Genomic DNA, 56290 nt, shown 5'->3' with positions numbered 1-56290 from the left:
ACTGGTCCCCACCAGCGTCACCGGGCACGTGAACTCCTTCTTCAACAAGTACGGCGAGGCCAACACCGCCAAGGCCGCCGACCTGCTCAAGAACGCCGGGATCAAGACCCCCGTCAAGCTCACCCTCAACTACACCACCGACCACTACGGTGACGGCACCGCCGCCGAGTTCGAGGAACTCAAGACCCAGCTGAACTCCACCCAGCTCTTCGACATCACCGTCCAGGGCAACGACTGGGCCGACTACCGCCCCGCCCAGAAGAAGGGCGACTACGCCGCCTACGGGCTCGGCTGGTTCCCCGACTACCCGGACGCCGACAACTTCCTCGCCCCGTTCCTGGAGCAGGACAACTTCCTGGGCACGCCGTACGCCAACGCCGCCGTACGCACCCGGCTCATCCCCGAATCCCGGCGCGCGGCCGACCGCACGGTCGCCGCACCCGCGATCAAGGAGATGCAGGACATCGTCGCCGACGACGTCCCCGTCCTGCCCCTGTGGCAGGGCAAGCAGTACGTCGCCGCACGCGACGAGATCACCGGGGTGGAATGGTCGGTCAACGCCATCTCCGACCTCCAGCTGTGGGAACTCGGCCGGGGCGTCAGCGGCTGAGCAAGGCACCAACCGGCAGCGGGTGTCGCAGGCCGGGGCAACGAAACAGTACGACTGTGAAGGACGTTCGCGTGATGAGACGTAACCAGTGGTTGGCAGCCCCGCTCGGCGCCGCAACCGCCGCCGCGCTGCTCAGCGGTTGCGGTTCGCAGGATGGCTCGGCCGCGGGCAGCGGCAAGGGCGTTGTCATGGGGATATCCGACAAGGTGAAGTCCACCGACCCCGCGTCGGGCTACGACCCGGGCTCCTGGCTGCTCTTCAACAACGTCTTCCAGTCCCTGCTGACCTTCCCCAAGGGCGGCAACACCCCCGAACCCGACGCCGCCCAGAGCTGCGGCTTCGAAGGCGCCGACAGCAAGGTCTACAAGTGCGTCCTGCGCGCCGGGCTCAAGTTCAGCAACGGCGACAGCCTCACCTCCAAGGACGTCAAGTACTCCTTCGAGCGCACCCTGAAGATCAATGACGCCAACGGCCCGGCCGTCATGCTCGCCTCCATCGCCGGCATCGACACCCCCGACGAGAAGACCGTCGTCTTCCGCCTCAAGACCTCCGACGCGACCTTCCCCAGCAAGATCGCGGCCGGTGCCGGCGCCATCGTCGACCACACCCAGTACCCGGCCGACAAGCTCCGCACCGACGGCAAGGCCATCGGCTCCGGCGTCTACAAGCTCGACTCCATCAGCGACAAGAACGCCAACTTCTCGGTCAACGACTCCTACAGCGGCAAGGCCAAGCCGAAGAACACCGGCGTGACCATGAAGTTCTTCAACGACGACCAGGCCGCGCTCAAGAAGGTCCTCGAAAGCGGCGACGTCGACTTCGCCTTCCGCGGCCTCGCCGCCAAGGACATCGCCGGCCTCGCCAACAAGGCCGGCGACCAGAAGGTCGAGGTCGTCCAGGGCACCGGCGCGGAAGTCCAGCACCTCGTCTTCAACATGAACGACCCGGTCGCCGGAAAGCTCCCCATCCGCAAGGCCATCGCCTACCTCGTCGACCGCGAAGCGATCATCAAGGAGGTCTACGACGGCACCGCCACCTCCCTGTACTCGATCGTCCCCGCCGGCATCGCCTCCCACAACACCGCCTTCTTCGAGCGCTACGGCGGCACCCCCCAGCTGGAGAAGGCCAAGAACGTCCTGCGCGCGGCCAACGTCAAGGACAAGGTGAAGATCACCCTGTACTCGACGCCCATCCGCTACGGGCCGGCCACCGACCAGGAACTCCAGCTCATCGCCAAGCAGCTCAACGACAGCGGCCTCTTCGACGTCGACGTGAAGTCCGTCGCGTTCGAGCAGTACGAGAAGGACATCGAAGCCGGCAAGTACGGCGTCTACGTCAAGGGCTGGGTGCCCGACTACCCGGACGCCGACAACTTCACCCAGCCGTTCTTCGGCCCGGACAACGTCCTGCACAACAACTACGACAACAAGGAGATCAGCGGGACCATCATCCCCTCGACCTCCGCGAAGTCCGACCGCACCGCCGCCACCACCGACTTCACCCGGCTCCAGGACATCGTCGCCGACGAGATCCCGATCCTCCCGCTCTGGCAGGGCAAGCAGTACGCCGTCACCCGCCAGAACGTGACCGGCCTGCAGTGGTCGCTCGACGCCTCGACCGTCTTCCGCTTCTGGGAGATCAGCAAGGGCTGACACACACCGACGGGCCGGCAGCCGCACCACGCGGCTGCCGGCCCGTCGGCACGACCATCGAGCGCCCGGACCACCGCGCCGGGAGAACTACTGCGCGCCCGGGCGGACCAGACCGCTCTCGTACGCGTACACGGCGGCCTGCACGCGGTCGCGCAGACCCAGCTTCGTCAGCACGTGCCCCACATGCGTCTTCACGGTGGTCTCGCTCACGAACAGGTCCGCCGCGATCTCCGCGTTCGACAGACCCCGCGCCACCAGCTTCAACACCTCCACCTCGCGCTCGGTCAGCGTGCCCAAGGTGTCCGGGACGCTCTCGGCGCCCGACGGCAGGTGCTCCGCGTACTTGTCCAGCAGCCGCCGCGTGATGCTCGGGGCCAGCATCGCCTCGCCGCCCGCCACCACCCGGATCGCCTGCACCAGCTCGTTCGCGGGAGCGTCCTTGAGCAGGAACCCGCTCGCCCCCGCCCGCAGCGCTTCCACCACGTACTCGTCCAGATCGAACGTGGTCAGCACCAAGACCTTCGCCGGCCCGTCCCGACCCGGCCCCGTGATCTGCCGCGTCGCCTCCACCCCGTCCATCCGAGGCATGCGGATGTCCATCAGCACCACATCGGGCTGCAGCGCACGCACCTGGTCCAGCGCCTGGAGACCGTCCCCGGCCTCACCGACCACCGCCAGGTCCGGCTCCGCCTCCAAGATCATCCGGAATCCGGTGCGCAGGAGCGGCTGGTCATCCACCAGCAGGACGCGGATCGCCACAGGGGTACCTCATCTTCGAACATCGGCTTCGACGGCCGGCACCCATACTGCGCCGGCCCGGTCATCAGGATCCCCCCGAGCCCGCCCCGTCCGCCTCCGCCCTCGGGATGATCACGAGCGGATAGGCCGGGGGAGTCCCGCCGAACTCCGGACACACCGCCCGGTGATCACACCACCCGCACAGCTTCGTCGGCCGGGGCCGCCACTCGCCCGTCTCCGTCGCCTCCACGATCGCGTCCCACAACGCCAGCAGCTTGCGCTCCACCCGCTCCAGGTCCGCCACCACCGGGTCGTACGTCAGCACGTCCCCACTGCCCAGGTACACCAGCTGCAGCCGCCGCGGCACCACCCCCTTCAACCGCCACACCACCAGCGCGTAGAACTTCATCTGGAACAGCGCGTCCTCCGCGTACTGCGGCCGCGGCGCCTTGCCCGTCTTGTAGTCCACGATCCGGACCTCGCCCGTCGGCGCGACATCCACCCGGTCGATGATCCCGCGCAGCCGCAACCCCGACTCCAGCTCCGTCTCCACGAAGAACTCCCGCTCCACCGGCTCCAGCCGCGTCGGGTCCTCCAGGGTGAACCACCGCTCCACCAGCGCCTCGGCCTCCGTCAGCCAGCGCGCCAGATCCTCCCCCTCATCACCCCCCGGGAACAGCTCGGACAGCTCCGGCTTCGCCTCCAGCAACCGGTCCCACTGCCCGGGGATCAACGCTTTCGCCCGCGGCGCCGTCCGCTCCTGCGCAGGATGGTCGAACAGCCGCTCCAGCACCGCGTGCACCAACGTCCCCCGCGTCGCCGCCGCACTCGGCTTCTCCGGCAGCTTGTCGATCACCCGGAACCGGTACAGCAGCGGACACCGCATGAAATCACTCGCCCGCGAAGGCGACAGCGAAGCGGGCCGCACCGCGCCACCCGCCCCCTCGGGCGCGGCAACGGCATCGGCAGCAGCCACACCAGGAACAGGACCGGGGCTCGTCGTCATGCGTAAAACCCTACGACCCGCCACCGACAGCACGCGCATACCATCGACTCCGGGCCCCCTCGCACTGCATGATCAGAGCATCACACCGCGCTACCGCCCCACCACACACCCGCACAACGCCCCACACACCACCGGCGGAACCGCCCCACCGGACAGCACCGAACGAAGGACAGCCGTGCCAGACACCGACGAAACCGGAGAGCGCGCACCCAAGCGCTCCGACCCGGGCGGCGGACTCCTCATGGGCCGCCCCTTCGGCGTACCCGTCTACGTCTCGCCCAGCTGGTTCCTCGTCGCCGCCCTCATCACCTGGGTCTTCGGCAACCAGCTCGACCGCATCCTGCCCGGACTCGGACCGGCCCGCTACCTCGTCTCCCTCTTCTTCGCCGTCGCCTTCTACGCCTCCGTACTCGTCCACGAACTCGCACACACCGTCGCCGCCCTGCGCTTCCGCCTCCCCGTGCGCCGCATCCGCCTCCAGTTCTTCGGCGGAGTCTCGGAAATCGAGAAGGAAGCCGAAACCCCCACCCGCGAATTCGTCCTCGCCTCCGTCGGCCCGCTCCTCTCCCTCCTCCTCGCCGGCGCCTTCTACCTCGGCATGGAAGCCGTCGACGCCCCCACCGTCCCCGGCGTCCTCCTCGCCGGCCTCATGATCTCCAACCTCCTCGTCGCCGCCTTCAACCTCCTCCCCGGCCTCCCCCTCGACGGCGGCCGCATGCTCCGCGCCCTCATCTGGGGCATCACCGGAAAACCCATGGCCGGCACCGTCGCCGCCGCCTGGGTCGGCCGCGGCCTCGCCGTCACCGTCCTCATCGGCCTCCCCCTGGTCACCCAGACCGGACTCCTCGGCAACCGCAGCCAGGAGATCGGCGGCATGGACACCGTCATGGACGCCCTCCTCGCCGCGATCCTCGCCGCCATCATCTGGACCGGCGCCGGCAACAGCCTGCGCATGGCCCGCCTGCGCCAGCACCTGCCCGAACTCCAGGCCCGCGCCCTCACCCGCCGCGCCATCCCCGTCGAGAACGCCACCCCCCTCTCCGAAGCGCTCCGCCGCGCCAACGAAGCCGGAGCCCGCGCCCTCGTCGTCGTCGACGGCCACGGAGACCCCACCGCCATCGTCCGCGAAACGGCCATCGCCTCCGTCCCCGAACACCGCCGCCCCTGGATCGCCGTCAGCACCCTCTCCCAGGACCTCACCGACGGCATGAAGGTTTCCGCGGAGCTCGCCGGAGAAGAACTCCTCGACCACCTCCGCGCCACCCCCGCCACCGAATACCTCGTCATCGAACCCGGCGGCCGGATCTACGGCGTCCTGTCCACCACGGACGTCGAAAAGGCCTTCGTGAAGGCCATGGCGCGGCCCCAGTCCTGAACCCAATACACTGGTCACATGTCCGAACCGACCGGTGCCGCCCGCCGACGCGGGCCCTTCGAGGTCGGGGACCAGGTTCAGCTCACCGACCCCAAGGGCCGCCACTACACCTTCACGCTCGAAGCCGGGAAGAATTTCCACACCCACAAGGGTTCCTTCCCCCACGACGAGCTGATCGGTGCTCCCGAAGGCAGTGTTGTCCGTACCACGGGGAACGTCGCGTACCTCGCGCTGCGCCCCCTGCTCCCCGACTATGTCCTGTCCATGCCCCGCGGTGCCGCCGTGGTCTACCCCAAGGACGCCGGCCAGATCCTGGCCTTCGCCGACATCTTCCCCGGCGCACGCGTCGTGGAAGCCGGCGTGGGCTCCGGCTCCCTCAGCAGCTTCCTGCTGCGCGCCATCGGCGACCAGGGCATGCTCCACAGCTACGAGCGCCGCGCGGACTTCGCCGAGATCGCCACCGCCAACGTCGAGCGCTACTTCGGCGGCCCCCACCCCGCGTGGCAGCTGACCGTCGGCGACCTCCAGGACAACCTGTCCGACACCGACGTCGACCGCGTGATCCTCGACATGCTCGCCCCCTGGGAGTGCCTGGAGGCCGTCTCCAAGGCCCTCGTCCCCGGCGGCATCCTCTGCTGCTACGTGGCCACCACCACCCAGCTCTCGCGCACCGTCGAATCCATCCGCGAGTTCGGCTGCTACGCCGAGCCGCAGCCGTGGGAGTCGATGATCCGCAACTGGCACGTCGAAGGCCTCGCCGTCCGCCCGGACCACCGGATGATCGGCCACACCGGCTTCCTCGTCACCGCCCGCCGCCTCGCGGACGGCGTCGAACCCCCGATGCGCCGCCGCCGCCCCTCCAAGGGCGCCTACGGCGAGGACTACGAGGGACCCGGCAGCCAGAGCCGCGGCGGGGACCGCGACTGACCCACCGGCCCGCGCCCGCCCCGGGCGCGGCCCCCAACACGAAGGCGCTGCGGCGCAGTTCCCCGACCCGATCGGGAACTGCGCCACAGCGCCCTTTCGTTGACGGGGGACGGCAGGACGGCTCTTCCCGGAAGGTGGCCGGACCCGCCCGTTCCACCCCGGTGTGAGGTGTGGCACGATGCTGGCACCGCGTCACCCTTCGCACAGGAGAGACCCCGCGTGCTGCACAGCCCCACCGAGCCGGCCCTCGCACTGGACACCCTGGCCCACGGTGGCGCCAAGGCCCTCCACTGGGTCGCCACGGCCACCGCCATGGCCGCCGTCGTCGCCGCAGCGGGTCTCCTCCAGCCGGACCCCGCGACCGGCACCCCGGTCACCGCCACCGCCGCGGCGGCCGCCGCCGGCCCCCCGGCAGCCGCCCCCGACGCACACGCCGTCACCTACCCGCTGGACTGCAGGGGCACCGCCCAAGCCGTCACGGCCACCGCCCAGGGCGACCTCGACGGCGACGGCCGCCCCGAAACCGTGGCGGCCGTCCGCTGCGACGCCGGCTCCGGCACCCCGCCGCACGCCATCTACGTCCTCACCCAGGACAGGGCCCCCGGGGCCGCGCCGCGCGTGGTGGCCACCCTCCTGGAGGCCGGACGCCGCCAGACGGCCACCGACCTGACCATCAGTGACCGCACGGTGACGGCCAGTCTCGTCGGCTACTCCTCACCGGCGGTCCCGCGCTACAGCCCCGACACCAGACAGCTCGCCAAGTGGCGCTGGACGGGCGGAAAATTCCGCCAGGAGCTTACCGATTCACGCCCCGGAAGCGTTTAGCCGTCACTCCGCGTCAGGGCCGTACACCTCGACCCTGTCCGACACACGGCGGACGTGAATACAGTCACCCGGGCATTCCTTCGCCGAATCGACCACGTCCTGGAGCAGCGTCAGCGGAACCGGAGTGGTCGCCCCCGGGTCCTGCAGAAGCTCGTCCTGCGCGCTCTTCACATACGCCAGACCATCGATGTCCAGCTCGAACACCTCCGGGGCGTACTGCACGCAGATGCCGTCGCCGGTGCACAGGTCCTGGTCGATCCACACCTCCAGCGACGCCTCGGCCTCGTCGGCGCCGGCCGTCCGGTCGGAGGTTGCCTCCTGCTGCACGGTCATATCTCCTGCCGTTCCCTGCACTGAGTGATCCACCCCGGTCACAACTCGCGACAAGTCGCGCGGGCCCTGACGGGTGTTGAACACTTCGACCTTACAACCGGCTGCTTTCCCGTGCTGCTGGGTGGGTATTTCACTGGCGAGAGGGAGTACGCAAGGGTGAAGATCGGACACACCCCTACCGTCTTTGTGATCTAGGGGTTTCAATCACCACCAGCCCAGGTAGGGTCAGGAAGCGTCCAGCTCCCCTTGGAGGAGGTGAGGACCGTGGCAGCCCACGACGACGACATCAACCGCGGCATCCGGCCCGGGCGAGGGTCCGAGGACCCCGCTGGCCAGGTTGCCTATCTCGAGCAGGAAATCGCCGTCCTGCGACGCAAGCTCGCCGACTCACCGCGTCACACGAGGATTCTCGAAGAGCGGATCATCGAGCTCCAGACGAATCTGGCCGGCGTGTCCGCACAGAACGAACGACTGGCGAACACCCTCCGTGAGGCCCGCGACCAGATCGTGGCCCTCAAGGAAGAAGTCGACCGCCTCGCCCAGCCGCCGGCCGGCTTCGGTGTCTTCCTGCAAGCCAACGAGGATGGCACCGTCGACATCTTCACCGGCGGCCGCAAGCTCCGCGTGAACGTGAGCCCCAGCGTCGACCCGGAAGACCTCCGGCGCGGCCAGGAGGTCATGCTCAACGAAGCGCTCAACGTGGTCGAAGCCATGGAATTCGAGCGCGCCGGGGACATCGTCACCCTCAAGGAAATCCTTGAGGACGGCGAGCGCGCCCTGGTCATCGGGCACACCGACGAGGAAAGGGTGGTGAGGCTCGCCGAGCCGCTCCTGGACATCACCATCCGCCCCGGCGACGCCCTGCTCCTCGAACCCCGCTCCGGCTACGTCTACGAAGTGGTCCCCAAGAGCGAGGTCGAAGACCTCGTCCTCGAAGAGGTCCCGGACATCGACTACGACAAGATCGGCGGCCTGGGCGACCAGATCGAACTGATCCGCGACGCCGTCGAGCTCCCCTACCTCTACCCGGACCTCTTCAAGGAACACGAACTGCGCCCGCCGAAGGGCATCCTGCTCTACGGCCCCCCCGGCTGCGGCAAGACGCTCATCGCCAAAGCCGTCGCCAACTCCCTTGCCAAGAAGGTCGCCGAGGTCACCGGCCAGCCCGCCGGGAAGTCCTACTTCCTGAACATCAAGGGCCCCGAACTCCTCAACAAGTACGTCGGCGAGACCGAGCGGCACATCCGCCTCGTCTTCCAGCGTGCACGCGAGAAGGCGAGCGAAGGCACCCCCGTCATCGTCTTCTTCGACGAGATGGAATCCCTCTTCCGCACCCGCGGATCCGGCGTCAGCTCGGACGTGGAGAACACCATCGTCCCCCAGCTCCTCGCCGAGATCGACGGCGTGGAAGGCCTGGAGAACGTCATCGTCATCGGCGCCTCCAACCGCGAGGACATGATCGACCCGGCCATCCTGCGCCCCGGCCGCCTCGACGTGAAGATCAAGATCGAGCGCCCCGACGCAGAAGCCGCCAAGGACATCTTCGCCAAGTACCTCAAGGCCTCCTTGCCCCTGCACGCGGACGACCTGTCCGAACACCAGGGCTCCACGGCCGGCACCGTCCACAGCATGATCCAGACCGTCGTCGAGCAGATGTACGCGGAAACCGAGGAAAACCGCTTCCTCGAGGTCACGTACGCCAACGGCGACAAGGAAGTCCTCTACTTCAAGGACTTCAACTCCGGAGCCATGATCCAGAACATCGTGGACCGCGCCAAGAAAATGGCGATCAAGGCCTTCCTCGAACACAACCAGAAGGGCCTGAGGGTCGCCCACCTCCTCCAGGCCTGCGTGGACGAGTTCAAGGAGAACGAAGACCTGCCCAACACCACCAACCCGGACGACTGGGCCCGCATCTCCGGAAAGAAGGGCGAGCGGATCGTATTCATCCGCACCCTCGTCACCGGAAAGCAAGGCGCGGACACCGGACGCTCCATCGACACGGTGGCCAACACCGGTCAGTACCTCTGACAAAGCGGGGCGGCTGCGGGTCCCCCACCGGGGCACCCGCAGCCGACTGCTTTACCGACTGCTTTTCCAGCCGGTGGCAGGACAAATTCAATGACCGAAATGATCTCCCCACCAGCGCGGAGTGGTTCTAGGCTCTTCCGTACCGCAGGTCAAGCAGTGCGGGGACGGACGCCGCACACGACGCATCGGAGCACCAGCGGTACTTGAGCGCCGCTCCCGGCCGGGAGCGCCGCCGGGCAAGGAGGGCCGCATGACCGTACGGCGAGTAATGGGGATCGAGACGGAGTACGGGATCTCCGTCCCGGGCCACCCGAACGCCAATGCCATGCTCACCTCGTCCCAGATCGTCAACGCCTACGCGGCGGCGATGCACCGGGCACGCCGTGCCCGCTGGGACTTCGAGGAGGAGAACCCGCTGCGGGACGCCCGCGGCTTCGACCTCGCCCGCGAGGCCGCCGACAACAGCCAGCTCACCGACGAGGACATCGGCCTCGCCAACGTCATCCTCACCAACGGCGCCCGGCTCTACGTCGACCACGCCCACCCCGAATACAGCTCCCCCGAGGTCACCAACCCCCTCGACGCCGTCCTCTGGGACAAAGCCGGCGAACGGATCATGGCCGAAGCCGCCGAACGCGCCGCCCAGCTCCCCGGCGCCCAGCCCATCCACCTCTACAAGAACAACACCGACAACAAGGGCGCCTCCTACGGCACGCACGAGAACTACCTGATGAAGCGGGAAACGCCCTTCACCGACATCGTGCGCCACCTCACCCCCTTCTTCGTCTCCCGCCAGGTCGTCACCGGCGCCGGACGCGTCGGCATCGGCCAGGACGGCCGCGACCACGGCTTCCAGATCAGCCAGCGCGCCGACTACTTCGAGGTCGAGGTCGGCCTGGAGACCACCCTCAAGCGCCCGATCATCAACACGCGCGACGAACCGCACTCCGACGCCGAGAAGTACCGCCGGCTCCACGTGATCATCGGAGACGCCAACCTCTCGGAAATCTCCACCTACCTCAAACTCGGCACGACCGCACTGGTCCTCTCCATGATCGAAGACCAGTTCATCAACGTCGACCTCGCCGTCGACCAGCCCGTGCGCACCCTCCACCAGGTCTCCCACGACCCCGACCTCCACCACCTGATCACGCTGCGCAGCGGCCGGACACTCACCGCGGTGCAGCTCCAGATGGAGTACTTCGAGCTGGCGCGCAAGTACGTCGACGAGCGGTTCGGCACGGACGCCGACGAGCAGACCAAGGATGTCCTCACTCGGTGGGAGGACGTCCTGGGCCGGCTGGAGACCGACCCCATGAGCCTGTCCGGCGAGCTGGACTGGATCGCGAAGCGGGAACTGCTGGAGGGCTACCGCAGGCGCGACGGACTCGACTGGGACGCGGCCCGGCTGCACCTGGTGGACCTCCAGTACGCGGACGTACGCCCGGAGAAGGGCCTGTACAACCGCCTGGCGGCCCGCGGCAAGATGAAGCGGCTGCTGGAGGAACCGGCCGTCGAGCGCGCCGAGGGCAAGCCCCCGGAGGACACCCGGGCCTACTTCCGGGGCCGGTGCCTGGAGCAGTACGCGGACGACGTGGCGGCGGCCTCGTGGGACTCGGTGATCTTCGACCTCCCGGGCCACGACTCCCTCCAGCGCGTGCCCACGCTGGAGCCCCTGCGGGGGACGCGGGCGCACGTGAAGGAGCTCCTGGACCGCTGCCGCACGGCGGAGGACCTGGTACGGGTGCTGTCCGGCCGCTGAGCGGGGCCCGACGCCATCGGCGGCCCGGACGGGGCCTGAAAGGGCCCCGGTCTGGGAATCATGGGAACACCCGGACGTTGTGAAAGTGCGGGGACGAATGTCGGACCCTCCTTGTAGGGTCCGGCATAAGGTCTGATCTTGGGAGTGGTCCCGGTCCGGGACCACTCGACGTGAGCGTGCGAACCGAGCGGGGTGAGGTAGACATGGCGACCAAGGACACCGGCGGCGGACAGCAGAAGGCGACGCGCTCGACCGAGGAGGTCGAGGAGGCTGCGGTCGAGGAATCGACCGACCTCAAGGAACGCCAGGAAAAGCTCTCCGACGACGTCGACTCGGTACTTGACGAAATCGATGATGTGCTCGAGGAAAATGCCGAGGACTTCGTGCGCTCCTTCGTCCAGAAGGGCGGCGAGTGATTTAGCCTTCGAATCGAAGATTAGATCCTCGGGGGAGGGCAAGTGTCGGGGGCGGAAAAGCGATGTCCGCGGTGTGGCTTGCTCAAGCCGCTTGAGGCCTTCGCTTCCCACCGGGCCATGCGGGACGGCCTGCAGTGTTACTGCAGGCCGTGCGCGGCCGAGTACCTGTCGACCCGCTGCAAAGCATGCCGGGCCATCGAAGGCCGGGCGGGTCACCTCAAGCGTTCCTACGGCGTCACCGAGGAGGAGCGCGACCTGATGATCGCAGCGCAGGGGGGCCTCTGCGGGATCTGCCAAGAGGCTCCTCCGGAGCACGTTGATCACGATCATCAGACGGGTAAGGTCCGAGGCGTACTGTGCTTCAGCTGTAACGCCGCACTGGGGCAGTTCAAGGATCGGCCGGACGTCATACGGCGTGCAGCCGCTTACGTGGAAGGAAACCTGTGGAACCCAACACTCGTAGCACAGGGCGTCTACCGGCAGCCTTCCTGACGCCGGGGTCCTCGTCCTTCATGGACTTCCTCGGGGCGCACTCGCCCGAGATGCTGCCGGGCAACCGGAAGCTGCCCGACGGCGTCATCGAGGCGCCGCACGGGACGACCATCGTGGCCGTCACCTTCCCCGGCGGGGTCGTGCTCGCCGGTGACCGGCGCGCCACCATGGGGAACATGATCGCTCAGCGGGACATCGAGAAGGTGTTCCCGGCCGACGAGTACTCCGCCGTCGGCATCGCCGGTACGGCGGGTCTCGCCGTGGAGATGGTGAAGCTGTTCCAGCTGGAGCTGGAGCACTTCGAGAAGGTGGAGGGGACGACCTTGTCCCTGGAGGGCAAGGCGAACCGGCTCTCGACCATGATCCGGAGCAATCTGGGGATGGCGATGCAGGGGCTGGCCGTCGTGCCGCTGTTCGCCGGGTACGACGAGGCCAAGGAGAAGGGCCGGATCTTCTCCTACGACGTGACCGGCGGCCGCTCCGAGGAGCACGGCTTCGCCGCCACCGGTTCCGGTTCGATCTTCGCCAAGGGTTCGATGAAGAAGCTGTTCCGGCCCGACCTGACGGAGGAGCAGGCCACCACTTTGGTCGTGCAGGCGTTGTACGACGCCGCCGACGACGACTCGGCGACGGGTGGGCCGGACCTCTACCGGCACATCTATCCGATCGTCACCGTCATCACCGATGAGGGTTTCCGCAGGCTGACCGACGACGAGTCGCAGGAAATCGCCCGTACGGTCACCAACCGTCGGCTCGAGCAGCCGGACGGCCCGCGCGCCGCCCTGCTCTGACCATCCGTCGCCCCGTAGGACCCAGAAGAAAGGGACGGACAGCCGGTGTCGACTCCGTTCTATGTGTCACCCCAGCAGGCCATGGCCGACCGGGCGGAATACGCCCGGAAGGGCATCGCCCGTGGTCGCAGCCTCGTCGTGCTGCAGTATGCCGACGGCATCGTGTTCGTCGGGGAGAACCCGTCCCGTGCGCTGCACAAGTTCAGCGAGATCTATGACCGGATCGGCTTCGCGGCCGCCGGCAAGTACAACGAGTACGAGAACCTGCGGATCGGTGGTGTGCGGTACGCGGATCTGCGCGGGTACACCTATGACCGTGATGATGTGACGGCCCGTGGGCTGGCGAACGTGTACGCGCAGACGCTGGGCACGATCTTCTCCAGTGCGGGTGAGAAGCCGTACGAGGTGGAGTTGGTCGTGGCGGAGGTCGGTGCGACGGCCGCGGGTGACCAGATCTACCGGTTGCCGCATGACGGGTCGATCGTGGACGAGCACGGTTCTGTCGCGGTGGGCGGCAACGCCGAGCAGATCAGTACGTTCCTGGACCAGCGGCACCAGGACGGGATGACGCTGTCCGAGGCGTTGAAGCTGGCGGTGCAGGCGCTGTCCAGTCAGGCGAACGGTGCGGACAAGTCGATTCCGGCGGAGCGGCTGGAGGTTGCGGTGCTGGACCGGACGCGGCCGCAGCAGCGGAAGTTCAAGCGGATCCGGGGCCGGCAGCTGGCGCGGCTGCTGGAGGCGGACGTGCCGGCGGCGGCGCAGGCCGATGCGGTGTCGAACGACGAGGGTCCGGAGGACGAGGCGCAGTAGTGCGTGCGGGGGAGCCCCGGTCCGCCCGTGAGGGTGGGTCGGGGCTTCGTCGTGTTCAGGGGGTGGGGGCGGGGCCGGAGGAGTCGCGGACGACGAGTTCGACGGGGATGTCGGGGGCGGTCCAGTGGTGGCCTTCGAGGACGGTGAGGAGGGCGGTCATGCCTTGTCGGCCGACGTGTTCGGCGGGCAGGCGGACGGTGGTGAGTTCGGGTTCGACGGCGGTGGCGAGGGCGAGGTCGTCGAAGCCGGTGACGGAGAGGTCCTGGGGGATGCGCAGGCCGAGGCGGCGGGCGGCTTTGCAGGCGCCGGCGGCGAGGATGTCGTCGTCGCAGATGACGGCGGTGGGCCGGGGGCCGGGGGTGGTGAGGGCGGTTTCGAGGGCGGTGCGGGCGCCGGTGACGGTGAGCGGGGCGCGTACGGTGCGCAGTTCGGCGGGGGCGGGGAGGAGGTCGGTGAGGGCGCGGGCGCGGGTGTGGAAGGTCCAGGAGTCGACGGCGGAGGCGAGGTGGAGGAAGCGGCGGTGGCCGTGGGTGAGGAGGTGTTCGACGGTTTGGCGCATGCCGTCGGCCATGGCGAGGTTGACGTGGGCGGCGGCGGTGTCGGAGGTGGGGTCGCTGTCGAGCATGACGAGGGGGAGGCCGTTGCCGCCGATGGCGTCGAGGGCGTCGGCGGCCATGGAGGAGGCGATGACTCCGTCGAGGGCCGCGCGGGCGGACGCGAACGGGTTGCGGGCGGGGCCGGTGCCGTCGGGGGAGGGGTAGAGGACGACGCCGAAGCCGTGTTCGGCGGCGACTTGGGCGGCGCCGGTGTAGACGCGGGCGAAGAATTCGTTGGTGAGGGCGGGGACGACGAGGAGGGCGGTGCGGGTGCTGCCGAGGCGGAGGTTGCGGGCGGCGAGGTTGGGGCGGTAGCCGAGGTGGGCGGCGGTTTCGCGGACGTGGGTGGCGGTGCGTTCGGAGACGCGGCCGCGCCATTTGTCGCCGAGGACGAGGGAGACGGTGGCCTGGGACACCCCGGCGGCGTTGGCGACGTCCCGGCTGGTGGGTCTCGTCACGCGGGGCTCCTGTTTGGCGAGGTCACGGGGGTGGGGGTGTGGGGGAGGGGGGCGGTCGTGTGGACTGGCGGGTTGTGGCCATGGTACGTATGGCGGGTCACGTTATACGTATTACTCCGGCTTGGTCCGGGCAGGAAGGGGCGGACATGGCCGCGGGTTACGCGGAGCTGCTCAGGACCCGGCATGCCGCGAGGCTGTTGGTGGGGACGCTCATAGGGCGGTTGCCGAACGCGACGGCGCCGATCGCGATCGTGTTGCTGACCCGGGCGGAGGGTGGCAGTTACAGCCTCGCGGGGGCGCTGGCGGCCGTGTACGGGGTGGCGAACGCGGTGGGGCAGCCGTTGCTGGGGCGGGCGGTGGATCTGTACGGGCAGCCGCGGGTGCAGTTGCCGGCGGCGCTGGTGTCGGCGCTGGGGATGGCGTGGCTGGCGCTCGCGGGGACGGGGTCGGTGGTCGCGGCGTACGCGGCGGTGGTGGTGGCGGGGCTGTTCACGCCGCCGCTGGAGGGCGGTCTGCGGGCGCTGTGGCCGTCGGTGCTGGGCGGCAAGGAGGAGCGGGTCCACGCGGCTTATGCGATGGACGCGGTGGCCCAGGAGGTCATGTTCACGGTCGGTCCGCTGCTGGTGACGCTGTTCGTGTCGCTGTGGGATCCGGCGGCCGCCCTGTTGCTGCTGAACGCGATCGGGGTGCTGGGCGCCCTGTCGGTGGTGGTGTCGCGGCCTTCGCGGGAGTGGCGTTCGGCGCCGCGTGAGGCGCACTGGCTGGGGGCCTTGCGCTCGCGGGGGCTGCTGGCGTTGCTGGGGGCGTTCTTCTTCGTGGGGACGGCGCTCGGCTCGATCACGGTGGCGGGTGTGGCGTACGCCGACGGTCATGGCGGTCAGGCGGTGTACGGCTGGCTGATGGCTGCTCTGGGGCTGGGTGCGCTGGTGGGCGGGGTGCTCTACGGGGCCCGGCAGTGGCCGGGGGCGCCGGAGCGGCGGCTGCGGCTGCTGGTGGCGCTGCTGGCGGCGTGTTACCTGCCGCTGATGCTGGTGCCGGGGGTGGTGGCGATGACGGCGCTGACGGCGCTGGCGGGGGTGTTCCTGGCGCCGGCGATCGCCTGTGCGTTCATCGTGGTGGACCGGCACGCTCCGGCGGGGACGGTGACGGAGGCGTTCTCGTGGCTGGTGACGTTCTTCGGGGTGGGTGCGGCGATCGGGACGGCGGCGGCGGGTCCGGCCGTGGAACTGGGTGGAACGGCGGCCGGTTTCGGTGTGGCGGGCGTGGCGGGAGGTGCCGCGTTCCTGGTGCTGATGGCCACTCAGCGGGTGCTGGCTCGCGACGGGCGCGGCCGGGCGGTGGCGGGGCCGGCCGCGGAGGGTGCGGTCGAGGTGCCGGGGCAGGCCGGGAGGGCCCGCGCGGACGGCGTGTCGGAGCCCTTCCCGGGAAACTGATCGGAACCCCGGTCTCGAACCCGGTTTCAGAAGAGGGCAGAAGGCGTAATGTTCAGTCATGGACCGCCGCATTTTCGGGCTGGAGAACGAGTACGGCGTCACGTGCACGTTCAGGGGACAGCGCCGACTGTCACCTGACGAAGTGGCGCGCTACCTCTTCCGCCGTGTTGTGTCATGGGGCCGCAGCAGCAATGTCTTCCTGCGGAACGGCGCCCGCCTCTACCTCGACGTGGGTTCGCATCCGGAATATGCAACTCCCGAATGCGACAACCTGACCGAGCTGGTCACCCACGACAAGGCCGGCGAGCGCATTCTCGAAGGCCTGCTCGTCGATGCCGAACGCCGCCTGCACGAGGAGGGGATCGCGGGCGACGTCTACCTCTTCAAGAACAACACCGACTCGGCGGGCAATTCGTACGGCTGCCACGAGAACTACCTCGTGGCGCGGCACGGTGAATTCTCCCGTCTGGCGGACATCCTCATTCCGTTCCTCGTCACGCGCCAGCTGATCTGTGGTGCGGGCAAGGTGCTGCAGACGCCCCGGGGCGCGGTGTACTGCGTGAGCCAGCGCGCCGAGCACATCTGGGAGGGTGTCAGCTCGGCCACCACCCGGTCCCGGCCGATCATCAACACGCGGGACGAGCCGCACGCGGACGCCGAGCGCTACCGCCGGCTGCACGTGATCGTCGGGGACTCGAACATGTCCGAGACGACCATGCTGCTCAAGGTGGGTGCCACGGACCTGGTGCTGCGGATGATCGAGGCGGGGACCGTGATGCGGGACCTGACCTTGGAGAACCCGATCCGGGCGATCCGCGAGGTCAGCCATGACATCACCGGTCAGCGCAAGGTGCGGCTGGCCAGCGGGCGCGAGGCCTCGGCGCTGGAGATCCAGCGGGAGTACTACGACAAGGCGCTGGACTTCGCGGAGCGGCGGGGTATCCGTACGGGTGTCGTGGAGCAGGTGCTGGAGCTGTGGGGCCGTACCCTCGACGCGATCGAGGCGGAGGACCTGGACCGGATCGGGACCGAGATCGACTGGGTCATGAAGTACCAGCTCATCGAGCGGTACCGGGGCAAGCACAACATGACGATGTCGAACCCGCGGGTCGCCCAGATAGACCTCGCGTACCACGACATCCACCGCCGGCGCGGGCTGTACTACCTGCTGGAGCGCAAGGGGCAGGCGGCCCGGATCTGCAACGACCTCAAGATCTTCGAGGGCAAGTCGGTGCCCCCGCAGACGACGCGGGCGCGGCTGCGCGGCGATTTCATCCGCCGGGCGCAGGAGCAGCGGCGGGACTTCACCGTCGACTGGGTGCACCTCAAGCTGAACGACCAGGCGCAGCGGACGGTGTTGTGCAAGGACCCGTTCCGGTCGGTGGACGACCGGGTGGAGAAGCTGATCGCCGGTATGTAGGTGCCGGTGGGTGGCGTCAAAGTGTGACATCTCACTGATCTTGGCCGGGGCCCCGTTCGTATCTCGTACGGGGCCCTGTCCACGCCTTAGAGTGGCGGGCGACCGCGTTGCCGTCTGAGATCTGAGGAACACGTGCGCCGACTTGCCGGCCTGCTGGTCGTACCCCTTCTGCTGCTGACGACGGCAGCCTGCGGTGACGACAGCGGCTCCGACTCCGCCCAGATGCAGAACGGGGCGCCCGCGATCACGAAGGGCGCCAAGTTCGGGGAGAAGCCGACCCTGTCGAAGGGGAAGGGTGACCCGCCGAAGGAATTGAAGGTGGTGGTCGTGAGCGAGGGCAAGGGCCCGGTGCTCAAGGCCAAGGACATCGCCCAGGTCAATTACTACGGGCAGGTGTGGGACGGCAAGGAGCCCTTTGACGAGAGCTTCAGCAAGGGCAAGACGTTCGACGTGACCCTCGGCGCGGGCCAGGTCATCAAGGGCTGGGACCAGGGTCTGCAGGGGCAGAAGGTCGGCAGCCGGGTCGAGCTGGTGATCCCGCCGGACCTCGGTTACGGCGCGCAGGGTTCGGGCGAGAAGATCAAGCCGAACGCGACGCTCGTGTTCGTGGTGGACATCGTCAAGGGGACGACCGTCCCGGTTTCGGCGACGGGCAAGGAAGTCCCGCAGGACAACAAGGACCTGCCGAAGATCGGTACGAACACGGACGGCAAGGAAGTGTCCGTGACCATCCCGAAGGACACCGCGGCGCCCGGGAAGCTGGTCTCGAACTACGTCCTGGAGGGTGACGGCCCGGTCGTGAAGGACACCGACACGGTCGTGGTGAAGTTCAACGGGAAGACGTGGAAGGACGACAAGACCTTCGAGAGCACGTACGCCACCGACTCGGTGGTGCCGTGGCCGATGTCCGACCTGTCGGTCAAGGGTCTCAAGGACGGCATCCTGGGCAAGAAGGCCGGCAGCCGGATCCTGCTGGTGATCCCGCCGGACCAGGCGTTCGGCGACAAGGAGCAGGGGACGATCCCGGCGAATTCGACTCTGGTGTTCAGTCTGGACATCCTGTCGGTGATGTAAGACTGGTTCCGGTTTCCCCGGCTCCGGCCGGGGGCGCCTCCTGTTGGTTCGTATGAGGAGCAGTTCCGTGAGCGACAAGCTCGAAAAGCCCGAGATCGACTTCCCCGAGGGCCCCGCCCCGACCGAGCTCGTGGTCGAGGACATCTGGGTGGGCGACGGCGCCGAGGCCAAGGTCGGTGCGTTCGTCAAGGTCCACTACGTGGGTGTGGCGTTCTCGACCGGCGAGGAGTTCGACGCCTCCTGGAACCGCGGCAGCGCGCTGGAGTTCCAGCTGGGTGTCGGCCAGGTCATCAAGGGCTGGGACCAGGGTGTCCAGGGCATGAAGGTCGGCGGCCGCCGCAAGATCACGATCCCGGCGGACCTCGCGTACGGTGACCGTGGCGCGGGCGGCGGCGTGATCGCCCCGGGCGAGACGCTGATCTTCGTGTGCGACCTGATGGCCGCCTGAGCGACGCGCCGTCACACCGTCGGGGCCCCTGCCGTGAGGCGGGGGCCCTCGCTTTTGCCGGGGACCTCCGGGGCGGTACGGTCAACGGTCACGGGTGTGTACGCCGGCGGGTGTACGTCGGGAAGGGCGGAAGGGCGTCGATGGCGATTGCCAAGGCCGAGCGGCTGATGAACCTGGCGCTGTGCCTGCTGGGGACCCGCAGGCCGCTGAGCAAGCGTGAGCTGCGGGGTTCCATCGAGGCGTACCTGGAGGCGGGGAACGACGAGTCCTTCAACCGCATGTTCGAGCGGGACAAGGACGATCTGCGGGAACTCGGCCTGGTGATCGAGACGGTGGAGAACCTGGAGGGCGAGACCGGCTACCTGGCCCGCCGGGACAGCAACCGGCTTCCGCCGGTCTCCCTGGACGCCGAGGAGGCCGCGGCCCTCGGGCTCGCGGCCAAGGTGTGGCAGCAGGCCCGGCTGGCGGGCGCCGCGAGCGGGGCGCTGCAGAAGCTGCGGGCGGGCGGGATGCCGGAGGCCGGTGATCCGTACGAGGGCCAGCACAGCGCGATCGAGCCGCGCATCCCGGTCCACGAGGCGGCCTTCGAGCCGCTGATGCTGGCCTGCCGGGACCGGCGGCCGGTGGTGTTCGACTACCGCAAGTCGACCGCCGCGCACCCCGCGACGCGGCAGGTCGAGCCGTGGGCGCTGGAATGCTGGCGGGGCCACTGGTACCTGGCGGGCTTCGACCGCGACCGCGGGGCGGAGCGGGTGTTCCGGCTGTCGCGGATCACCGGCAAGGTCCGCTCGCGGGCCGGGAAGTACACGGCGCCGGTGCCGGACGTGGTGACGGTGCGGGAGACCGTGGCGCGCTGGGCCGGGGAGAGCGCGGAGCGCACGGCGCGGATCCGGCTGCGCGCCGGGGCCGGGTACCCGCTGCGCGCCAAGGCCACCTCCGTCAAGGAGGGCGCCGACGGCTGGGACGAGCTGGAGATCCCGTACGGGCACGGCCTGGACGCCTGGCTGGTGGAGTTCGGCCCGGACGTGGTGGTGGTGGAGCCCGCGGACCTGCGGGCGGACGTGGTGGACCGGCTGCGCGCGGTCGCGCTCGGCTGACCGGGCCGCGGCGGGAGCGGCGCCGGGGAATTTCCGTACCGCTCGGATGTCATGAACGCACGCCCTGAGGGGGAGACGTACCAGCATGGCTGCGAACGCCATTGACCAGACCCGCCGGATGCTGTCCCTGGTGACGTATCTGCGCGAACGCCCCGGGGCGCACGTCGCCGACGTCGCGCGCGCCTTCGGGATCACCGAGGACGAGCTGATCTCGGACCTCGACGTGCTGCCCATGTGCGGGACCAGCTTCCGGGGCGGGGACCTGCTCGACATCGACACCGACGGGGAGCGCATCTGGTGGCGCAACCCCGACGCGTCGGGGGAGTCGACGGCGGAGCCGCTGCGGCTGGCCGCCGACGAGGCGACCGCGCTGCTGGTCGCCGCCCGCGCGGTGGCGACCCTGCCCGGGCTGCGCGCGAGCGACCGGGACGCGCTGCTGCGGGCCACCGCGAAGCTGGAAGCGGCCGCGGGCGAGGCGGCGGGGGCCAGCTCCCGGCTGTCGGTGACGTTCGAGTCCGAGGGCGGGGTCTTCGCGGACGTGGACCGGGCCATCGCGGAGCGCCGCCGACTGTGGCTGCGCTACTACTCGCCCGCCCGGGACGAGCTGACCGAGCGCAAGGTCGACCCGATCAGGCTGTTCGCGGTGGGCCACACGTACATGGAGGGGTGGTGCCACCTGTCCGAGGCCCGGCGCACCTTCCGCCTGGACCGGGTCGCGGAGATCCGGCTGCTGGACGAGCGGGCCGAGCCGCCCGCGATCGAGCCGCGCGACCTGTCCGAGGGGCTGGTCCAGCCGGCCGCGGAGGACCCGGAAGTCGTGGTCGAGGTCGGGCCCGGCGGGCGCTGGGTCGCCGAGTACTACCCGCACGACAGTGCCGAGGAGCTGGCCGGGGGCGGCCTGCGGATCACCCTGCGCAGCCCCGATCCGGCCTCGCTGCGCCGCCTCGCGCTGCGGCTGGGCCGGGAGGGGCGGATCGTGTCGCCCCCGGAGCTGGCGGAGAGCGCGTGCAGCGCCGCACGAGCGGCACTCGCGGGATACGGGGAACAGGGCTAGGGGGAGCGATGCCGTCATCACCGGGGGGCGGTCCGGTCACCTTCAAGGCGGGGTGCCCGCAGTGCCGGGGGCGTTTCGAGCTCGCGGCGGGCGCGCTGCGCCTGGCGATCGGCGGCAGCCGCCGCAGCACGTTCTACTCGTTCACCTGCCCCCAGTGCGGGGCGCAGGTGCGCAAGCCCGCCGGGGAACGGATCGTGGAGCTGCTGACGGGCGGCGGGGTGAGCACCCTGCGCAGCGTGTGAGGCGGTGCCGGCGCTAGGCTCCTCCCATGCTGTGGCCGATGCTCGCAATTGCCCTGGGTTTCCTCGGTCTCGTCGTGCTGGCGGTGCCGGCCGTGCGGGTCTTCCTGGAGGTGCGGCGGCTGTCGGCCCAGGTGGCCGAGGCCAGCCGCCGGGTCACCGAGGCCGCGGGCGACCTGGAACGGGCCGCCTCGGACCTGGCCAGGGCCGGCCGGGCGGCGAGCCGGTAGGCGTACCCTCGTAGCAACCTGGCGTACGGGGCCGTACCATCCCCGCACCGACCCGGGTCCGCCCACCCCCCTCGGGGCCGGGACGACCCCGGGGCATTGCCGGGCGTTAACCCCTGGGGGTTACGATCCATGCAGGAGCGGTGGCGGGATCCTCGTCCCGGCCCGCCCGCCACCCAACCAGCCGTTTCGGTGAGAAGGAAGTCAGCCCATGATCGGCAATCTGAAGCCTCTTGAGATCCTCCTGATCATCGCCGTGATCTTCCTGCTGTTCGGCGCCAAGAAGCTCCCCGACATGGCGCGCTCCCTCGGCAAGTCGGCCCGCATCCTCAAGAGCGAGGCCAAGGCGATGAAGCAGGACGGCCAGGCCGAGGAAGCCGCCGCCGCCCCCGTCGCGGACCAGGCCCCGCAGCAGCCGGCCGCTCCGCGCACCATCCAGGCCTCTCCCGGTGACGTCACCAGCGCCCGTCCGGTCGGCGAGCCGAACCGCACCACCCAGGGCTGACGGCCCGCGGCCGCACCGGTCACGCCAGTCATCTGCAACGAGACAAGGGACGTGGGTTGCTCAAGTCTGCCCGCAAGCAGGGTCAAGCGCACAAGGACGCCGAAGGGCGGATGCCCCTTGTCGAGCACCTGCGTGAGCTGAGAAACCGCCTGATGAAGTCGGTCCTGGCGATCCTCGTGATCACCGTGGTGGCGGCCTTCTTCTACAAGGACCTCATCGACTTCATGCTCAAGCCGATGCTGGACTCCGTGGGCTGTACCAACGGGGTGGTCTCGCAGCGCAACGGCCGTCCCTGCGCCGACATGACCGTGAACGGTCTCATCGCACCGTTCTCGATCGCCCTCAAGGTCTCGCTCACCGCCGGTGTGGTGCTGTCCGCACCGGTGTGGCTCTACCAGCTGTGGGCGTTCGTCGCCCCGGGTCTGCACAGCCACGAGAAGAAGTACGCCGTCGGCTTCGTCGCGGCCGGAGCGCCGCTGTTCGCCGCCGGCGCCGTCCTCGCGTACAAGATCCTTCCGCAGACCGCGATGATCCTGCTGGAGTTCACCCCCGACAACGCGCGCAACCTGCTGCCGGTCGACGACTACCTCGACCTCGTCACGCGCATGGTCGTGGTGTTCGGCCTGGCCTTCGAGCTGCCGCTGCTGCTGATCCTGCTCAACTTCACCGGTATGCTGACCGCGAAGCGGCTGGCGAGCTGGTGGCGGATCATGGTGCTCGGCATCACGATCTTCGCGGCGTTCGCGACGCCCACCGGTGACCCGCTCACCATGATGTCGCTGGCCGCCCCGATCATCGCCCTGTACTTCGTCGCGCTGGGCCTCTGCCTGATCAACGACCGCAGGCGCAAGCGCCGCAACCCCGACGCGGGCCTGGACGACGACGAGGCCTCCGTACTGGACCTGACGCCCGCGCCCATCGGAGCGGTGGAGGCGGCCCCGGCCCCCTCGGCCCTGCCCGGGCAGGCCGACGGCGGGCGTGAACGGATCAACGGGTACGACGACGCGACCTGACGGTTCCCGGGCCGCCCGGCCCGGTCATCGGGCCGGTCGTCGGGCCGGTCATCGGGCTCCCGTTAAAGATCCGACTGTTGTCACAGGCGGCGGGTAGGCTCGAAGACAAGATGACCGAAGAACTCTCACCCGCGCAGCGGTACGCCGCCGCCCGGATCCGCGCCGCCGAAGAGGCCACCGCCCTGGCTCCCTTCCGCAAGATGTACGAATTCGGCCTGGATCCGTACCAGGTCGAGGCCTGCCGGGCCCTGGAGTCGGGCAAGGGCGTCCTCGTCGCCGCCCCCACCGGGTCGGGCAAGACCATCGTCGGCGAATTCGCCGTGCACCTCGCGCTGCGGCAGGGCCGCAAGTGCTTCTACACCACGCCGATCAAGGCGCTGTCCAACCAGAAGTACGCCGACCTCGTCAAGCGCTACGGCGCCGACAAGGTCGGCCTGCTGACCGGCGACAACAGCGTCAACTCCGAGGCGCCGGTGGTCGTGATGACCACCGAGGTGCTCCGCAACATGCTCTACGCGGGCTCCCAGTCGCTGCTCGGCCTCGGCTACGTGGTCATGGACGAGGTGCACTACCTCTCCGACCGGTTCCGCGGAGCCGTCTGGGAGGAAGTGATCATCCACCTCCCGGAGTCGGTGACCCTGGTCTCGCTCTCCGCCACCGTGTCCAACGCCGAGGAGTTCGGCGACTGGCTCGACACCGTGCGCGGCGATACCGAGGTGATCGTCTCCGAGGAGCGGCCCGTGCCGCTGTGGCAGCACGTCATGGCCGGCCGCAAGGTCTACGACCTCTTCGAAGAGGAGTCCGACCACGGCGGCCGCGGCTCCGCGCGCCGCGAGGTCAACCCCGACCTGCTGCGCATGGCGCGGGAGGAGAACAGCCGCACGTACAACCCGAAGGAGCGGCGGCGCGGCAAGATGGTCCGCGAAGCGGACCGCGAGCGCGAGCGGCGCTCCCGCGGCCGGATCTGGACCCCGAGCCGGCCCGAGGTCATCGCCCGCCTCGACAACGAGGACCTGCTCCCCGCCATCAACTTCATCTTCAGCAGGGCCGGCTGCGAGGCCGCCGTCCAGCAGTGCCTGTACGCAGGGCTGCGGCTCAACGACGACGGCGCCCGCCTGCGGGTCCGGGAGATCGTCGAGGAACGGACCTCCTCCATCCCCACCGAGGACCTGCACGTCCTCGGGTACTACGAATGGCTCGAAGGGCTGGAGCGGGGCATCGCCGCGCACCACGCCGGCATGCTGCCGACCTTCAAGGAGGTCGTGGAGGAACTCTTCGTCCGCGGCCTGGTCAAGGCCGTCTTCGCCACCGAGACCCTCGCGCTCGGCATCAACATGCCCGCGCGCACGGTGATCCTGGAGAAGCTGGTCAAGTGGAACGGCGAGCAGCACGCCGACATCACCCCCGGCGAGTACACGCAGCTCACCGGCCGGGCCGGGCGGCGCGGCATCGACGTCGAGGGCCACGCGGTGGTGCTGTGGCAGCGCGGCATGGACCCGGTGGCGCTCGCCGGGCTCGCCGGCACCCGTACGTATCCGCTGCGCTCCAGCTTCAAGCCCTCGTACAACATGGCCGTGAACCTGGTGCAGCAGTTCGGGCGGCACCGCTCGCGCGAGCTGCTGGAGACCTCGTTCGCCCAGTTCCAGGCGGACCGCTCGGTCGTCGGCATCTCCCGGCAGGTGCAGCGCAACGAAGAGGGTCTGGACGGCTACCGGGAGGGCATGACCTGCCACCTCGGGAACTTCGAGGAGTACGCGCGGCTGCGCCGCGACCTCAAGGACCGCGAGACGGAGCTCGCCAAGCAGGGCGCGGCGCAGCGGCGGGTGCAGGCGGCCGGCTCGCTGGAGAAGCTCAAGCCGGGCGATGTCATCCACGTGCCGACCGGCAAGTTCGCCGGGCTCGCGCTCGTCCTGGACCCGGGCATGCCGGCCGGGCGGTCCAACGGCCACCGCGGGTACGAGTACACCGAGGGGCCGCGGCCGCTGGTGCTCACCGTGGAGCGGCAGGTCAAGCGGCTCGCCGCGATCGACTTCCCGGTCCCGGTGGAAGCCATCGACCGGATGCGGATCCCCAAGACCTTCAACCCGCGCTCCCCGCAGTCCCGTCGGGACCTGGCTTCGGCCCTGCGGGCCAAGGCCGGGCACATAGTCCCCGAACGGCGGGGACGCGGGCGGGCCGCGGCGGCCGACGACCGCGAGATCGCCCGGCTGCGCGCCGAACTGCGGGCGCACCCCTGCCACGGCTGTGACGAGCGCGAGGACCACGCCCGCTGGGCGGAGCGCTACCACCGGCTCAAGCGTGACACCGTGCAGCTGGAACGGCGCATCGAGGGGCGCACGAACACCATCGCCCGCACCTTCGACCGGATCCACGCGCTGCTGACCGAGCTGGACTACCTGCGCGAGGACGAGGTCACCGTGCACGGCAAGCGGCTCGCCCGGCTGTACGGGGAGCTGGACCTGCTGGCGTCCGAATGCCTGCGCGAGGGCGTGTGGGAGGGGCTGAACCCGGCCGAACTGGCCGCCTGCGTCTCGGCGCTGGTGTTCGAGGCCCGCCAGTCCGACGACGCGGTGGCGCCCAAGGTGCCGGGCGGCGCGGCGAAGGCGGCGCTCGGCGAGATGGTCCGGATCTGGGGCCGGCTCGACGCGCTGGAGGAGGAACACCGCATCAACCAGGCGGAGGGCGTGGGCCAGCGCGAGCCGGACCTCGGCTTCGCGTGGGCCGCCTACCAGTGGGCGTCCGACAAGAGCCTGGACGAGGTGCTGCGCGAAGCGGAGATGCCCGCGGGTGACTTCGTACGCTGGTGCAAGCAGGTCATCGACGTGCTCGGGCAGATCGCGGCGGCGGCGCCCCCGTCCTCCGCCCCGCCGTCCTCGCAGAGCGGCAGCACGGTGGCGCGAAATGCCCGCAAGGCCGTGGACGCCCTGCTTCGGGGTGTCGTGGCCTACAGCTCCGTCGGCTAAGCGGATTTGGGTCTTCCTCCGAGAGGCGGGAGGGCCGGATCTCATCTCTTGCCATGATCGATCGAACGTGTCCTGTGCGACGATCGAAACATGAGTGGGGGAACGGACGAAGGGCCGAGACGGGTCGGTCGGCCACGCGCCGATCAGCACAGACGGCACAGCGGCCGACCGCCGCGCGAGGAACTCCTGTGCGCGGCGGCCGAGCTGTTCACGGTACGGGGCTACGCGGCGACCACCACGCGGACCGTCGCCGAACGGGCCGGAATGCGCCAGGCGACGATGTACCACTACTTCGCGGGCAAGGAGGAACTCCTCGCCGAGCTGCTGGAGTCCACGGTCGCGCCCTCACTGGCGCTGGCCCGCCGGCTGCTGGCCGATACCGCACTGCCCGCCGCGCGGCGGCTGTGGGAGCTGTGCCGCTCCGATGTGCTGCTGCTGTGCGGAGGCCCGTACAACCTGGGCGCGCTCTACCTGTTGCCGGAGGTGGGCGGAACACGCTTCACCCGGTTCCACCGGATGCGCGCGGAACTGCGCGACGCGTACCGGGAGTTGTTGCGGGCCACCTCCGTCGGGGCCGAACTGGCCGGTGACCGGGACGGGTTGGCCCTGCGCAACGACCTCGTGTTCGGCCTCATCGAGGGGGTCATGCTCGTCCACCGCTCCGACCCGGCGCGGCCGGTCGCGGCCTTCGCGGAAGCGGCCGCGGACGCGGCGTTGCGGGTCGCGGGGGTCAGGGAGAAGCCGTCGGGCCCCTGAGGCCGTTCGGGTTCAGGAGCCGCCTTCCCAGCCGGGCAGGTCGTCCCAGGCCTGCAGGGTCAGCCCGCTCTCCAGGCTGTGGGCGGCGCCGGTCAGGGGGTCGGTGAACGCGAGGCGCCGGGCCAGCAACTGGAGCGGACGCCGGTAGTCCGCCGGATCCGCGGCCGCGGTGACCACCGGATAGACCGGGTCGCCGAGGATGGGCAGGCCAAGGGCGTTCATGTGCACCCGCAGCTGGTGGGTGCGACCGGTGTGCGGCGTCAGCCGGTAGCGGCCCAGCCCCCCGCGGGCGGCGAGGAGTTCGACGACGCTCTCCGCATTGGGTTCGGCGCCCGGGACCTCCACCGCCGCCATCTGACCGCGGACCTTCTCGATGCGGCTGCGCACCGTACGCGGGAGGCGGACCTGCGGATCGTGGTGTGCGACGGCCTCGTACTCCTTGAACACCTTCCGCTGCTCGAACAGCGACTGGTAGGCGCCCCGGTCCTCGGGGCGGACGCTGAACATCACCAGTCCGGCGGTCAGCCGGTCGAGGCGGTGCGCCGGGCTGAGGGCGGGCAGGTCCAGCTCGGTGCGCAGCCGCGCCAAGGCGGTCTGGAAGACGTGGCTGCCGCGCGGGGTCGTCGCCAGGAAGTGCGGCTTGTCCACGACCAGCAGGTGCTCGTCGCGGTGGACGACGCGGATCGGGAACGGCACGACCGGCTCGGGCGGCATGTCCCGGTGGAACCACAGGAAGGCGCCCGGCTCGTACGGGTCCCGGGGGCGCAGGACGCGGCCGCCGGGCCCCAGCACCCGGCCCGATTCCAGCAGCCGCGCCATGGACTCGGCGCCGCGGGTGCCGGCGTAGCGGGCGGTGAGGTAGGCGCCGAGGTCCGGCCACAGGCCCTCCGGGTCGGGAGGCAGCCGCAGGCGGACCGGGTCGATGCCGGCCCGCTGGGGCAGGGGTGCGGGAGGGATGTGGGATCTGCGTCTCATCGGGGTCCAGCGTAGGCCCTGTCCGGGCGGCTACCGGCGGGCGAAGGTGCGCCGGTGGACGGGGTCCGGGTGATCGCTGCGCGGGGCGCCGTCGGTGACGGTGGCGCCGCGCCCCCTCCGTCGGCGGGGCTGGGTGGGTGCGGCGCCGTCGCGCGGAGCGGGCCCGGCTGCGCCGGGCTTTGCGGGGCTCCGCCCCGCGACCCCGCGCCTCAAACGCCGGCGGGGCTGGAGGTGGCGGCCCGGCGCCTCAGGTGTCGGCGGGGCTGGATGTGACGCCGGCGGGGCCGGATGTGACGCCGCGGGGCTGGAAGTGGCGGCCCCGCGCCTCAGGTGTCGGCGGGGCTGGATGGGGTGGTCCGGCGCCTCAAGTTTCGGCGGGGCTGGAGGTGACGCCGGGGGCTGGGTGGGGTGGCCCGGCGCCGCGATCCTGGGGGTCAGGCGGCTGCGGCGGGTTCTTGTTCGGCTTCTACCTTGGCGTTCCAGTCGCGCTTGATCGCCCGCCAGGCCTCGTCCGTCTGGCCCAGGCGCCAGTAGCCGGAGATCGAGAGGCGTTCGCGGGGGATGCCGCGGGTCACGCGGAGGTGGTGGCGGAGGTCCTTGACGAAGCCCGCCTCGCCGTGGACGAAGGCGTGCACGTCGCGGGAGGGGAACTCCAGCGCCGAGACCGCCTCCACCAGGGCCTCGCCGATCGGGCGGTCGCCGCGGTGGAGCCAGACCGGGACGACACCGTCCGGGGTGGCGATCTTCTGCTGGTCGGCGGGTCCGTCGATCTCCACGAACGCGTGCACCACCGCGCCGGCCGGCATCCGCTCCATCGCCGCGCCGATCGCCGGCAGCGCGCTCTCGTCACCCGCCAGCAGGTGCCAGCCCGCCGTCGGCATCGGGGCGTACGCGCCGCCGGGGCCGAGGAAACGTACCTCCTCGCCCGGCTGGACGGAGGCCGCCCAGGGGCCGGCGAGGCCCTCGTCGCCGTGTACGACGAAGTCGAGGGTCAGCTCCCCGTGTACCGGGTCCCAGTTGCGGACGGTGTACGCGCGCTGGCGCGGCCACTCCTCGCGCGGGTGCTCGGCGCGGATCCGCTCCAGGTCCCAGGGCGTGGCGTAGGTGACGCCCTCGGGGGCGAAGAGGAGCTTCACGTAGTGGTCGGTGAACTCGCCCGCGCCGAATCCGGTCAGCCCGTCACCGCCCAGCACCACCCGCACCATGTGCGGCGTCAGCCGCTCCGTGTGTACGACGACGGCGGTGCCGACTGTGCGGGCGCGTCCTTCTGCCACGGCGTCTCCCCTGACTCCCCAGAAACTTAGGTTCCCCTAAGTTAGCATCTCATCGCCGGAGTGCGCTGCCCAGACGTGCCACCGCTCCGCCCAGACCCCATCGGCGGGCCAGCGCCTCGACCATTTCAGGATGCGCCGGCGCCGTCGGGAGCGCCGGGTCGAAGGCGGGCAGCGGGACGTCCGGGGCGACCTTGACCACCTTCGGGGCCACCGCCAGGTAGGGCCGGGACTCGTCCAGCCGCTTGCGCTGCGTCGGGGTCAGCTTCGACCTCGGGTCGTCGATCGCCGCGATGATCCCCGGCAGGCCGCCGAACGCGTCCAGCAGCTTGGCCGCCGTCTTCTCGCCGATCCCGGGGACACCCGGCAGGCCGTCGCTCGGGTCCCCGCGCAGCAGCGCCAGGTCCGCGTAGCCGGGCCCGTCCACCCCGTACTTCTCCCGCAGCCACGCCTCGTCCGTGAGCTGGAGCGAGCCCACGCCCTTGAGCGGGTACAGCACGCGGCGCTGCTTCTCGTCGTCGATGAGCTGGTACAGGTCCCGGTCGCCCGTGACGATGTCCACCGGGCCCGTGGCGCGGGCCGTGAGGGTGCCGATCACGTCGTCCGCCTCGTACCCGGCGACGCCCACCCGCGCGATCCCGAACGCGTCCAGCGCCGCTTCGATGATCGGCACCTGCGGGGTCAGCGTGTCGGGCGTCTCCTCCACGTCGGGGCCGTCCGGCGTCTCCTGCGCGACCCGGTGCGCCTTGTAGGAGGGGATCAGCTCCACTCGCCACTGCGGCCGCCAGTCGGCGTCCATACAGGCCACCAGGTCGTCGGGGCGGTGGTCCTGGACCAGCCGCCCGATGAAGTCGAGCAGGCCGCGCACGGCGTTGACGGGTGTGCCGTCCGGGGCCTTCACGGAGTCCGGCACGCCGAAGTACGCGCGGAAGTAGAGGGAGGCGGTGTCCAGGAGCATCAGGCGTCGTGTCGTCACGCTGACGATGATGCCGCAGCCGCCCCGGCGGCCCGCCGTCGGCGGCCGGTCCTGCCGTGAACGCGATTTGGGGGGCGGTTGCTGCGTAAGGTGCTTACAGCACACCGATGTGCGACGAGTGGACCACGGGCCGGCCGGCCCCGGCCCGCGTCGGAAACCCCCTAGGGGAGGGCAGCCCCGACATGAACGACAAGGACGGCAGGGACGGCAAGATCGGCACCGACGGCAGGGACGAGAAGGAGAAGGACGCCAAGGAGCAACCGCTTCGGGTGGGCGTCGCCGTACGCAAACGGCGCCGCGCCCTGCACCTGACCCTTGCCGTCGTATCGGCCCGCAGCGGCCTGTCCGTCCCCTTCCTGAGCCAGATAGAGAACGAGCGGGCCCGGCCCAGCATGCGTTCCCTGGAGCGGGTCGCGGACGCCCTCGAGACCACCGCCGTCGAACTGCTGGCCGCCTCCGACACCGCGCGCACGGTGGACCTGGTACGGGCCGGGGACGACTCCGGGCTGGCGCCCGCCCCGGGCGTGCGTCCCCTCGTACGGGGGCACCACCAACTGCACGCCCTGGAGTTCAGCGGGGACCAGGACGCCGGCCGCGAGTACCAGCACCGCAACGACGAGCTGATGTACGTCGTCGCGGGCGCCTGCCAGGTGGAGGCCGAAGGGCGGGCGTACCGGCTGGAGAGCGGCGACGCGCTGTTCCTGTCCGGCGGTGTGCGCCACCGCTGGCGGGCCGTGAGCGAGGACACCCGGCTCCTGGTCGTGGCGGTGGGCGAGCACATCCACGCCACGTCCGAGCCGCCCTCGCCGGAGCACTGAGCACAGTGCGGCGCGTCGTGTCGCTGGTGCCGTCGTTGACGGAGGCGGTGGCGGTGAGCGCGCCGGGCCGGCTCGTCGGGGTCACCGACTGGTGCACGCACCCCGGGGACCTCGCGGACGCGGTACGGATCGGCGGGACGAAGAACCCCGACGTGCCCGCGATCATCGGGCTGCGTCCGGACCTGGTCATAGCCAACGAGGAGGAGAACCGGCCCGCGGACCTCGCCGCGCTGGAGGCCGCCGGGGTGCGGGTGCTGGTCACCGAGGTCCGTACGCTGCCGCAGGCCTTCACCGAACTGGAACGCGTGCTGGTCGGGGCGCTGGGGCTGGCGCGGCCGGGCTGGCTGGACGACGCCCAGGCGGCGTGGGCCCGGGTGGTGCCGCTGCCCGCGGTGCGCGCGGTCGTACCGGTGTGGCGGCGGCCGTGGATGGTCCTGGGCCGGGACACCTTCGCCGGGGACGTCCTGGCCCGCCTCGGCGTGATCAACGTCTACGCCGGCCATGCCGGGCGCTATCCGCGGATCGGGCCGGACGAGCCTGCCGCCGCGGGCTGTGACCTGGTGGTCCTGCCGGACGAGCCGTACCGGTTCACGGCCGGGGACGGCCCCGAGGCCTTCCCGGGCCTGCCGGCCGCGCTCGTGAGCGGCCGGCATCTGACCTGGTACGGGCCCTCGCTGGTGCGGGCTCCGGCGGTGCTGTCGCAGGCCCTGGGGGCGGCGACGGCCTAGCGGGGCAGCAGCCGGCCGGTGAACAGGCCGCGCAGGGTGTGGGCGGTGGCGGCGAGCCAGGTCGTCAGCAGCGTCAGGAACAGGGCGGTGGCCAGCCAGGAGAAGGCGGTCAGGCCGGTGTGGCGGGCCAGGCCGGTGGCACCGGTCACGCAGGTGCCGACGGGGAAGGTCAGCGCCCACCAGGTCATCGCGAACCCCATGCCCGCCCGGGCCGCCCGGACCAGCATCGCGGCGGCGAGGGCCAGCCAGAGCAGGGCGAAGCCCGTCACGGGCACCCCGTAGACCACGGCGAAGGCGCCGAACGCGTGGGCGTAGGGCGCACCGATCGACAGCGGGGCCATGTCGGAGAGCTGGTTCACGGCGGTGGTCGACTGGCCGAGGGGACCCAGGACCAGGAACAGGGTCGGGGTCAGCGCAAGGGGCAGCGGCCCGCTGAAGACCAGGCGCCCGAAGACCAGGGGCAGCATCACCAGCGTGGCCAGCAGGCTCACGCCGAACAGGGCGTAGCAGCCCAGCAGCATCGCCTCGCGGGCCTGGCCGGCGGGCAGGTGGGGGATGAGCAGGGGGCCCACGGCGGCGGAGACCATGGGGGAGACCAGGGGCAGCAGCCACACGGGGGTGGCCTGGCCCGGCTCGATCCGGTGCCGCACCACCATCAGGTAGGGGACCAGTACGGCCATCAGCAGGCCGATCACGGTCCCGGCGGTGTACAGCACGGTGTCGGCGGCGACGGCCGCCGGGGTGCCGATGAGGTCCTTGCCGACGAGCAGGGTGCCGGCGCCGACGGCCAGCAGGGCCATCGCCAGGCAGCCGTAGAAGGGTGCCACGGCGGGGTCGAGGAGGTGGGTCCGCGCCTGGTCGCGGTGGTGGAGCCAGTGCCCGGCGCGTGCGGTGAGCAAGGCGGCGAGGGCCACGGCGGACAGCGCCCATACGAGCTGGCAGGCCACGCGCTGTCCGGGGAGCTGGTGGGGGAGGGTGGCGCCCGCGTTGGCGACGATCGCCGTGCCCATGACGCAGGCGTACCAGTTGGGACCGAGGTGGCGGAGCGCGGCGGCCTTGTGGGCGGGGTGCGCGGGTGCGGGGGTGGTGCGGGGTAGCACGCGGGTGGTGGCCATGGGCCCAGCCTCGGGTCCGGGGGCGGGCCGGGCCAGGGGGTGGTTTCGTATGACGGCATAAACTGCATTTATGGGTAACGAGGAAGTGGTGCCGCTGGCGCACCGGGTGCCGGACCTGGGCGCGCTCGAGCTGCTGCTCGCGGTCGCGCGGGTCGGCAGCCTGAGCGGGGCGGCCCGGGGGCTGGGCATCACCCAGCCGGCGGCGAGCAGCCGGATCCGGGCGATGGAGACCCGGCTCGGGGTGGCGCTGGTGGACCGTTCGCCGCGCGGCTCGACGCTGACGGCGCAGGGGGCGCTCGTCACGGACTGGGCGCGGCGGGTGGTGGAGGCGGCCGAGGCCTTCGACGTGGGCGCGCAGGCGCTGCGGGGGCAGCGGGATTCGCGGCTGCGGGTCGCGGCCAGCATGACGATCGCGGAGTACCTGCTGCCCGGGTGGCTGATCGCACTGCGGGGGCAGCGGCCGGGGACGGCGGTGTCGCTGCACGCGGGGAACTCGGCGATCGTGGCCGAGCTGGTCCTCGCGCACGAGGCGGACCTGGGGTTCGTGGAGGGGCTGTCCGTGCCCGAGGGTCTGGACTCGGTGGTCATCGCGCAGGACCGGCTCGTGGTGGCGGTGGCGCCGGGGCACGCGTGGGCGCGGCGCTCGCGCGGGGTGGAGGCCGCGGAGCTGGCGGCGACCCCGCTGATCCTGCGGGAGCGGGGGTCGGGGACCCGGCAGGTCCTGGACGCGGCGCTGGCCGCGTCAGGGGGGCTGGCGCAGCCCTTGCTGGAGCTGGCGTCCACCACCGCGGTGAAGTCGGCGGCGCTGAGCGGGGCGGGGCCGTGCGTGCTGTCGGAGCTGGCGGTGGGGGACGAGCTGGCGTCGCGGCGGCTGGTGGAGGTACCGGTGGCCGGGGCCGGGCTGGCGCGGGCCCTGCGGGCAGTGTGGCCGACGGGCGCCCGCCCGGCCGGCCCGGCCCGCGACCTGCTGTCCCTGACCCGCCGCCCGGCCTGACCGGGCCCCGCCCGGCGGAGCCTCGTGCGGGGGCCGCCCGGAACCCGCGGGGGCGCCCGGTGGCGCCCGTGCGGGGCTCGCACCGGGCCCGCCGGGGCGCCCGGGCGGCGGTCCGGGGTGGGCCGGGCCCGGGTTACACCGTCGCCGGGGTCAGCGCCGGGGCGGGGGTGGTGAGGTTGAACTCCGCCGCCGCGTCGATCAGGGCCGCCATCACGCGGGTGTCCTTGTCGCGCTCCGGGTGCCACTGGACGCCCACCACCCAGCGGTCCGGATCCGGGAGTTCGATGGCCTCGACCGTGCCGTCCAGCGCGTGCGCCGACACGACCAGCCCCTCGCCGAGGCGGTCCACCGCCTGGTGGTGGTAGGTCGGGACCTCCGCCTCCTCGGGGACCAGCGCCGCGTAGCGGGTGCCGGGGACCGGTCGGACCGGGTGCCAGGAGGTGACGCCCGGGGTGTGCACGTGGCCGTCGATGTGCTGGATCAGCGTGCCGCCCAGGGCCACGTTCAGCGCCTGCATGCCCCGGCAGATGCCGAGCAGCGGGGCGCCGGACGTCAGCGCGGCCCCGATCAGCGCGAGCTCCCACGTGTCGCGGACCGTCGCGGGGGCGCCCGTACGCGGATCGCGGGCCGCGCCGTAGCGCACCGGGTCCACGTCCGGGCCGCCCGCGATGACCAGGCCGTCCACCCGGCCCAGTACCTCCCCCGCCCGGGACGGGTCGTCCGGGGGCAGCAGTACGGCCGTACCGCCCGCGGCCTGGACGAGTTCGTAGTACCCGGAGGGGACGAGGGACGTGGCGAGGTCCCACACGCCGTAGCGGGTGGACTCCTCCACATAGGTGGTGATGCCGATGAGCGGCCTGGGCACGGTTCTACCTCCAGGAGGGCGGGATCCGAGTCAGCGTCAGGATTTCAGTCGCGGGTCAATTCCGCCTCGGCTTCGGCCAGCGCAGCGAACTCCTCCTCGGGTGCGGAGGCGACGAGACGGTGGCGGCTGTAGAAGGCGAAGTAGGCGAGGGCGACGGCGTAGACGGCCAGCGCGATGAACGCCGCGTCCTTGTCCACCAGGAAGGTGGCGACCAGCGCCGACAGGGCCAGCACGAACGCCACCGAGGAGGTGACGGCCCCGCCCGGCGTGCGGTACGGGCGCTCCAGGTCCGGCTCGCGGCGGCGCAGCACGATGTGGGACAGGGCCATCAGGGCGTAGGAGATGGTCGCGCCGAACACCGCGATGTTCAGCATGCGCGGGCCGTTCCCGGTGGCGGCGGCCAGGGCGAAACCGATCGCACCGGGGATCAGCAGGCCCAGGTAGGGGGCCTTGCGCTTCGAGGTGAGGGACAGGAATCGCGGCAGGTAGCCGGCCCGCGACAGCGCGAAGAGCTGACGGGAGCCCGCGTAGATGAGCGAGAAGAAGGAGGCCACGAGCCCGGCCAGACCGGCGTAGTTGACGAAGGTCTTGAGCCAGGACAGCCCCGGGTCGCCCTCCAGTGCGACGACCAGCGGGTTGCCCGCGTCCTTGATGGCGTCCGCGCCGCGCGCGCCGGTGGAGGCCAGGAACGTCATCAGGGCCAGCAGGACGAGGATGCCCATCGAGATCGACAGTGCGCGGGGCATCGAGCGCACCGGGTCCTTGGCCTCCTCGGCCGCCAGCGGAACGCCTTCCACCCCGAGGAAGAACCACATCCCGAAGGGGAACGCGGCCCAGATGCCGAGGAAGCCGAGCGGCAGCCACGAACTCGCGCCCGCGGCGCTGGTGTCGACGGCGATGTCGTCGAGGCGGGACGGGTCGAACTCGGTGAAGGCGCCCAGCGCGAAGACGACCAGGGCGAGCACGGCGACGGCGGTGACGACGAGCGAGAAGCGCAGGGCCTCGCCCACCCCCCACAGGTGGATGCCGATGAACACGGCGAAGCAGGCGAGGTAGACGGGCCAGCTGGAGGTCAGGCCGAGGAGGTGGAGCGACTCGACGTAGTCGCCGATGAAGATGGAGATCGCGGCGGGCGCCAGGATGTACTCGATGAGGATGGCCGTGCCGGTGAGGAAGCCGCCCCAGGTGCCCAGCGCCCGGCGGGCGAAGCCGTAACCGCCGCCCGCCGTGGGCAAGATGGCCGACAGCTCCGCGAGCGAGAACACCAGGCAGGCGTACATCGCGCCCATCAGGGCCGTCGCGATGGCGAGACCGCCGAACCCGCCCTGGGCGAGACCGACGTTCCAGCCGGAGAAGTCGCCCGAGACGACGTAGGCGACGCCGAGGCCGGTGAGCAGCAGCCAGCCGGCGCTGCCGCGGCGCAGCGTGCGGCGCTCCAGGTACGTGTCCGGGGCCTGCGGGGCCTTGGTGGTTGCGGGCGCGGCGGTCAGCCGGGCCTCGATGTCGTCGGCCATGTGCGCTCCTGCCTGGGGCAAGGTGGTGCAACGGGTGAGGGGGATGCGGCATGCAAAGGTTGTGAGGCGTACCTTTGCGTCATGCGGGTGGAGCGCGCAAGACCCTGGCGTTAAACGGGGGTTACGAAACGCTCTCGGCCGGGGTCCGCCCCTGACGGCTCACGCCAGGAAGCCCCGCAGCAGCGCGGCCGTGCCGCAGCAGTGCTCGCGCATCGTCTCGCGGGCCGATTCGGCGTCCCGCTCCAGCACCGCCTCGACGAGCGCGGTGTGCTGCTGCTGCGAGTGTTCGAGGTTGCGCACCAGCAGCGGGATGCAGTCCAGCAGGTCGTTGACGGTGGCCCGGACGGCTGCGTACTGGGCCGTCAGAGTGGGGGAACCGGCCAGTTCGCACAGGGTGAGGTGGAACAGGGTGTCCTGGCGGCGGTACTCCTGGAGCGGGGCGTCGTGGGTGGCCGCGAGGGCGCCGAGCAGCCGCTCCGTGCCCTCCTCGGTGAGCCCGTGCGAGGCGCACAGGCCGGCCGCGCCCACTTCGAGTACCTCGCGGAACCGCAGCGCGTCCTCGATGTCCACCCCCGCCACCCGGCGCCGCAGCTCCTGCTCGGCGCCGCCGGCCGGCGTGTCCGGGCGCGCCCGTACGAACGTCCCGCCGTAGCGGCCGCGCCGCGCCTCCACCAGGCCCTGGTCCTGGAGTACTTTCAGTACCTCGCGCAGCGTGACCCGGCTGATGCCCATCCGCTCGGCCAACTCCCGCTCGGGCGGCAGTCGTTCCCCGCCCGGCACCAGACCCAGCCGGACCACCTGGAGGATCTGCTCCAGCGCCTCCTCGAAACCGTTGCCCGCCCGCACCTGCCGCAGCACGGGATTCAGCCGCGCGATCGCGTCGCCCTCACTCGCCGTATCGGTCATCTGGGCTCCACCCCTTCCCAAGCAATGGTTCTGTTCAATACCTTAGGCCCACTCGGCTCACCGAAGGAGAGATTCCAGTGGTAGACCGCAAGCCGCCGCTCGCGCCCGAGGAGCTCCGCTCCCTGGTCGCCAGTGGCGAGATCGACACAGTCGTCCTGGCCTTCCCCGACATGCAAGGGCGGCTCCAGGGCAAGCGGTTCGCCGCACGGTTCTTCCTCGACGAGGTCCTCGACCTCGGCACCGAGGGCTGCAACTACCTCCTCGCCGTCGACACCGAGATGAACACCGTCGACGGGTACGAGATGTCCTCCTGGGACCGCGGCTACGGCGACTTCGCCATGCACGCCGACCTCGCCACCCTGCGCCGCCTCCCGTGGAACCCCGGCAGCGCCTTCGTCCTCGCCGACCTCGCCTGGAACGACGGCTCGCCCGTCGTCGCCGCCCCCCGCCAGATCCTGCGCCGCCAGCTGGAACGCCTCGCCGGACACGGCTACACCGCGATGGTCGGCACCGAGCTGGAGTTCATGGTGTTCAAGGACACCTACGAACAGGCGTGGAACTCCGGCTACCGCGGCCTGACCCCCGCCAACCAGTACAACATCGACTACTCGGTCCTCGGCACCGGCCGCATCGAGCCCCTGCTGCGCCGCATCCGCAACGAGATGCAGGCCGCCGGCCTGGTCGTCGAGTCCGCCAAGGGCGAGTGCAACCTCGGGCAGCACGAGATCGTCTTCCGCTATGACGAGGCGCTCACCACCTGCGACCAGCACTCCGTCTACAAGACGGGCGCCAAGGAGATCGCCGCCCAAGAGGGCGTCTCGCTCACCTTCATGGCCAAGTACGACGAGCGCGAGGGCAACTCCTGCCACATCCACCTCTCGCTCACCGACGCCGACGGACACAACGCGATGGCCGGGGGCGCGGACGGCGACGCACACGGCATGTCCCCCGTGATGCGCCACTTCCTGGCCGGCCAGCTCGCCGCGCTGCGCGACTTCTCCCTTCTCTACGCCCCGAACATCAACTCGTACAAGCGTTTCCGGCCCGGATCCTTCGCCCCCACCGCCGTGGCCTGGGGCGCGGACAACCGGACCTGCGCCCTGCGCGTCGTCGGCCACGGGCCCTCCATGCGCTTCGAGAACCGCCTCCCCGGCGGTGACGTGAACCCCTACCTCGCCGTCGCCGCACTGGTCGCGGCCGGGCTCTACGGCATCGAGAACCGCCTCGAACTGCCCGAGGCCTGCACCGGCAACGCCTACACCGCCGACTACGCGCACGTCCCCACCACCCTGCGCGAAGCCGCGGAACTCTGGGAGAACAGCGAGATCGCCAAGGCCGCCTTCGGCCCCGAGGTCGTCGCCCACTACCGCAACATGGCCCGCGTGGAACTCGACGCGTACGACTCGGCGGTCACCGACTGGGAACTGCGCCGCTCCTTCGAACGCCTGTAACTCCCCCTACGGAAAACATGTGAGGAACCACGTGTCCGATGTGCTGGCCCCTTCCGCTCTGCGCGTGCTGAATCCGGCCACCGAGGAACTCGTCGCCACCGTCCCGGCCGCCACACGGGACGACGTCGACGCCGCCGTCGCCAGGGCCGCCGCCGCACAGCGCGGCTGGGCGGCCGCGGCCCCCGCCGACCGGGCCAGGCTGCTGCGCCGCTTCGCCGCGGTGGTGGACGCGCACACCGAGGAACTCGCCCTGCTGGAGGTCCGCGAAGCCGGCCACACCATCGGCAACGCCCGGTGGGAAGCGGGCAACGTGCGCGACCTCCTCGAATTCGCCGCCGGGGGAGTCGAACGGCTCTCCGGCCGCCAGATCCCCGTCGCCGGCGGAATCGACGTCACCTTCCTCGAACCCCTCGGCGTCATCGGCGTGATCGCCCCCTGGAACTTCCCCATGCCGATCGCCGGCTGGGCCCTGGCACCCGCCCTCGCCGCGGGCAACGCCGTCATCCTCAAGCCCGCCGAGACCACCCCCCTCACCGCACTGCGCCTGGCCGCACTCGCCCTCGAAGCCGGGATCCCCGAGCACCTCTTCCAGGTGCTGCCCGGCCCGGGCACCGTCACCGGTGACGCGCTGGTGGAACACCCCGGAGTCGCGAAGATCGTCTTCACCGGCTCCACCGCGGTCGGCAAGCAGATCATGGCCAAATGCGCCGAGCGGGTGAAGCGGCTCACCCTCGAACTCGGAGGCAAGAGCCCCAACATCGTCTTCGCCGACGCCGACATCGAGGCCGCGGCGGCCGCCGCCCCCATGGCCTTCCTGGACAACACCGGCCAGGACTGCTGCGCCCGCACCCGCATCCTCGTCCAGCGCTCCGCCTACGACCGGTTCCTGGAACTCGTCGCCCCCGCCGTCGAAGCCGTTCGCGTCGGAGACCCCGCCGACGAGAAGACCCAGATGGGCCCGCTGATCTCACGGACCCAGCTCGAACGCGTCAGCGGGTACGTCACCGACGACCTCACCACCATCCGCGGCACCGCCCCCGAGGGACCCGGCTTCTGGTACCCGCCGACCCTCGTCACCGGCGTCGCCGCCACCGCGCCCGTCGCCGTCGAGGAAGTCTTCGGCCCGGTGGCCGTCGTCCTGCCCTTCGAGGACGAAGAGGACGCCGTACGGCTGGCCAACGCCACCGACTACGGCCTCTCGGGCTCCCTCTGGACCCGCGACATCGGCCGCGCCCTGCGCGTCTCGCGGGCCGTCGCGGCCGGAAACCTGTCCGTCAACTCCCACAGCAGCGTCCGCTACTGGACCCCCTTCGGCGGCTACAAGCAGTCCGGCCTCGGCCGGGAGCTCGGACCCGACGCCCTCACCGCATTCACCGAGACCAAGAACGTCTTCATCAGCACGGAGGCCTGAAAACCCATGTCCAGTCGAGTCAACGAAGAGATCGTCTGCCGCCGCCTGGTCGGCCGTACCGCCGTCATCACCGGCGCCGGCAGCGGCATCGGCCTCGCCACCGCCCGGCGCCTGGCCTCCGAGGGCGCCCACGTCGTCTGCGGCGACATCGACGAGACCGCCGGCAAGGCCGCGGCCGAGGAAGTCGGCGGCACCTTCGTCAAGGTCGACGTCACCAGCCCCGAGGACGTCGAAGCGCTCTTCAAGACCGCCTTCGACACCTACGGCTCCGTCGACATCGCCTTCAACAACGCCGGCATCTCCCCGCCGGACGACGACTCCATCCTCACCACCGGCCTGGAGGCGTGGAAGCGCGTCCAGGACGTCAACCTCACCTCCGTGTACCTCTGCTGCAAGGCCGCCCTGCCCTACATGCAGCGCCAGGGCCGGGGCTCCATCATCAACACCGCCTCCTTCGTGGCCGTCATGGGCGCCGCCACCTCCCAGATCTCCTACACCGCGTCCAAGGGCGGCGTACTCGCCATGTCCCGCGAACTCGGCGTGCAGTTCGCCCGTGAGGGCATCCGCGTCAATGCCCTGTGCCCGGGGCCCGTCAACACCCCGCTGCTCCAGGAACTGTTCGCCAAGGACCCCGAGCGGGCCGCCCGGCGCCTGGTGCACATCCCGCTCGGCCGGTTCGCCGAGCCCACCGAGATCGCCGCCGCCGTCGCCTTCCTCGCCAGCGACGACTCCTCCTTCATCAACGCCACCGACTTCCTCGTGGACGGCGGTATCTCGGGCGCGTACGTCACGCCCCTGTAGCAGCGCCGGTGCCGCCTGCGGCGGCCGGGCGCCGAGGGCGGCCCGGCCGCCGTGCTCCACCGCCCCGACGATCCCCGCAGAACAGGAGGTCCAGGCCCGTGACCCGACCCCTCCGCGCCGGGCGGCTCCAGGCCGTGGCGGCCGCCGTCACCCTGTGCGCCGGCGCCCTCGCGGCCACGGCGCCCGCCGCCCGGGCCGTGCCCGCCACCCACTGCACCACCCCGCAGCTCGCGGCCGGGTGGTACGGGGACAACCGGGCACGGCTCCAGCAGCTGATCGACCAGTACGGCACGTGCGCCCCGCACCGCCCCGCCCGCACCAGGCCCGTCGCCGTCTTCGACTGGGACAACACCGTCGTCAAGAACGACGTCGGCGACGCCACGATGTACTGGCTGCTGCGCCACGGCAAGATACGCCGCCCCGCCTCCGGCGACTGGTCCGCCACGAGCCGCTACCTCACCCCGGACGCCGTCGGGGCCCTCGCGGCGGCCTGCGACCCCCTCGGCCGCCCCGGCGCCCCGCTGCCCACCGGCACCCCCGCGGGCACGGCCTGCGCGGACGAGGTCATGGCCGTCTACGGCACCGCCACGACCAGGGCCGGCGCCCCCGCCTTCGCCGGCTGGGACCACCGCACGGTCGAACCCGCCTATGCCTGGCTGGCGCAGCTGACGCAGGGCTGGCGCCCCGCAGACGTCCGTGCGTTCGCGGCCGCCGCACGGGCCGAGAACCTCGCCGCACCGGTCGGCGCCACCCAGCGGGTCGGCAGCGCCACCGCCACCGGCTGGGTCCGCTACTACGACCAGCAGCGGGACCTGATCGACGGCCTGCGGAAGGCCGGCTTCGACGTGTGGATCACCTCGGCCTCGCCCCAGCCCGTCGTGGAGGTCTGGGCCAAGGGCGTGGGAGTCCGCGCGGACCACGTCATCGGCATACGCAACACCACCACCTCCGGCGGCAGGTTCACCTCCCGCCTGCGGGGCTGCGGGTCGGTGGAGGACGGCGCGGACACGATGATCACCTACATCGACGGCAAGCGCTGCTGGATCAACCAGGAAGTCTTCGGGGTGCGGGGAGCCGCCGCCGAGAAGGTCCAGCCCGCCGCCCGGCGCCAGGTCTTCGCCGCGGGCGACTCCGACACCGACGTGTCGTTCCTGCGCGACGCGACCGCGCTGCGGCTCGTGCTGAACCGGAACAAGAACGAACTGATGTGCCGCGCCTACGACAACAGCGACGGCAAGTGGATCGTGAACCCGGTGTTCATCGAACCGAAGAAGCAGAAGGACACCCCGTACCCGTGCGCGACGACGGGCTACGTCGGCCACGACGGCACCCCGAGCCCCGTCCGCCGGGCCGACGCGAGCGTCGTCCCGGACCAGACGGACTCGGTGTACTGACCGGCGGCGTCAGCCGGTGACCTTGGCGGCGAAGGCGTCCAGGTTGGCCTCGGCGCGCGCGACGCGCTCCTGCACGGACAGCGTCTCCTCGTAGCCGCGGGTACGCAGCTTCGGCTGCCGCTTGCCCCGCATGTAGAGGGAGCACGCCAGGTCGGCGCAGAGGTACGTACCCACGCTGTTGCCCTCCCGGCCGCGGGCCCCGGCCAGGGGCGCGACGAGGAGGGCGACACCGGAGGAGGCGTGCCCGGTCAGGCATATCTGGCAGATGCTGGACTTGAAGGCGCCCGCCCGGTTCGCGCCCGGGACCCGCAGGGTGATGCCGACGGGAGAACCGTCCGTACCGGGACGCACGATGTGGGCGCGCAGCGGCGCGCCCGGATCCACCCACCCGAGGAAGTCCAGGTCTTCCCAGGGGAGTTCGGCGAAGTCCAGGGGCAGCCTCAGCCGGGCCGCCTCGCCCTTGCTGCAGTTCACGAAGGACGAGCGGATCTGTTGTTCGGTGAGCGGGTCCATGGAGGGCACGTTACGTGCCGGTACGGACCGCGGTCATCCGGAATTCGCCGGGCTGCCGTCGCAGGCCCCGGCCCGCGGTCACCGGCACCTGCCGCGGTCACGGGCCCCGGCCGCGGGAGGCGGTCACGGGGCCGGCCGCGGTCACAGGAAGGTGCGGCCCTCGCCCCGGTAGGTCGGGACGGTGGCCGTCACCCGGTCGCCCTCGACCAGGTGCAGCGCGTCGAAGCGTTCGCACAGCTCGCCGGCCTTCGCGTGACGGAACCAGACCCGGTCCCCGATCAGCAGGTCGTCGGCCGGGCCGCCCAGCAGCGGCGTCTGCACCTCCCCGGCACCCTCCTGCGGGTCGTAGCGCAGCCCCCGCGGCAGGTAGGGCTCCGGCAGCCGGTCCGCTCCGGCCGCGCCGGAGGCCGGGTAGCCGCCGCCGAGCACCGTCACCACCCCGACGCCGGGCCTGCGCACCACCGGCTGGGCGAAGAGGGCCGCCGGACGGCCCCGGAACGAGGTGTAGTTGTCGAACAGGCGCGGTACGTACAGCCCCGACCCGGCGGCGATCTCGGTGACTGCTTCCTCCGCGGCGGTGTGCTGCACGCTGCCGGTGCCACCGCCGTTGACGAACTCCAGGTCCGGGACCACGGCCCGCACCGCCCTCACCGCCCCGGCCCGGCGGGCGGCGAGCTCCTTGCGCGCCGCGGCCTGCATCAGCCGGATCACCCGGGAGCGCACGGGGCGCCCCGCGAGGAGGTCACCGACCCCGGCGACGTGGCCCTCGTAGCCCATCAGCCCCACCACCCGGAACCCCGGACGGGCACCGACCGCGCGGGCGAGCGCGGCGAGCTGGTCCGGCTCGCGCAGCGGCGAACGGCGGGCTCCGACGCGGATCCTGCCGCCGAGCAGGTGCAGCGCGGTGTCCAGCTCCAGGCAGACGCGGATCTCCTGGGCGCCGCCGTCGCGCGCGCGGTCGATCAGCTCCAGCTGCGCCAGGTCGTCGACCATCACGGTGACGGCGGCGGCGAGCTTCGGGTCGCCGGCGAGTTCGGCGAAACCGGCGCGGTCGGCACTGGGGTAGGCGAGGAGCACGTCCTCGAACCCGGAGCGGGCCAGCCAGATGCTCTCCGCGAGCGTGTACGACATGATCCCGGCGAACCCGGGCCGGGCCAGCACCCGTTCCAGGAGCGCCCGGCACCGCACGGACTTGCTGGCCACGCGGACCGGTTTGCCGCCGGCCCGGCGGACCACGTCGTCGGCGTTGGCGTCGAACGCCTCCAGGTCGACGATCGCCAGCGGTGCGTCGAGATGGGCGGTGGCCGCGTCGTACCGGGCACGATCGGAAGTCATGGCGGCAGCCTGCCACGTGGGTGTACCCGTGGGTAGGGGTCCGCGGCGGTCCGTCGGGCCGTCCCGCGCCCGGGGGGACGCCCCCGTCGGGCCCGCGCGACCTCGTAGAGTGGGGACAAGGCCGCAGCGGACGAACGGGGGGCACAGCCGCCGGATGACGACGTCCACACCGCTGCCCGCGGACCTCACCGGAGCCGAAACGGCGCCGGCCACCGGCCCCCGCAGCCCCGCCCGGGTCACCGCCGCCGTGCTCTGCGCGCTGCTGGGCACCGGCCTCACCGCCGGGGCCGCCGCCTCCGCCTGGAACGACCACCGCGCCACCCGGCGCCCCGCAACCGCCGAAGCCGCCTACCGCGCGGCGGCGTCGCTGTGGCGCAACGCCCCGGCCGACCGGCTCCTGCCGCCCGTGCTGGAGGGCCCCGGCGACGGTCCCGGCGGCGCCGACCGTACCTGGACCCGGGTCGCCCTCGCCCCCGACGCCGACTGCGGCCCCGCCGCCCTGGGCGCCGACTGGCGCACCGCCCTGGCCGCCACCGGCTGCGCCCGCGTCCTGCGCGCCACCTACACCGACTCCACCCGCAGCTCCCTGGTCAGCGTCGGCCTCGTCTTCACCACCGCCGGCCCCGCCACCATGGACGGGCTGCGGGGGCGCCTCCCGGCCCCCTCCGCCTACGGCTTCACCGACCCCCAGCGGGCCACCTGGACCGCGAGCGTCGTCCCCGTGGCCCCGGCCGTGGTCTACGCCGTCTCCGCCTTCGCCGACGGCCGGGTCCAGGACGCGCCCCAGCCCGCCGAGGAGGCGGCCCGCCCCGGGGCCACCGGGGCGCCGGCCCAGGCCGGACTCGGCCACGAGGCCAAGGCCGTCGCCGGGCGGATCGAACGCGCCGTCGAGGACCTCGCCGCCCCGCCCGGGCGGCACCGCACGGACCCGGAACCCGCCGGATGAGCCGGCCCCGTACGGCCGCGGCCCTGGCCCTGGCCGCCCTCCTCACCGCCGCCACCGCCCACCCCGCGGCCGCCGACACCATCCGCGACCGCCAGTGGGGACTGCTCACCCTGCGCGCCGAAGAGGCCTGGGGCACCACCCAGGGCGAGGGGGTCACGGTCGCCGTCCTCGACACCGGTGTCGACGGCACCCACCCCGACCTCGCCGGCCAGGTCCTCGACGGTGCCGACCTCGTCGCCATGGGGGCGGGGCGCGGCGACCGCGCCTGGGCCCGCCACGGCACCGCGATGGCCGCCATCATCGCCGGGCGCGGCCACGGCCCCGACCGTGCCGAAGGCGTGCTCGGCGTCGCGCCGCGCGCCAGGATCCTCCCGGTCCGGGTCATCCTGGAGGAGAGCGATCCCGGCCGCGCCAAGGCCCGCGACAGCAAGTCGGGGGCCCTCGCCGAAGGCATCCGCTGGGCCGCCGACCACGGCGCGGACGTCATCAACCTCTCGCTGGGCGACGACAGCGAATCCGCCCACCACGAAGCCGCCGAGGACGAGGCCGTCCAGTACGCCCTGGGCAGGGGCGTGGTCGTCGTCGCCTCCGCGGGCAACGGCGGCGAGCACGGCGACCCCGCCTCCTTCCCGGCCGCCTACCCCGGGGTGATCGCCGTGGCCGCCGTCGACCGCAGGGGCAGGAAGGCCGGCTTCTCGACGCGCCACTGGTACGCCACCGTCAGCGCCCCCGGCGTCGACGTGGTCATCGCCGACCCCGACCGCAGCTACTACGAGGGCTGGGGCACCAGCGCCGCCGCCGCCTTCGTCTCGGGCACGGTGGCCCTGGTCAAGGCCGCCCACCCGGGCCTCTCCCCGGCGCAGATCAAGAAGCTGCTGCGGGACACCGCCTCGGACGCCCCGGCCGGCGGCCGCGACGACTCCCGCGGGTACGGAACGGTGGACGCCGCCGCCGCGCTGCAGGGCGCGGCCGGGCTCCGCCCGGAAGCCGCCCTGCCCGCCCCGGTCTCGGCCGGGCGCCCCTACTTCGGTCCCGGCCCGGAGCCGGCCGCCCGCTCCGAGCGCCGGCCGCGCCTGGGCGCCCCGGCGGCGGCCGCCGCGGGAGTGGCGCTGCTCGCGGTGGCCGCCGTACTGGCCCGGCGCCCGCGCGGCCCGCGGCGGGATAGGGTCGGGTAACTGTGGCGAACAAGAACATTCCCGACCCCGGTTTCTCCGACGACGACGGCTCCGCCGATCCCGCGCTGAGCGCGGCCCTGGCCGCCTGGGCGCAGGACCGCTCGCGCGAACCGCAGGTGCTGGCGGCCCTCAAGGGCGCCCGCCTGCTGGTGCCCGTCGTCGCCGTGCTCGGGGAGGCCGAGACCGACCCCGAGACGGGTCTGCGGCGCGAGAAGACCAGCGACATGGCCGTCCCCACCCTGACCGCGGGAAACCGCCGGGCCCTGCCGGCCTTCACCTCCACGGCCTCCCTGGCGCTGTGGGACCCGGCGGCCCGCCCGGTGGCGGTCCCGCTGCACCAGGCCCTGGCGGCCGCCGCGCACGAGAAGGCCGACACGGTCGTGCTCGACCTGGCCGGTCCGGTTCCGTACCAGCTCACCGGCCCGGCCCTGCTGGCCCTCGCGGAGGGCCGTACGGACCCGGACCCGCTGGCCGACCCGGCCGTGCGCGAGGCCGTACGGGCGGCGGTGGCGGGGGAGCCCGACGTGCTGCGCGCCCACCTCGGCCCGGGGAGCGCCGGCTCCGACGGCACCCTCGCGATCGTGCCGGCCTCCGACGCAGGGGGCCCGGCGGCCGCCCGCCGGGTCGCCGAGGCGCTCGCGGCCGACGAGACGCTGCGCGGCCGGCTGGTGCGCGGGCTGGACCTTGCCCTGCTGCCGGCGGCCGCCGCGCCGCCGCCGGGGGAGCCGCTCTTCACCCGCTGACGCCGGCGGCCCGCAGGGCCGCGTCGATCCAGGCCGCGTACGTACGCACAAGGGCCGGGACGGCCGCCGAGCGGCTGTCCCGGCCCTTCGCGGTCCGTTCGGTGAGGGGCGCGCCCTACGCGTACACCGGACCCGTGAACTTCTCGCCCGGTCCCTGGCCCGGCTCGTCCGGCACGATCGAGGCCTCGCGGAAGGCAAGCTGGAGCGACTTGAGGCCGTCGCGCAGCGGGGCCGCGTGGAAGGAGCTGATCTCGGTGGCGCTCGCGGTGACCAGGCCGGCGAGGGCGGTGATCAGCTTGCGGGCCTCGTCGAGGTCCTTGTGCTCGGAGTCGGGCTTGTCCAGGCCCAGGTTGACCGCCGCGGCGCTCAGCAGGTGCACGGCCACCGTGGTGATCACCTCGACGGCGGGCACGTCCGCGATGTCGCGGGTCATGGCGTCGTAGTCGGGAGCGTCCGGCGTGGAGCCGTCCTCGGTGGCGGGGGTGGGGGTCGCGTCAGTCATGCTCCACACGATAAGCCGGGTCGCGCCGGCCGCGGACCGCCCGGCTCCGGGTGAGCGGCCCTGGCGCGGAATGCTATATTGGGCTACGACCGGCCGGAGACCTGTGTCCCCGGCCCACAAGTGGAGGCTCCGATTCTCCCACCTGACCGCCTTTCGGGGCGGCGGGTCACCGGTCTGGTGGCATCCATCGTTCCGTACGGACGATGGAAAGCCGCCCGAGTCTGCGCCCCGCGGTTCGCACGCGACGGTGCTCCGGTTGTTTTGGAGCCCCTGCCTGTGTCCCGGCGGGGCTTTTTTGGTTCCCGCCGTGGCCGGTCTGACGACACCAACGTCAACGGCTGTCTGCCAGGCAGTCGTGTGGTGCTACCGAGGAGGATCCATCAGCACCGAGCCCCGCATCAACGACCGGATTCGCGTTCCCGAGGTACGACTCGTCGGTCCCAGCGGCGAGCAGGTCGGCATCGTGCCGCTTGCCAAGGCGCTTGAGCTCGCGCAGGAGTACGACCTCGACCTGGTCGAGGTCGCGGCGTCCGCACGCCCGCCGGTCTGCAAGCTCATGGACTACGGCAAGTTCAAGTACGAGTCGGCCATGAAGGCCCGTGAGGCGCGCAAGAACCAGGCGCACACGGTCATCAAGGAAATGAAGCTCCGGCCGAAGATCGACCCGCACGACTATGACACCAAGAAGGGTCACGTCGTTCGGTTCCTCAAGCAGGGCGACAAGGTCAAGATCACGATCATGTTCCGTGGTCGCGAGCAGTCCCGGCCGGAACTCGGCTACCGACTGCTGCAGCGCCTCGCTTCGGACGTCGAGGACCTCGGGTTCATCGAGTCGAACCCGAAGCAGGACGGCCGAAACATGATCATGGTTCTCGGTCCGCACAAGAAGAAGACCGAGGCGATGGCCGAAGCCCGCGAGGCGCAGGCCGCCCGCAAGGCCGAGCGCCAGGGCGTGGCCCCCGCCGGCGAGGAGGAGGCTTCCGAGGAAGCCGCCACCGCCGTCGAGGCCGACGCCGACGAGGCAGACGTCTCCGCCGAGGCCGCCTCCGACGAGGCGGACACCTCCCACGAGGCATCTGCCGAGGCCTGATCCCGAGGCAGCCCGTCTCGGAATCACCGACACAACATGACGCTCCCGTCAGCCGGTCCCCAGGACCGGCGGGAGCGCCACCGACGAGGAGATAACGGCGCTATGCCGAAGAACAAGACGCACAGCGGTTCCAAGAAGCGCTTCAAGATCACCGGCTCCGGCAAGGTGCTCCGTGAGCGCGCCGGCAAGCGCCACCTGCTCGAGCACAAGTCGTCCCGTGTCACCCGCCGCCTGACCGGCACCGCGGAGATGGCCCCCGGCGACGCCGCGAAGATCAAGAAGCTTCTCGGCAAGTGACGTACTCCGCTCCCCTCGCCGGGAGCGGTACGTCGAGACCGGGACCCCATCTGAATTCGGGCCGTGTGAAGACACCCACGGCCCCGCTACAAGGAGTTAAAAAGTGGCACGCGTCAAGCGGGCAGTAAACGCCCACAAGAAGCGCCGGGCGATCCTCGAGGCGGCCTCCGGCTACCGCGGTCAGCGTTCGCGCCTGTACCGCAAGGCCAAGGAGCAGGTCACCCACTCGCTGGTCTACAACTTCAACGACCGCAAGAAGCGCAAGGGCGACTTCCGTCAGCTGTGGATCCAGCGCATCAACGCCGCTGCCCGCCAGAACGGCATGACGTACAACCGCCTCATCCAGGGTCTCAAGGCCGCCAACATCGAGGTGGACCGCAAGATCCTCGCGGAGCTGGCCGTCAACGACGCCAACGCGTTCGCCGCGCTGGTCGAGGTCGCGCAGAAGGCCCTCCCGGCCGACGTCAACGCCCCGAAGGCCGCTGCCTAAGGACTTGGCCGGCCGCGTCGCGCAGTCGGCACCCACGGACCCGCAGGCGATTCGCCTGCGGGTCCGTGTGCTTTCATCCCGGCGGCCCGGCCGCCCCCGTGGCCGGAGCGCCGCGGCCCCGCCGGCCCCGCCCGCCCCGGACCCCCGAGCCCGAGAGAGAACCGCAGACACCATGGGTTACCCCGCCGAGCCGATCTCCCCCCGATCCCCGCGGGTGGCCGCCGCCAGGCGCCTGGCGCGGCGCAACTTCCGCACCAAGGAGCGCCGGTTCATCGCCGAGGGCCCGCAGGCGGTCCGCGAGGCCGTCGAGCACCGCGGCCCCGGGGGTACGTCGACCCTCATCGAGCTGTTCGCCACCGTCGAGGCCGCCGAGCGGTACGCCGACATCGTCGAAGCCGCGCTGCTGGCCGGGGCGCGCGTGCACTACGCCGGCGACGAGGTGCTCGCCGAGGTCTCGCAGACCGTCACCCCGCAGGGACTGGTCGGTGTCTGCCAGTTCCTCGATTCGCCGTTCGAGGACATCCTGGCGGCCGGCCCGAAGCTGGTCGCCGTCCTCGCCCACGTCCGCGACCCCGGCAACGCCGGTACCGTGCTGCGCTGCGCGGACGCGGCCGGAGCCGACGCGGTGGTGCTGACCGACGCCTCCGTGGACCTGTACAACCCGAAGTCGGTACGCGCCTCCGTGGGCTCCCTGTTCCACCTGCCGGTGGCCGTCGGGGTGCCGGTCGAGCAGGCCGTGCAGGGGCTGCGGGCGGCCGGCGTACGGATCCTGGCGGCCGACGGGGCCGGCGAGGACGACCTGGACGCCGAACTGGACGCGGGCACCATGGGCGGCCCGACCGCCTGGGTCTTCGGCAACGAGGCGTGGGGGCTGCCGGAGGAGACCCGGGCGCTGGCGGACGCCGTCGTACGCGTCCCGATCCACGGCAAGGCGGAGAGCCTGAACCTCGCCACGGCCGCCGCGGTGTGCCTGTACGCATCCGCGCGTGCACAGCGGGCGTCCGGAGGGTGCCGCTCCGTGACCCCCAGCTAGTAATGTGGCGGCCCGGGGGGCCCACTGCGGTACTCGGAGATGTGGGGTAGCGGGGACATGAGCGTCGGTACGAACAGCTCACCGGCGGCGGCCGGAGAGGCCGGGCCGTCGGGCCGCGCCGTTCCCGCGCAGGCCGCCCCGGCGGACCTCGGGGCCCTGGGGATAGACGCCGACGACCTCCCCGACGGGCTGGTCGTCGCCGACCACACCGGCCGGGTCATCTGCTTCAACTCCGCCGCCGCCCGGATCACCGCGCTCGCGCCCGGCGAGGCCCTCGGGGCGCGGATCGACCGGGCGCTGCCCCTGGAGGACCTCGAAGGCCGCCGCTGGTGGACGCTGACGGACCCGTACGGGGGCCTGGCCACCCGGCGCGGACAGCCCGAGCGGAACCTGCTGCTCCCCGGCGGCCGGGAGGTGCTGGTCTCCGCCCGCTACGTGCGCACGCACCCCACCGGCCCGCTGCGCCGCCTGGTGATCACCCTGCGCGGCACCGAGGCGCGGCGCCGCACCGAGCGCAGCCACGCCGAGCTGATCGCCACCGTCGCGCACGAGCTGCGCTCCCCGCTGACCTCCGTCAAGGGTTTCACCGCGACCCTGCTCGCCAAATGGGGCCGCTTCACCGACGACCAGAAGCTGCTGATGCTGGAGACCGTCGACGCGGACGCCAACCGCGTCACCCGGCTGATCGCGGAGCTGCTGGACATCTCCCGCATCGACTCGGGGCGGCTGGAGGTGCGCCGGCAGCCGGTGGACATCGCCACCGCCGTCGGCCGGCACGTCCAGGCGCTGACCGCGAACGGGCAGGCCCCCGACCGGTTCCTCGTACGGGTCAGCCGCCCGCTGCCCGACCTGTGGGCCGACCCGGACAAGATCGACCAGATCCTGGGCAACCTGCTCGAAAATGCGGTGCGCCACGGTGAGGGAACCGTCACCATCGACGTATCGCCGACCACCTTCGCGAACGCCGCGGGGAAGACCGAGAAGGGAACCGCCGTCACCGTGACCGACGAGGGCCCCGGCATCCCCGAGGAGTCGATGGGCCGCGTGTTCACCCGCTTCTGGCGGGGCAGCAAACGCGGCGGCACCGGCCTTGGCCTGTACATCGTCAAGGGCATCGTGGAGGCGCACGGAGGCACCATCACGGTCGGCCGCGGCCCCGGCGGGGGCGCCGAGTTCCGATTTATCCTGCCCGTCGCCGCCCCGGCCTACCTCACGCAGTAACCCTGCGGAACGTCTCGCCAGGCGGCCCACGGGCCCCTTCAACCCCGGCGACCTTTAGACTCGTGCTTTGGCACCTTTGTGTCTCTGTATCGATCGGTCTGATCGTTCCGTACGGGGACCACCAGCCAGCCATCGGAAGTACGGGAAGAGATGTCGGCACCGAACAAGTCGTACGACCCTGTCGAGGTCGAGGCACTGAAACCGGAAGAGATCGAGCGCATGCGGGACGAGGCGCTCGCCGCCTTCGCGGCCGCCGGCGACCTCGACGAGCTCCGTGAGGCGAAGACCGCGCACATGGGCGACCGCTCGCCCCTGGCGCTCGCCAACCGCGAGATCGGCGCCCTGCCGCCCCAGGCGAAGGCCGAGGCCGGCAAGCGCGTCGGCCAGGCCCGCGGCGCCGTGAACAAGGCCTTCGGGGCCCGCACCGTCGAGCTCGAAGCCGAGCGCGACGAACGGGTGCTGGTCGAGGAGGCAGTGGACGTCACGCTGCCCTACGACCGCGTCCCGGCGGGCGCCCGCCACCCCCTGACCACCCTGATGGACCGCATCGCGGACATCTTCGTGGGCATGGGGTACGAGGTCGCGGAGGGCCCCGAGGTCGAGGCGGAGTGGTTCAACTTCGACGCCCTCAACTTCACGCCCGACCACCCGGCGCGCCAGATGCAGGACACCTTCTTCGTCCAGGGGCCCGCCGGCACCGAGGGCGACGAGTCGGGCGTCGTGCTGCGCACCCACACCTCCCCGGTGCAGGCGCGCTCGCTGCTGGAGCGCAAGCCGCCCGTCTACATCGTCTGCCCGGGCCGGGTGTACCGCACCGACGAGCTCGACGCGACGCACACCCCGGTCTTCCACCAGGTCGAGCTGCTCGCCGTGGACGAGGGCCTCACCATGGCGGACCTCAAGGGCACCATGGACCACATGGTCCAGGAGCTCTTCGGCGAGGGCACCACCACGCGCCTGCGCCCCCACTTCTTCCCGTTCACCGAGCCGTCCGCCGAGATGGACATGCAGTGCTACGTGTGCCGCGGCGAGTCGGTGGGCAACCCCGACCGCCCGTGCCGTACCTGCTCCAGCGAGGGCTGGATCGAGCTCGGCGGCTGCGGCATGGTCAACCCCAAGGTGCTCGTCGCCTGCGGCGTCGACCCGGAGAAGTACAGCGGCTTCGCCTTCGGCTTCGGCATCGAACGGATGCTGATGTTCCGCCACAACGTAGAAGACATGCGAGACATGGTCGAGGGTGACGTCCGTTTCACCCGGCCGTTCGGGATGGAGATCTGATGCGGGTCCCGCTTTCTTGGCTGCGGGAGTACGTCGACCTCCCCGCGGGTGAAACCGGTCGCGACGTCGCGGCCAAGCTCGTCGACGCCGGCCTGGAGGTCGAGACCGTCGAGCAGCTCGGCGCCGGGCTCAAGGGCCCCCTGGTCGTCGGCCAGGTCCTGACCATCGAGGAGCTGGAGGGCTTCCGCAAGCCGATCCGCTTCTGCACGGTCGACGTCGGACAGGCCAACGGCACCGGTGAGCCGCAGGAGATCGTCTGCGGCGCCCGGAACTTCTCCGTCGGCGACAAGGTCGTCGTGGTCCTGCCCGGCGCGGTGCTGCCCGGCGACTTCGCGATCGCCTCGCGCAAGACGTACGGCAAGACCTCGCACGGCATGATCTGCTCCGGCGAGGAGCTGGGCATGGGCGACGACGGCACGCACGGGATCATCGTGCTGCCGCCCGAGCACGAGGTCGGCACCGACGCGATCGAGCTGCTCCAGCTCGTCGACGAGGTCCTCGACATCGACATCACCCCGGACCGCGGCTACTGCATGTCTATGCGCGGTGTGGCCCGCGAGGCCGCCACCGCGTACGGCCTGCCGCTGCGCGACCCGGCGCTGCTGGACGTGCCCGCGCCGAACTCGTACGGCTACCTCGTCAAGATCGACGACCCGGCCGGCTGCGACCGCTTCACCGCCCGTACGGTGACCGGTCTCGACCCGGAGGCGCGCTCCCCGATCTGGCTCACGCGCCGCCTGCAGAAGGCGGGCATGCGCCCGATCTCGCTCGCCGTCGACGTCACCAACTACGTGATGCTGGAACTCGGCCAGCCGCTGCACGCGTACGACCGCTCGCGTCTGGACGGCGCGATCGGCGTCCGCCGCGCCGAGCAGGGCGAGAAGTTCACCACGCTCGACGGGGTCAAGCGCACGCTCGACGCCGAGGACCTGGTGATCACCGACAACAGCGGGCCGATCGGGCTCGCCGGTGTCATGGGCGGCGCCGACACCGAGATCGCCGACTCCGTCACGGACCCGGAGACCGGCCAGGTCACGGGCACCACGGACGTGGTCATCGAGGCCGCGCACTTCGACTCCGTGTCGATCTCGCGCACCGCCCGCCGGCTCAAGCTGTCCTCCGAGGCGTCCAAGCGCTTCGAGCGGGGCGTCGACCCGCAGGCCGCCGCCGCGGCCGCGCAGCGGACCGTCGACCTGCTGGTGCTGCTCGCCGGCGGTACCGCCGAGGCCGGAGTCACCGAGCTCACCGCCCCGGGCGCCCCGCGCACGATCGCGATGAGCGCGGACCACCCGGACCGGGTGGCGGGCATGGACTACGGCCGCGAGACCGTCGTACGCCGCCTCCAGGAGATCGGCTGCGACGTCTACGGGCAGGACGAGCTCGTCGTCGCCGTCCCGTCCTGGCGGCCCGACCTCGCCGAGCCGAACGACCTCGCCGAAGAGGTCATCCGGCTGGAGGGCTACGGGAACCTCCCCTCGACCCTGCCGCAGGTGCCCTCCGGCCGCGGTCTGACCGCCCGCCAGCAGCTGCACCGCCGGGTCGGCCGCGCGCTGGCCGGCGCGGGGTACGTCGAGGCGCTCAGCTACCCGTTCCTCGGCGAGGGCGTCTTCGACCAGCTCCAGCTGCCCGCGGACGACGCCGCCCGGCGGGTCGTCAAGCTGGTCAACCCCATCTCCGACGAGGAGCCGGCGCTGCGCACGACGCTGCTGCCGGGCCTGCTGGGCGCGCTGCGCCGCAACGACAGCCGGGGCAGCCACGACCTCGCGCTGTTCGAGACCGGTTCGGTCTTCCTGGCCGGCGAGCGGGCGGGTGTCGCCGTACGGCTGCCCGTCGACCGTCGTCCCACGGACGAGGAGATCGCCACGCTGAACGCGGCCCTGCCCGCCCAGCCGCGGTACGCCGCGGTCGTGCTGGCCGGTGCGCGCGAAGCGGCCGGCTGGTGGGGCAAGGGCCGGCCTGCCGACTGGGCGGACGCGGTGCAGGCCGCGCGCTCGCTTGCGGCCGAGGCCGGTACGGAGCTCGTGGTGCGCCAGGGCCAGTACGGCCCGTGGCACCCGGGCCGGTGCGCCGAGCTGGTCGTCACCCTGGACGGGGTGGAGACGGTCATCGGCCACGCCGGTGAGCTGCACCCGCGCGTGGTCAAGGCGATGGGCCTGCCGGCGCGGACCAGCGCGATGGAACTCGACCTGGACCGCCTCGCGGCGGCCGGCGGCGAGGCCGTGCGGGCGCCGCGGATCTCCACCTTCCCGGTGGCGACCCAGGACGTCGCGCTGATCGTGGACGCCTCGGTTCCGGCGGCTGCCGTAGAGGCGGCGCTGCGCGAGGGCGCGGGCGAACTCCTCGAATCGCTGCGGCTGTTCGACGTGTTCACCGGTGAGCAGGTCGGGGAGGGCAAGAAGTCCCTGGCGTACGCGCTGCGCTTCCGCGCGGCCGACCGGACGCTGACGGCGGAGGAGTCGACGGCGGCGCGTGACGCGGCCGTGGCGCTGGCCGCGGAGCGGGCGGGGGCGGTGCTGCGGGGCGCGTAGCCGCCGCAGGTCTTGACGAGGGGCGCATCCGGGTCACCGGATGCGCCCCTCACCCGTTCCCGTGCTCTGCCGGGCTCTGCGGCCGCGCCGCCGCCACCAATCGCCGGCGGGGCTGGTTCCTTCAGCCCCGCCGGCGATTGAGGCGCAGGTCCGGGCGGAGCCCGTGTCGGGAGAGTGGGCATCCCCGGGCGGGACGGCGCACCGGGTCCCGGTGGATGGGCCCGGTGCGCGGTCGCCCCGGCCCCCGCGCGGCCCGGCGACCAACCGGGCGCCCGCAGGAACCGTGGCGCGCCGCCCGCCTGCCGTGGAGTGTCGGGCAGACAACAGGACGGGCGGCGCGGTGCCGGGTCGTCGCACTGTACGAGGGGGAGCCGACGACCCGGGCGGCCTCTTGGCGAGGCCCTTAAGTGAAGCGCCCCCGGGCACCCCCGCGGCAGGGTGCGTATCGCATTTATGCGCGTACTCGGTTCACACCCCGTGTGAACCCCGCACCCACTAGCCTGAGCGGGACGAGCCCTTGGAGGGGCCCCATGCAGCCCAATGCCCTGCTCGACGCCCTCCTCGCCGAGGCGGGAATGTCCCACGCCGGTCTCGCCGCGCACGTCAACCAGGCGGGCCGGTCCCGCGGACTTGCGCTGCGCTACGAACACACCGCCGTCTCCCGTTGGTTGAAGGGGCAGCGGCCGCGCGGTCAGGTGCCCGAGCTGATCTGCGAGGTGCTCGGCGGACGGCTGCGGCGGCCCGTCTCGCTGGACGACGCCGGGCTCGGCCCGCCCGGGCAGCCCGCGTCCCACCCGACCCCGCTCAGCGGCTTCGTCGACCGGGCGGCCGCGCTGTGGCGGGCCGACGAGCAGGGACGCTCCCGCTCG

55 protein-coding genes (2 of these 55 cut by a window edge) are annotated in these 56290 nt (G+C 71.7%); 41 read left to right on the top strand and 14 right to left on the bottom strand.

What is annotated here, in order from left to right:
- On the top strand, positions 1-610 hold the end of the coding sequence (locus OHA81_RS07330; protein WP_329193897.1) for an ABC transporter substrate-binding protein. The gene continues 995 nt to the left of window position 1, outside the view; only the last 610 of its 1605 coding nucleotides appear in the window; its start codon lies beyond the left edge, outside the window; its stop codon occupies positions 608-610.
- 71 nt (positions 611-681) lie between these two features.
- Positions 682-2262: an ABC transporter substrate-binding protein gene (locus tag OHA81_RS07325; protein ID WP_329193895.1), complete on the top strand. Its 1581-nt coding sequence runs from the start codon at positions 682-684 to the stop codon at positions 2260-2262.
- An 87-nt stretch (positions 2263-2349) separates the two neighbouring features.
- On the opposite strand, the gene OHA81_RS07320 is transcribed toward OHA81_RS07325, so the two are convergent.
- Together OHA81_RS07320 and OHA81_RS07315 are read right to left on the bottom strand one after the other, a co-directional pair.
- Entirely contained in the window at positions 2350-3021 is a 672-nt protein-coding gene (locus OHA81_RS07320) for a response regulator transcription factor (protein ID WP_329193894.1), read from the bottom strand.
- Positions 3022-3085: 64 nt separating this feature from the next.
- Positions 3086-3886, bottom strand: a complete 801-nt coding sequence (locus tag OHA81_RS07315; protein ID WP_329202058.1) for a RecB family exonuclease — start codon at positions 3884-3886, stop codon at positions 3086-3088.
- Between OHA81_RS07315 and OHA81_RS07310 the strand changes: the two genes are divergently transcribed.
- The 3 genes from OHA81_RS07310 (at position 3885) to OHA81_RS07300 (ending at position 7133) form a co-directional block, all read left to right on the top strand.
- Positions 3885-5381 carry a site-2 protease family protein gene (locus tag OHA81_RS07310; RefSeq protein ID WP_443056462.1) on the top strand — a complete coding sequence of 499 codons (1497 nt, stop codon included), beginning with the start codon at positions 3885-3887 and terminating at the stop codon, positions 5379-5381. The genes OHA81_RS07315 and OHA81_RS07310 overlap by 2 nt on opposite strands.
- Before the next feature lie 18 nt (positions 5382-5399).
- Positions 5400-6308: a tRNA (adenine-N1)-methyltransferase gene (locus OHA81_RS07305; RefSeq protein WP_136211133.1), complete on the top strand. Its 909-nt coding sequence runs from the start codon at positions 5400-5402 to the stop codon at positions 6306-6308.
- 219 nt (positions 6309-6527) lie between these two features.
- Positions 6528-7133 carry a hypothetical protein gene (locus tag OHA81_RS07300; protein ID WP_329193891.1) on the top strand — a complete coding sequence of 202 codons (606 nt, stop codon included), beginning with the start codon at positions 6528-6530 and terminating at the stop codon, positions 7131-7133.
- 3 nt (positions 7134-7136) lie between these two features.
- Here the strand turns inward: OHA81_RS07300 and OHA81_RS07295 are convergent, their stop codons facing one another.
- Positions 7137-7466, bottom strand: a complete 330-nt coding sequence (locus tag OHA81_RS07295; RefSeq protein ID WP_329193889.1) for a ferredoxin — start codon at positions 7464-7466, stop codon at positions 7137-7139.
- A 264-nt stretch (positions 7467-7730) separates the two neighbouring features.
- Between OHA81_RS07295 and arc the strand changes: the two genes are divergently transcribed.
- From arc to prcA, 6 genes are all read left to right on the top strand, one after another.
- Positions 7731-9497 carry a proteasome ATPase gene (arc, locus tag OHA81_RS07290; protein WP_329193887.1) on the top strand — a complete coding sequence of 589 codons (1767 nt, stop codon included), beginning with the start codon at positions 7731-7733 and terminating at the stop codon, positions 9495-9497.
- A 250-nt stretch (positions 9498-9747) separates the two neighbouring features.
- Positions 9748-11259: a depupylase/deamidase Dop gene (dop, locus tag OHA81_RS07285; RefSeq protein WP_329193885.1), complete on the top strand. Its 1512-nt coding sequence runs from the start codon at positions 9748-9750 to the stop codon at positions 11257-11259.
- A 203-nt stretch (positions 11260-11462) separates the two neighbouring features.
- Positions 11463-11675 carry a ubiquitin-like protein Pup gene (locus tag OHA81_RS07280; protein WP_030233608.1) on the top strand — a complete coding sequence of 71 codons (213 nt, stop codon included), beginning with the start codon at positions 11463-11465 and terminating at the stop codon, positions 11673-11675.
- 117 nt (positions 11676-11792) lie between these two features.
- Positions 11793-12167 carry an endonuclease VII domain-containing protein gene (locus tag OHA81_RS07275; protein WP_329202057.1) on the top strand — a complete coding sequence of 125 codons (375 nt, stop codon included), beginning with the start codon at positions 11793-11795 and terminating at the stop codon, positions 12165-12167.
- Positions 12119-12958 (top strand): proteasome subunit beta, encoded by an 840-nt coding sequence (prcB, locus tag OHA81_RS07270; RefSeq protein WP_329193883.1) that lies wholly within the window; start codon positions 12119-12121, stop codon positions 12956-12958. The genes OHA81_RS07275 and prcB overlap by 49 nt, the downstream gene beginning before the upstream one ends.
- Positions 12959-13003: 45 nt before the next feature.
- Positions 13004-13768 carry a proteasome subunit alpha gene (gene prcA / locus OHA81_RS07265; protein ID WP_329193881.1) on the top strand — a complete coding sequence of 255 codons (765 nt, stop codon included), beginning with the start codon at positions 13004-13006 and terminating at the stop codon, positions 13766-13768.
- A 55-nt stretch (positions 13769-13823) separates the two neighbouring features.
- On the opposite strand, the gene OHA81_RS07260 is transcribed toward prcA, so the two are convergent.
- Positions 13824-14822 (bottom strand): LacI family DNA-binding transcriptional regulator, encoded by a 999-nt coding sequence (locus tag OHA81_RS07260; protein ID WP_329193880.1) that lies wholly within the window; start codon positions 14820-14822, stop codon positions 13824-13826.
- A 146-nt stretch (positions 14823-14968) separates the two neighbouring features.
- Between OHA81_RS07260 and OHA81_RS07255 the strand changes: the two genes are divergently transcribed.
- The 12 genes from OHA81_RS07255 (at position 14969) to OHA81_RS07200 (ending at position 27051) form a co-directional block, all read left to right on the top strand.
- On the top strand, positions 14969-16255 hold the full coding sequence (locus OHA81_RS07255) for an MFS transporter (RefSeq protein ID WP_329193879.1): 1287 nt from the start codon (positions 14969-14971) through the stop codon (positions 16253-16255).
- Between the two features lie 58 nt (positions 16256-16313).
- A complete protein-coding gene (pafA, locus tag OHA81_RS07250) occupies positions 16314-17675 on the top strand; it encodes a Pup--protein ligase (protein WP_136211119.1) in 1362 nt (453 codons plus the stop codon).
- 132 nt (positions 17676-17807) lie between these two features.
- On the top strand, positions 17808-18749 hold the full coding sequence (locus tag OHA81_RS07245) for an FKBP-type peptidyl-prolyl cis-trans isomerase (protein ID WP_329193876.1): 942 nt from the start codon (positions 17808-17810) through the stop codon (positions 18747-18749).
- Between the two features lie 52 nt (positions 18750-18801).
- Complete coding sequence (locus OHA81_RS07240; protein WP_329193874.1) at positions 18802-19197, top strand: FKBP-type peptidyl-prolyl cis-trans isomerase; 396 nt, start codon at positions 18802-18804, stop codon at positions 19195-19197.
- A 140-nt stretch (positions 19198-19337) separates the two neighbouring features.
- Positions 19338-20294: a helix-turn-helix transcriptional regulator gene (locus tag OHA81_RS07235; protein WP_329193872.1), complete on the top strand. Its 957-nt coding sequence runs from the start codon at positions 19338-19340 to the stop codon at positions 20292-20294.
- Positions 20295-20379: 85 nt separating this feature from the next.
- Positions 20380-21348, top strand: a complete 969-nt coding sequence (locus tag OHA81_RS07230; RefSeq protein WP_329193870.1) for a helix-turn-helix transcriptional regulator — start codon at positions 20380-20382, stop codon at positions 21346-21348.
- Positions 21349-21356: 8 nt separating this feature from the next.
- Positions 21357-21590: a hypothetical protein gene (locus OHA81_RS07225; protein WP_329193869.1), complete on the top strand. Its 234-nt coding sequence runs from the start codon at positions 21357-21359 to the stop codon at positions 21588-21590.
- 26 nt (positions 21591-21616) lie between these two features.
- Entirely contained in the window at positions 21617-21817 is a 201-nt protein-coding gene (locus OHA81_RS07220; RefSeq protein WP_329193868.1) for a hypothetical protein, read from the top strand.
- A gap of 208 nt (positions 21818-22025) precedes the next feature.
- Positions 22026-22319: a Sec-independent protein translocase subunit TatA gene (gene tatA / locus OHA81_RS07215; protein WP_329193866.1), complete on the top strand. Its 294-nt coding sequence runs from the start codon at positions 22026-22028 to the stop codon at positions 22317-22319.
- 56 nt (positions 22320-22375) lie between these two features.
- On the top strand, positions 22376-23332 hold the full coding sequence (tatC, locus tag OHA81_RS07210; RefSeq protein ID WP_329193864.1) for a twin-arginine translocase subunit TatC: 957 nt from the start codon (positions 22376-22378) through the stop codon (positions 23330-23332).
- Between the two features lie 110 nt (positions 23333-23442).
- Positions 23443-26295 carry a DEAD/DEAH box helicase gene (locus OHA81_RS07205; protein ID WP_329193862.1) on the top strand — a complete coding sequence of 951 codons (2853 nt, stop codon included), beginning with the start codon at positions 23443-23445 and terminating at the stop codon, positions 26293-26295.
- 90 nt (positions 26296-26385) lie between these two features.
- Positions 26386-27051, top strand: a complete 666-nt coding sequence (locus tag OHA81_RS07200) for a TetR/AcrR family transcriptional regulator (protein WP_329193861.1) — start codon at positions 26386-26388, stop codon at positions 27049-27051.
- 12 nt (positions 27052-27063) lie between these two features.
- Here OHA81_RS07200 and OHA81_RS07195 read toward each other — a convergent pair whose 3' ends face one another.
- From OHA81_RS07195 to OHA81_RS07185, 3 genes are all read right to left on the bottom strand, one after another.
- The gene (locus tag OHA81_RS07195; protein WP_329193859.1) at positions 27064-28026 is read right to left on the bottom strand and encodes a pseudouridine synthase; all 963 of its coding nucleotides are present in this window, start codon (positions 28024-28026) and stop codon (positions 27064-27066) included.
- A 434-nt stretch (positions 28027-28460) separates the two neighbouring features.
- Positions 28461-29300 carry a siderophore-interacting protein gene (locus tag OHA81_RS07190; RefSeq protein ID WP_329193858.1) on the bottom strand — a complete coding sequence of 280 codons (840 nt, stop codon included), beginning with the start codon at positions 29298-29300 and terminating at the stop codon, positions 28461-28463.
- A gap of 49 nt (positions 29301-29349) precedes the next feature.
- Positions 29350-30255 carry a 5'-3' exonuclease gene (locus OHA81_RS07185; protein WP_329202055.1) on the bottom strand — a complete coding sequence of 302 codons (906 nt, stop codon included), beginning with the start codon at positions 30253-30255 and terminating at the stop codon, positions 29350-29352.
- A 200-nt stretch (positions 30256-30455) separates the two neighbouring features.
- On the opposite strand from OHA81_RS07185, the gene OHA81_RS07180 reads away from it, so the two are divergent.
- Both OHA81_RS07180 and OHA81_RS07175 read left to right on the top strand, forming a co-directional pair.
- Positions 30456-31091, top strand: a complete 636-nt coding sequence (locus OHA81_RS07180) for a helix-turn-helix domain-containing protein (RefSeq protein WP_443056460.1) — start codon at positions 30456-30458, stop codon at positions 31089-31091.
- 17 nt (positions 31092-31108) lie between these two features.
- Positions 31109-31819 (top strand): helical backbone metal receptor, encoded by a 711-nt coding sequence (locus tag OHA81_RS07175; RefSeq protein WP_329193857.1) that lies wholly within the window; start codon positions 31109-31111, stop codon positions 31817-31819.
- Here OHA81_RS07175 and OHA81_RS07170 read toward each other — a convergent pair.
- Positions 31816-32934: a TDT family transporter gene (locus OHA81_RS07170; protein ID WP_329193854.1), complete on the bottom strand. Its 1119-nt coding sequence runs from the start codon at positions 32932-32934 to the stop codon at positions 31816-31818. The genes OHA81_RS07175 and OHA81_RS07170 overlap by 4 nt on opposite strands.
- A 70-nt stretch (positions 32935-33004) precedes the next feature.
- On the opposite strand from OHA81_RS07170, the gene OHA81_RS07165 reads away from it, so the two are divergent.
- Positions 33005-33928 (top strand): LysR family transcriptional regulator, encoded by a 924-nt coding sequence (locus tag OHA81_RS07165; RefSeq protein ID WP_329193852.1) that lies wholly within the window; start codon positions 33005-33007, stop codon positions 33926-33928.
- A gap of 133 nt (positions 33929-34061) precedes the next feature.
- On the opposite strand, the gene OHA81_RS07160 is transcribed toward OHA81_RS07165, so the two are convergent.
- From OHA81_RS07160 to OHA81_RS07150, 3 genes are all read right to left on the bottom strand, one after another.
- Positions 34062-34793, bottom strand: a complete 732-nt coding sequence (locus OHA81_RS07160; RefSeq protein WP_329193850.1) for a gamma-glutamyl-gamma-aminobutyrate hydrolase family protein — start codon at positions 34791-34793, stop codon at positions 34062-34064.
- 44 nt (positions 34794-34837) lie between these two features.
- Complete coding sequence (eat, locus tag OHA81_RS07155) at positions 34838-36307, bottom strand: ethanolamine permease (RefSeq protein ID WP_329193848.1); 1470 nt, start codon at positions 36305-36307, stop codon at positions 34838-34840.
- Positions 36308-36466: 159 nt separating this feature from the next.
- Positions 36467-37213: a FadR/GntR family transcriptional regulator gene (locus OHA81_RS07150; protein ID WP_329193846.1), complete on the bottom strand. Its 747-nt coding sequence runs from the start codon at positions 37211-37213 to the stop codon at positions 36467-36469.
- Positions 37214-37290: 77 nt separating this feature from the next.
- On the opposite strand from OHA81_RS07150, the gene OHA81_RS07145 reads away from it, so the two are divergent.
- From OHA81_RS07145 to OHA81_RS07130, 4 genes are all read left to right on the top strand, one after another.
- Entirely contained in the window at positions 37291-38664 is a 1374-nt protein-coding gene (locus tag OHA81_RS07145; RefSeq protein WP_329193844.1) for a glutamine synthetase family protein, read from the top strand.
- A gap of 40 nt (positions 38665-38704) precedes the next feature.
- Positions 38705-40075, top strand: a complete 1371-nt coding sequence (locus OHA81_RS07140; RefSeq protein ID WP_329202051.1) for an aldehyde dehydrogenase family protein — start codon at positions 38705-38707, stop codon at positions 40073-40075.
- Between the two features lie 6 nt (positions 40076-40081).
- The gene (locus tag OHA81_RS07135; protein ID WP_329193842.1) at positions 40082-40876 is read left to right on the top strand and encodes a 3-oxoacyl-ACP reductase; all 795 of its coding nucleotides are present in this window, start codon (positions 40082-40084) and stop codon (positions 40874-40876) included.
- 98 nt (positions 40877-40974) lie between these two features.
- The gene (locus OHA81_RS07130; protein WP_329193840.1) at positions 40975-42270 is read left to right on the top strand and encodes a haloacid dehalogenase-like hydrolase; all 1296 of its coding nucleotides are present in this window, start codon (positions 40975-40977) and stop codon (positions 42268-42270) included.
- Positions 42271-42279: 9 nt separating this feature from the next.
- On the opposite strand, the gene OHA81_RS07125 is transcribed toward OHA81_RS07130, so the two are convergent.
- Both OHA81_RS07125 and OHA81_RS07120 read right to left on the bottom strand, forming a co-directional pair.
- The gene (locus OHA81_RS07125) at positions 42280-42783 is read right to left on the bottom strand and encodes an FBP domain-containing protein (protein ID WP_329193838.1); all 504 of its coding nucleotides are present in this window, start codon (positions 42781-42783) and stop codon (positions 42280-42282) included.
- Positions 42784-42924: 141 nt separating this feature from the next.
- Complete coding sequence (locus OHA81_RS07120) at positions 42925-44118, bottom strand: amino acid deaminase/aldolase (protein WP_329193837.1); 1194 nt, start codon at positions 44116-44118, stop codon at positions 42925-42927.
- A 154-nt stretch (positions 44119-44272) separates the two neighbouring features.
- On the opposite strand from OHA81_RS07120, the gene OHA81_RS07115 reads away from it, so the two are divergent.
- The 3 genes from OHA81_RS07115 to OHA81_RS07105 are packed head-to-tail and all read left to right on the top strand — an operon-like array spanning position 44273 to position 46982.
- A complete protein-coding gene (locus OHA81_RS07115; protein WP_329193835.1) occupies positions 44273-45064 on the top strand; it encodes a hypothetical protein in 792 nt (263 codons plus the stop codon).
- On the top strand, positions 45061-46239 hold the full coding sequence (mycP, locus tag OHA81_RS07110; RefSeq protein WP_329193834.1) for a type VII secretion-associated serine protease mycosin: 1179 nt from the start codon (positions 45061-45063) through the stop codon (positions 46237-46239). Before OHA81_RS07115 ends, mycP begins: the two co-directional genes overlap by 4 nt.
- A 2-nt stretch (positions 46240-46241) precedes the next feature.
- Positions 46242-46982, top strand: coding sequence for an SseB family protein (locus OHA81_RS07105; protein ID WP_329193832.1), 741 nt, complete (start codon positions 46242-46244; stop codon positions 46980-46982).
- A 115-nt stretch (positions 46983-47097) separates the two neighbouring features.
- Here the strand turns inward: OHA81_RS07105 and OHA81_RS07100 are convergent, their stop codons facing one another.
- Positions 47098-47484, bottom strand: a complete 387-nt coding sequence (locus OHA81_RS07100; protein ID WP_329193830.1) for a DUF1844 domain-containing protein — start codon at positions 47482-47484, stop codon at positions 47098-47100.
- 355 nt (positions 47485-47839) lie between these two features.
- Between OHA81_RS07100 and infC the strand changes: the two genes are divergently transcribed.
- From infC to OHA81_RS07060, 8 genes are all read left to right on the top strand, one after another.
- Positions 47840-48574: a translation initiation factor IF-3 gene (gene infC, locus OHA81_RS07095; protein ID WP_329193828.1), complete on the top strand. Its 735-nt coding sequence runs from the start codon at positions 47840-47842 to the stop codon at positions 48572-48574.
- 102 nt (positions 48575-48676) lie between these two features.
- Complete coding sequence (gene rpmI / locus OHA81_RS07090) at positions 48677-48871, top strand: 50S ribosomal protein L35 (RefSeq protein ID WP_030387121.1); 195 nt, start codon at positions 48677-48679, stop codon at positions 48869-48871.
- Positions 48872-48974: 103 nt separating this feature from the next.
- Complete coding sequence (gene rplT / locus OHA81_RS07085) at positions 48975-49361, top strand: 50S ribosomal protein L20 (RefSeq protein WP_007263143.1); 387 nt, start codon at positions 48975-48977, stop codon at positions 49359-49361.
- A gap of 172 nt (positions 49362-49533) precedes the next feature.
- The gene (locus OHA81_RS07080) at positions 49534-50394 is read left to right on the top strand and encodes a TrmH family RNA methyltransferase (RefSeq protein ID WP_329193826.1); all 861 of its coding nucleotides are present in this window, start codon (positions 49534-49536) and stop codon (positions 50392-50394) included.
- A 57-nt stretch (positions 50395-50451) separates the two neighbouring features.
- On the top strand, positions 50452-51615 hold the full coding sequence (locus OHA81_RS07075) for a sensor histidine kinase (protein ID WP_329193824.1): 1164 nt from the start codon (positions 50452-50454) through the stop codon (positions 51613-51615).
- Between the two features lie 150 nt (positions 51616-51765).
- The gene (pheS, locus tag OHA81_RS07070; protein WP_329193822.1) at positions 51766-52893 is read left to right on the top strand and encodes a phenylalanine--tRNA ligase subunit alpha; all 1128 of its coding nucleotides are present in this window, start codon (positions 51766-51768) and stop codon (positions 52891-52893) included.
- Complete coding sequence (gene pheT / locus OHA81_RS07065; protein WP_329193820.1) at positions 52893-55421, top strand: phenylalanine--tRNA ligase subunit beta; 2529 nt, start codon at positions 52893-52895, stop codon at positions 55419-55421. Before pheS ends, pheT begins: the two co-directional genes overlap by 1 nt.
- 530 nt (positions 55422-55951) lie before the next feature.
- A protein-coding gene (locus OHA81_RS07060; protein ID WP_329193819.1) for a transcriptional regulator crosses the window boundary here: on the top strand, positions 55952-56290 show its start. 999 nt of this gene lie beyond the right edge of the window; the window shows 339 of its 1338 coding nt (coding positions 1-339); the start codon lies at positions 55952-55954; its stop codon lies beyond the right edge, outside the window.

Origin of the sequence: Streptomyces sp. NBC_00667, from assembly GCF_036226825.1 — a bacterium.
Lineage (GTDB): Bacteria > Actinomycetota > Actinomycetes > Streptomycetales > Streptomycetaceae > Streptomyces.
Note: the sequence above shows the minus strand (reverse complement) of the source record. Positions and strands in the feature narration are given on the sequence as shown.

Excerpts from the sequence above, each read along its gene's own strand:
- OHA81_RS07310 (WP_443056462.1), top strand. The coding sequence starts at position 3,885 with ATGAAATCACTCGCCCGCGAAGGCGACAGCGAAGCGGGCCGCACCGCG.
- OHA81_RS07315 (WP_329202058.1), bottom strand. The coding sequence starts at position 3,886 with ATGCGGTGTCCGCTGCTGTACCGGTTCCGGGTGATCGACAAGCTGCCG.
- OHA81_RS07305 (WP_136211133.1), top strand. The coding sequence starts at position 5,400 with ATGTCCGAACCGACCGGTGCCGCCCGCCGACGCGGGCCCTTCGAGGTC.
- OHA81_RS07295 (WP_329193889.1), bottom strand. The coding sequence starts at position 7,466 with ATGACCGTGCAGCAGGAGGCAACCTCCGACCGGACGGCCGGCGCCGAC.
- dop (WP_329193885.1), top strand. The coding sequence starts at position 9,748 with ATGACCGTACGGCGAGTAATGGGGATCGAGACGGAGTACGGGATCTCC.
- OHA81_RS07280 (WP_030233608.1), top strand. The coding sequence starts at position 11,463 with ATGGCGACCAAGGACACCGGCGGCGGACAGCAGAAGGCGACGCGCTCG.
- OHA81_RS07275 (WP_329202057.1), top strand. The coding sequence starts at position 11,793 with ATGCGGGACGGCCTGCAGTGTTACTGCAGGCCGTGCGCGGCCGAGTAC.
- OHA81_RS07255 (WP_329193879.1), top strand. The coding sequence starts at position 14,969 with ATGGCCGCGGGTTACGCGGAGCTGCTCAGGACCCGGCATGCCGCGAGG.
- pafA (WP_136211119.1), top strand. The coding sequence starts at position 16,314 with ATGGACCGCCGCATTTTCGGGCTGGAGAACGAGTACGGCGTCACGTGC.
- OHA81_RS07240 (WP_329193874.1), top strand. The coding sequence starts at position 18,802 with ATGAGGAGCAGTTCCGTGAGCGACAAGCTCGAAAAGCCCGAGATCGAC.
- OHA81_RS07235 (WP_329193872.1), top strand. The coding sequence starts at position 19,338 with ATGGCGATTGCCAAGGCCGAGCGGCTGATGAACCTGGCGCTGTGCCTG.
- OHA81_RS07230 (WP_329193870.1), top strand. The coding sequence starts at position 20,380 with ATGGCTGCGAACGCCATTGACCAGACCCGCCGGATGCTGTCCCTGGTG.
- OHA81_RS07225 (WP_329193869.1), top strand. The coding sequence starts at position 21,357 with ATGCCGTCATCACCGGGGGGCGGTCCGGTCACCTTCAAGGCGGGGTGC.
- OHA81_RS07220 (WP_329193868.1), top strand. The coding sequence starts at position 21,617 with ATGCTGTGGCCGATGCTCGCAATTGCCCTGGGTTTCCTCGGTCTCGTC.
- tatA (WP_329193866.1), top strand. The coding sequence starts at position 22,026 with ATGATCGGCAATCTGAAGCCTCTTGAGATCCTCCTGATCATCGCCGTG.
- OHA81_RS07205 (WP_329193862.1), top strand. The coding sequence starts at position 23,443 with ATGACCGAAGAACTCTCACCCGCGCAGCGGTACGCCGCCGCCCGGATC.
- OHA81_RS07200 (WP_329193861.1), top strand. The coding sequence starts at position 26,386 with ATGAGTGGGGGAACGGACGAAGGGCCGAGACGGGTCGGTCGGCCACGC.
- OHA81_RS07195 (WP_329193859.1), bottom strand. The coding sequence starts at position 28,026 with ATGAGACGCAGATCCCACATCCCTCCCGCACCCCTGCCCCAGCGGGCC.
- OHA81_RS07185 (WP_329202055.1), bottom strand. The coding sequence starts at position 30,255 with ATGCTCCTGGACACCGCCTCCCTCTACTTCCGCGCGTACTTCGGCGTG.
- OHA81_RS07180 (WP_443056460.1), top strand. The coding sequence starts at position 30,456 with ATGAACGACAAGGACGGCAGGGACGGCAAGATCGGCACCGACGGCAGG.
- OHA81_RS07170 (WP_329193854.1), bottom strand. The coding sequence starts at position 32,934 with ATGGCCACCACCCGCGTGCTACCCCGCACCACCCCCGCACCCGCGCAC.
- OHA81_RS07165 (WP_329193852.1), top strand. The coding sequence starts at position 33,005 with ATGGGTAACGAGGAAGTGGTGCCGCTGGCGCACCGGGTGCCGGACCTG.
- eat (WP_329193848.1), bottom strand. The coding sequence starts at position 36,307 with ATGGCCGACGACATCGAGGCCCGGCTGACCGCCGCGCCCGCAACCACC.
- OHA81_RS07150 (WP_329193846.1), bottom strand. The coding sequence starts at position 37,213 with ATGACCGATACGGCGAGTGAGGGCGACGCGATCGCGCGGCTGAATCCC.
- OHA81_RS07135 (WP_329193842.1), top strand. The coding sequence starts at position 40,082 with ATGTCCAGTCGAGTCAACGAAGAGATCGTCTGCCGCCGCCTGGTCGGC.
- OHA81_RS07125 (WP_329193838.1), bottom strand. The coding sequence starts at position 42,783 with ATGGACCCGCTCACCGAACAACAGATCCGCTCGTCCTTCGTGAACTGC.
- OHA81_RS07120 (WP_329193837.1), bottom strand. The coding sequence starts at position 44,118 with ATGACTTCCGATCGTGCCCGGTACGACGCGGCCACCGCCCATCTCGAC.
- OHA81_RS07115 (WP_329193835.1), top strand. The coding sequence starts at position 44,273 with ATGACGACGTCCACACCGCTGCCCGCGGACCTCACCGGAGCCGAAACG.
- mycP (WP_329193834.1), top strand. The coding sequence starts at position 45,061 with ATGAGCCGGCCCCGTACGGCCGCGGCCCTGGCCCTGGCCGCCCTCCTC.
- OHA81_RS07100 (WP_329193830.1), bottom strand. The coding sequence starts at position 47,484 with ATGACTGACGCGACCCCCACCCCCGCCACCGAGGACGGCTCCACGCCG.
- rpmI (WP_030387121.1), top strand. The coding sequence starts at position 48,677 with ATGCCGAAGAACAAGACGCACAGCGGTTCCAAGAAGCGCTTCAAGATC.
- OHA81_RS07080 (WP_329193826.1), top strand. The coding sequence starts at position 49,534 with ATGGGTTACCCCGCCGAGCCGATCTCCCCCCGATCCCCGCGGGTGGCC.
- OHA81_RS07075 (WP_329193824.1), top strand. The coding sequence starts at position 50,452 with ATGAGCGTCGGTACGAACAGCTCACCGGCGGCGGCCGGAGAGGCCGGG.
- pheS (WP_329193822.1), top strand. The coding sequence starts at position 51,766 with ATGTCGGCACCGAACAAGTCGTACGACCCTGTCGAGGTCGAGGCACTG.
- pheT (WP_329193820.1), top strand. The coding sequence starts at position 52,893 with ATGCGGGTCCCGCTTTCTTGGCTGCGGGAGTACGTCGACCTCCCCGCG.